Here is a 57,671-nt window from a genome sequence, read left to right as displayed (position 1 = left end):
TCGCAGCTCCTTGGTCGATAGGCACTAGCTTTCCCTCCGTATTTTGCAGCAAGTTTCTAACCAAATCGCTGCCGGGAGGAATTACCCTAAAAATAGCATCAACCTCCCCATTACTAAATAATTTACTAGCCTCTGTCCAAGAAGTCGAAGTAAATATAAAATCCTGTTTTTTAAAACCATAATGTTCGCTCATAAACCAAAAAGAACTGTAAGAACCGCTGCCTTTAGTCATCAGTGCAATATGTTTGCCTTTTAAATCCGAAATACTTTTAATACCCGACTGTTCGGAAACAATTAAATGAAAAACTTCCTTAAACAACGAAGCTATTACCCGAGCAGAAGGTACCGCAGCCGTATCGTTTTGTACGATCGCTAACTGAGCCTCATTCGACTCAAGCTTCCGCATATTTTCCTCAGCACCTTGAGTTTCAATAACTTGAATGCGGATGCGCGGATTGTGTTTCGCGACGACATCAGCAAGTGCCTGTCCGAAAGGGTAATAATTCCCAGTTTTTGTTCCCGTGGCCAGTGTAAATTGATAGACTCGCTCCTTGTCTTGGTGAAGCTTCCAGCCAAAAGCTCCAATCAGGACAAAGCTTAAGAGAGCAACGGGCAGCAGTAATTTACTTTGCATTGATGTTGAGACTCGATCGATAATGGCAAAATTACAAGTATTGTAGTTGAAAATTAGAATTCCCAATTACCCATTCCCATTCCCAATTCCCCATGTTACTATCCCTCAGAATAGAAAACTTTGCCCTAATTGACCGCCTGGATCTAGACTTTGGCCCGAGTTTGAACGTATTTACAGGGGAAACCGGGGCTGGCAAATCGATTATCTTAGATGCGATCGATGCAGTTTTGGGCGGGAAAGTCGATCGCCGATCAATTCGCACCGGAGCAACGCGGGCAATATTGGAAGCTACCTTTGAATTAGACTCATCCGCCGCCAAGTGGCTGGGCGAGCAAGAAATCGAACCCATAGATGGCAATTTAGCCGTTTGCAGCCGGGAAATTAACGTATCTAGCGGTGCTTTGCGGAGTCGATCGCGTTTGAACGGAATTCTCGTCAACCGCCAGTTAATGGAGCAACTGCGCGATCGGCTTGTGGAAATTACGGCCCAAGGCCAAACCGTCCATCTCGGCCAAGAAACTCTCCAGCGAGAATGGCTGGATTTGTACGGTGGCAAAAAACTCACTCAAGCCCGATCGACAATCACCGCCGCTTGGCTGGGGGCTTCCAGCGCCAAAACCGCCCTCAACCGCAGGCGTCAGTCGGAACAGCAGCGGCTGCAAAGACTGGATTTGTTAGAATACCAAGTCCGAGAACTTAGCGAAGCCCACATCGAAGACGGCCGGGAACTCGAACAGCTAGAACAAGAATCAATCCGTCTGGGCCACGTCGTCGAATTGCAGCAGCAGAGTTACCGAGTTCACCAGGCCCTTTACCAAAACGACGGCGACAGCGCCTCAGCCGCCGACTTGTTGAGCAAAGCCGAGGAAATTTTAAACGACATGGTAGTCTACGATGTCCAGTTGCAACCAATTTTAGAAATGGTCAGCGACGCCCTAGCCCAAGCCACAGAAGCCAGCAGCCAAATTAGCAGCTACGGCGAACAATTAGAAGCAGATCCCGAAAGACTCGAAGAAGTAGAAGATCGGATTCGCGAACTCAAACAAATTTGCCGCAAATACGGGCAGCTCTCAGAAGCGATCGCCTACTACCACAGCATCCAAAACGAACTAAACGAACTTTTAAAAGGAGGCGAGTCAATGGAAGCCTTAGAACTCGCATATCAGACCGCTCTAGAGCAATTAAAAGATGCTTGCAGCCACCTCACCATCCTGCGGCGCGAAGCAGCCCTGAAACTCGAAACCCACCTCGTGGGAGAACTTAAGCCCTTAGCCATGGAAAAAGTCCAATTTCAAGTCGAGATCTCGCCCTGTAGCCCAACCGCCACCGGTGCCGACCAAATTGCCTTTTGTTTCAGCCCCAACCCGGGGGAACCGCTGCAACCTTTAGGGGCGATCGCCTCCGGGGGAGAAATGAGCCGCTTTCTACTCGCCATCAAAGCCTGTTTTTCCCAAATAGAAAGCGCCGGAACCCTAATTTTTGACGAAATCGATGCCGGAGTCTCCGGGAGAGTCGCCGGTGCGATCGCCAAAAAGCTCTATCAACTCTCCGACAAACACCAAGTTTTGTGCGTCACCCACCAGCCGCTAATCGCCGCGATGGCTGATTGTCATTTTCGCGTCAACAAACAGACGATCGCAGCAGAATCAAGTATCGGCGAAGCAGCCAACTCCGAATCGGGCGAACGAACTGTAGTCAGAGTTGCCGTTCTCAACAGCCAGCAGCGCCGGGAAGAGCTCGCCCAACTCGCCAGCGGTCGATCGGCCACAGAGGCGATCGCCTTTGCCGAATCGCTACTCGTCGAAGCCGCCGGATTGCGCCAAAGTCAGTCCGCCAAACCCTCAAAGTAGCAGCATTGCTCCCGCATCGCCAATCGAAAATACTGTTGTCAGTAAATCCACCTAACTTGACGTAAAATATGAATCGCGATCGAGCTTGCTGTCTAAGTCTTCTGACTTCATGGCGATCGATAACGAAAGTCTTCTTGCTCTTCCTTTTACTCACCGTTCCGAGTCTCCCAAACGGTTTGAAGGAAATATGGAGAGTTAAAAAACCAGTTTCAATGCCCAAAACTGCAAAAAAACTGCAACGGACAACCGACGATCGAACGGAGTCAAACTCAGTTCTTCAAAACTTAATCTGACCCTCCGGGCGATCGGGGGGTCAAAAGGCGGACTTTTTTTCCGAGTCGGAGGTTACACTGAAAATAACAACCGCAAATCTTACAAAAAAAGCTCACAGCCCCTGACTTTAGTCTAGGCGTTCAAGGGTATAGCAGTAAAATTGACAGAAATTCTAGTTAAAAACCACAATTGTGTACAGAAGGGCACATATCACCAACAACTGGTGGTGTCACAATTGCGGCTAGTCCTACAATGCCATCCCTTTTTCAGCAGTCCCGCAACACGCATTCCTGTTCCTGCGGGCGATCTCTGCAACGCCGGCAAACCTAATTCAAGCGGGCGCACAATGCCAAAATCAGTTATTGACACTCTCCGGCGTGAACGCACGGAGATTCTTGGCTCACCGAGATCGCTTAACCTAGATTCCTTGCGTTGTCTCGCGCCAGAGGTGAAACTCTCCCCAAGCGTTACTTCGGGTATGCCCTACCCTAGTTGCATTGCTGCAAGTCCTGTTTACCTTGAAACAAATATGCTTCAAAACCCGATCGCCAGTGTTCCTGTGAATCTTTTACCTGCTGCCAGGAGGAAGCTAGAACAATGCAGCAGAACCGCATAGATTCAATTGTCTCTTGTTGGGCACTTCGTCTTTCGACAGCAAGGTTTTTTAAGTGGTTGATTACCTTTACCACTGGTACAATTCTACCAAAAGCCGTCGTAGAACGACGGGGTTTTAGACCCAAATTTTCGATAAACCATTAAAACACCATTCACAATCTCTAAAAAGATTCCAGCAATCACACCGTGGCTTTACCGTATTACTAGCAGTTGAGCAGCAATGCCAACTGAACCTCCCTTGCTCTAGGCTCGGACTTCTGTAAACTGGGAAATAGTTTCACACCTACTTGAGTCTTGTGCGACCTGTCTGACTCAAAAGATGAACTTGCCCGCTGTCCTAGCTTAGACTAACCCTTACACTTAAGCTTCTGTAAAGGTCTATGAATCCTCCTGCATCTTCCACAAATTACTCTTCTCTCGACAACGTGATAGATGTCACTCCTATCAGCAGTGAAAATAATCAACCCTACTCTACCCCTACGCCTCCTCCCGAACCCGAACCTGTGGCTGCCCCTGCCCCTGCCCCTACCAGCAGCAGTGCAATTATCCCGCGCCAAGGAGTCACAAACATTCTTGCTCACCTAAATAAGGAAAGTTCCGTAGCAGCAGTTAAGGAAGTAGAAGAAAAACTTAAGGTTGTCAATCAAACCCTGGGAATGCTCGATAACATCCTGGAGAGCGAGGGATTTGACGCTATCCTCAACGATATGTTGCAGTCGATTACCCTCAAAACAGGGGAATTGCTCAATGCCGATCGCACTACGATATTTTTATTAGATGACGACAAAAATGAACTCTGGGCGAAAGTCGCTAAAGACGAAAATGGCAACAGCATAGAAATCAGAGTTCCCGCCCACGTGGGCATCGCCGGAGAAGTAGCCACCGAGAAAAAAGTGGTTAACATCCCTTACGATTTTTACAACGACTCGCGATCGGCTAACGCCAAAAAAGTTGAAGAAAAAACGGGCTACCGCACTTATACAATGCTGGCAATGCCCCTGCTAAAGGAAGAAACAGAGGAGTTAGTAGCAGTCGTTCAACTGATTAACAAACTAAAAGCAGATCACCAAAATCACGCTAGTTTAGACCAACAAATCGACAGGGCTGGATTCACCGAAGAAGACGAACGAGTTTTCAATGAATTTTCTCCCTCGATTCGCCTAATTCTAGAATCCTCCAAATCTTTCTACGCAGCAACCCAGAGACAGCGGGCAGCCGAAGCGCTGATGAATGCCGTAAACGCTCTTTCTAAGAGCAGTCTCGACTTAGAAGATACCCTTAAAAGGGTCATGGATCAGGCCAAAAAACTCATGAATGCCGATCGCAGCACCCTCTGGCTGATCGACGAAGATAAAGATGTACTGTGGACGAAACTCCCCAACAAAGAAGGCATACTGACAAAAATTTCCATACCTAGAACAGCGGGTTTTGCAGGCAGCGTCGCCCAATCCGGCGAACCGCTGCTGATTCCCTTTGACGTGTACGACGACCCCCGCGCCAAAACTGCCATAGAAACAGACCAAAAAACAGGCTACCGCACTTGCAGTATGCTGTGTATGCCAGTGTTTAACTCCGACAACAAATTGATTGGAGTTACGCAGTTAGTCAACAAAAAACGACAAGGAGAATTCCCGCCCTACAACCCGGCAGATTGGCCTCACGCCCCCGAACAGTGGAAAGCGAGTTTCAATAAAAACGACCTGGACTTTATGCAGTCGTTTAACATCCAAGCAGGAGTGGCCCTGCAAAATGCCAAACTGTTTGCAGAAGTCAAACAGCAAGAACAAAGACAAAAAGATATGCTGCACGCCCTGACTAACGGCGTGATTTCTACAGATAAAAAAGGCAATATAGTTGCGACAAATCCCAGCGCCCAAAAATTACTCGGTGTCAGCGAGGCAGAATTAGCAGAAGGCCAATCTTTGCGCGAGTTAATTAAGTTAGAAAAAGGCGATTTTGCCAAGTGGTTTGATGCGTCTTTGTCTCCAGAAGACGATAACGATCGCCAGCAGTATTACCCCGATCAAATTTTGCTCTCCTGTGAAGGAAAATCGCAGAGTATCAATCTCTCGATCAACTCAATGACCGATGCTACCGATCCCAACAAAGTCAACGGCGCGTTAGTCGTCATGGAAGATATTAGCAGCGCCAAGCAAGTCAAAAACTTGATGTACCGTTACATGACCCCAGAAGTAGCCGAAGCGCTGTTAGCTTCAGGGGATACAGGATTGGGCGGCAAGCGCAAGGAAGTTTCGGTGCTGTTCTCAGATATTCGCAGCTACACCACACTTACGGAAAAATTGCAAGCTGAAGAAGTGGTGGTGATGCTCAACAAGTATTTTGAAGTGATGGTAGATGTCGTATTCGAGTACGGAGGCACTCTCGACAAATACATCGGCGACGCTCTGATGGCAGTTTTCGGCTCTCCGGCGCCCCTAGAAGATCATGCTTGGTGCGCGATGCAAACGGCAGTGAAAATGCGAGCAGAACTCGATAAATTCAATCTCGATCGTATAGCTAATGGTGAGTTGCCCATCAGTATTGGTATGGGCATACATTCCGATCAAGTTGTCAGTGGCAACATTGGCTCAAGTAAACGCATGGAATTGACTTCTATAGGAGATGGCGTCAACCTCGCCTCTCGCTTAGAAGGCGCCAGCAAGCAGTACGGAACTGACTTAATTATTAGTGACAATACCTACAAACATTATCACGAGAGAGTCTACGTGCGGGAACTCGACTTCATTACCGTCAAAGGCAAAAGCGAACCAGTTATCATTTACGAACTCGTCGGCATCAAAGAAGGATACTCGCCCATTGGCAAGTCACTAACCGAAAAACAGCAACAAGTTGTAGAACATTATAATAAGGGTCGCGAACATTACAAAACGCCAGTCACTCACAGACTATCTGACAGTGAGGTGAAAAATATCTTAGATGATGTCGCCCAAATGCCGGAGACAGAAATCAAAAAACTTTCCTACAGTGTCGAGGAACAGTTGGAATACGAACTAAAGAAGTTGTTATATCAACTCAAAAAGCTGTCAGAGTACGATCCCAAAAATCTGTCTGAAGCAGATAAACTAATCGTGCTGTTGCAGCCAGAAATCCAACTGTTGAAATTGGAAGGTCTCAAAAACCTCTCGGAAGATGAAGCCAAAATGTTGCTGCAAGCCAAAATCAAGCAGCTATCAGCAGACGATATTCAATCCTTGCAAGAGGGCGAGGTTAAAAAACTGTTGGAAGCAGACATCTTAGAACCATCAAATCCTAAAATTAAAAGGCTGAAACCCGCACAGATCAGGCAGCTATTGCAGGCTAAAATTAAAATTAAAGCCTCCGAGACAGTTGTAGAAATGTTAGAGGAGGAATTTGAAAATCTGGGACTCGATCGCGTCAAAAAACTCCTCAGCGAGTTTAAGAAAGTCTTAGAACCAAAAGCCAAGCAAGCTTTTAGAGACGCAGAACGCGAATTTAACCTTGTTCTGGACATTGAACCCAAAAACAAGGCAGCTAAACTGCACGTCGATCGCTGCGGGTTATATAAGCTCAGCCCTCCCGACGTACTAAACTGGGACGGCGTATGGAATCTCAAAGAAAAATAGCAGCGGTACCCGGTGCGGACGGGGCCGCGATCGGGAGTGCACCTCCCCTCCAATCAATTAACCTTAATATCCTGTTGGGGCAATTTTAAATCAGCTCCAGCAGGTATGATTGTTAGATAACCGGACTTGGGATCGCTTGCCTCGCCACCGCCAGATACCCGCATTGTGCGGTGTTTGGCGACAACAAACACAGCACTTCTACCTTCAGAAGAGCTTCCAAAAAAAATTAGGACTTGCGCCAGCATTACCCAGTTTTTAAGAAAAATCTGGGGCAAAGGCGACCTAACATCCACTCAAAAACCGGGTTTTTTACCCCGCGCCCGTAAGTCTTAATAACTTTGGCGCCTCCTAAAAGCAGCTTGCTTTCAGCAGAAAGCTAACGTTCTAGTCTTAGATATAGAAAACTACTAGCATCAGTTATGGATAATTGGAATTCGCAATCGGGAGATATTGAGTCGGTAGATCAGGTTTACCAACTATTGCTAGAGATTGCCCGCAGCTCGCTGTCAGATATCCCCAGAATCCCCGAAAACATCACTCAAAAGTCTCTCCCCCTGCTCCAAAAATTACAAAGCATTCAGCAAAGACCACAGGGCCAAGGGTTTAAATCTGATTCGTTTTCGGTAAACGATCTCGAATGGGTGGCTCAAGTCCGCCAACTGCTCGAAGAACTGACCCGCCAGTCTTTGTCGGAACGGCCAAAAATGCCAGAAAACATGGCGGGCAGAGCTTTGAGTCTGGCAGATAAGGCACAAAGCATCAAAGAAACCATAGAAAATGCAGCCTCCAGCCCAAAAGATGAAGATGATAACTCGTTTCAGTCTCCAGAGACGCTGCTGAATTTATTGCACCAGAGTTTAAAAACTCAGCGGGCGAAAAGCTACCAACCAGACGCTCCCGAATGGCACCAACTCATGACCATGCTAGATGTAGTGCAGTCAATTTACAAGCAAATTCAACGTTAAATTTAAGCTTGAATCAGGGGCATTTTTATGGTGTTTAAAGGCGCTGGTTCTTTGGCAAAAAAAAGTTTTTTGCCGTAGCAATGTCGGACAAGGCATCGTGCGGCGTTCGTACTCCAAAACAATCACTCTGAGCTCGCTAGGAGGAAACGGCAATGCCGTTTCCCTAGCCCGATCGATCCTAGGGAAACTGGACGTGTCGTTTCCTGAGTGTGGGTAATATTAATTGCGATACCACCAGGTTCGATCTAAATCGCTTAAACAAGTGCAGACAATTGCAGCTTGGCCAGCTAAGGTGGGTTCAATCGCTTCAGTGGCAGGTGAACATGAGCGGACAAAACATCGGGGATTTGTTAGGAGAAATATTAGGAAATCGGTATAAGTGCGATCGGCGACTCGGCAACCAAGCCGGACGACAAACACTGCTCGCCCGAGACTTAGAAACCCAACAGCAAGTAGTAGTCAAACTCCTCTCATTCAGCAGCGACTTTAACTGGGAAGACTTAAAACTGTTCGAGAGAGAAGTCGAAACCTTAAAATCCCTCTCCCATCCGGCAATTCCCCAATACCTCGACTCCTTTGAAATCGACACACCCAGCCGCAAAGGATTCGCCCTAGTTCAGACTTACATCGAAGCCAAATCCCTCCAAGAATATCTTTCAGACGGCCGCACTTTCAGCGAAAACGAAGTCAAACAATTAGCCGCAGCATTACTAGACATCCTCGCCTACCTACACCAGCGACAGCCCCCGGTGATTCACCGCGATATTAAACCGAGCAATATTTTACTCAAAAATCGATCGGGAAACAGCGTCGGTGAAGTCTACCTCGTCGATTTTGGAGCAGTTCAAACCCTAGCAACGCAACAGGGAAAAACAGTTACAGTTGTCGGAACCTACGGCTATATGCCGCCAGAACAATTTGGCGGGAGAGCAGTTCCCGCTTCCGATTTGTACGGCTTGGGAGCCACATTAATCGCCTTAATTACCAAGCAGCATCCAGCCGATTTACCGCAAAAAGATTTGCAGATTGAATTCGAGCAATTTACCCAATTAAGTCCCGGTTTTACCAACTGGCTGAAGTGGCTGACGCATCCGAGTTTAGAAAAGCGTCCCGCCTCAGTCGAGATGGCAAAAGAAGTTCTCGAAAAACCACAGCAAATCAATAAATATTCCACGACATTGAAACAGGGAATAAGGGTGAGTACCTTCAGTTTGTTCTGGAATGCGATTTGGCGCAGCACTTTCACGGGAATTCTAGCTTTTCTAGCTACTCACGTCCCTATGCTTATTCCGACTCTGTTATATTCTGATCTATTTCACCCACCAACCGAGAGCTTTTTTCTCAACTTGTGGATGTGGTTGGGGAACGGCATCATTGTAGGAATCGTGACGCGCTTGTGGTTTTTCCCCCTAACTAATCCCAAACTTCACCAACAAGTTTTAAATACAATTGGTATCGTACTCAGTATTCCGATAAACATCGTCTTGACGGAGATGATACTACGTTCGGGTGGAACTTATAAAATTTTCTGGGCGTTTTTACTGTCGATAATTGTAATACTGTTAATGCAGGTAAATAACAAGTATTTTGCCCGGTGGTATCAGCAAGAAAGTGAGCTCTAATTTAAAATTTATATAAAGTAAATCTGATTGAGGTCACGAAACTAAATCTACATAACTTTGGCTTTAACTCAAGTTAATATTAAGGTAAAAAATATGACGGCGAAACTATTAGCAGAACGCTACGAAGTGCAGCGACAACTGGGAAAACAAACCGGCCGCCAAACCCTGCTGGCTCGCGATTTGCAAACTAAAAAATTAGTTATCATCAAACAGCTATTCCTCGGTAGCGATTTTGAATGGCAAGACCTCAAGCTATTTGAACGGGAAGCGGAAACGTTAAAAGCACTTTCTCACCCAGGAATTCCACGCTACCTCGACTACCTAGAAATTGATGAACCTAACAGCAAAGGATTTGCCTTGGTACAGACTTATGTAAAAGGAAAAACTTTGGAGGAGCATTTAAAAGCTGGACGTACTTTTAGCGAAACCGAGGTTAAAGAATTAGCTAAATCGCTGTTAGAAATTTTGAATTATTTGCACAAGAAAAATCCGCCTGTTATTCACCGCGATATTAAACCCAGTAATATTTTACTGCACAGCAGATCCGGCAATTCGGTCGGACAAGTTTATTTAGTTGATTTTGGTTCGGTGCAGAACCAAGCTGCAAAGTTTGGCGGTACAATTACAGTAGTGGGAACTTATGGATATATGGCACCGGAACAATTTGGCGGGCGATCGGTATCGGCTTCTGACTTGTATGGCTTAGGTGCAACTTTAATTTATTTAGTAACGGGTTTGCATCCCACTGAACTGTCGCAGCAGGATTTGAAAATTCAATTTGCCGATCGCGCAGTGCATCTCAACCCAGATTTAATAGATTGGCTGGAGTGGATGACAGAACCGAGTTTGTCTAAACGTTTATCTTCGGCTAAGGAAGCATGGCGATCGCTCAAAAATCCCCGCGCGACCGACAAAACTCCTAAGGTATTGGAGCCGTCAGGCAGCGATATTAAACTCACAAAAACCTCGGAGTTTATAGAAATTGTAATTCCGCCCCAGGGAGTCGGTTTTGGTTCAATAGCCCTGCTTTCGATTTGGGTTATTGGGAGTTTACCATTATTGGGAGTTTTTAGTAACTGGGCTCGGATATTTCATATAATATCAATAATTTGGTTGGCTACAGTAGCAGTAATGTTTCTGTTTGCACTATTTCGGAAATTGCGTTTCAGGATCGATCGCCAGCAAATCTCCTATACCAGCCATCTGCTGGGGTTGAGATGGAATCATTCTAAGCCGGCCTCCAGACAGGACTTTCGCCAGTTAGAAATTGAGGAAATTCGATACAAAGTTTCTCAGATTACTATTGAAGCCGGCAACCAAAAATATGGACTAGGAGGGAATCAAGGACTAACTGAATCAGAAATCGAGTGGTTATCAACAGAACTAATCCAGTGGTTGGGGTTGAAAATTAAAAGAACTTTGGCAGACCCTAAACAGAATATATCGATTTGAAAATATCTCGATCGCCCAAACAAAGCATTCCCCCCTCAACCTGTGGGATGGGCGTCCCGCCCGTCCAGTATATCTTCTGTGGGATGGGCGTCTCGCCCGTCCAAGCTTTGTCTCAATCTCGTGCAGCATCGATCCCGATCGCCCGTAAAATGCTATCAAAGGGGTTTGGCAACTAGCGCTCATCCCCGATCGTCTGTTAACGTGGAGATATTATTGTGGACTTATCGCTAATTCCGGCACAGCCGAAACCAGGACTGCTTAACGTCCTGATCGAAATTACCGCCGGTAGCAAAAACAAATACGAGTTTGATAAAGAGATGCAAGCTTTTGCACTCGATCGCGTGCTCTATGCCTCAGTTCAATACCCTTGCGACTATGGCTTCATACCCAACACCTTAGCCGATGACGGTGACCCCCTCGACGGCATGGTGATGATGGACGAGCCCACATTTCCAGGGTGCATCATCGCGGCCCGCCCGATCGGAATGCTGGAAATGATCGACGGAGGCGACAGAGATGAAAAACTGCTGTGCGTTCCCGACAAAGACCCCCGTTACGCTCACTATAAGTCCCTCAAAGACGTAGCCCCACACCGCTTGGACGAAATAGCCGAATTTTTTAGAACCTACAAAAATTTGGAGAAAAAAGTGACCGAAATTCTGGGTTGGCAAGATGTCGATCTAGTAATGCCGTTAGTCGAAAAGTGCATCGCAGCCGATCGCAAATAGGTTCCAAGCGCCTGCATCCTCGACTGCAACCCCAGTAACAATTCAGGAAGCCGAACTTAATGCAACCGATCCACGTCTAGGACGTGCAGTCGAGGAGGGGGGTGGCTAGAATCTAAAATCATTGGTGAATCCCCAGTCACCGGAACGGGATTCCTCAAAGAGCCACCCCCGGCACAATCTTGAAAAAAATCCTAGTCATAGAGTAAGATTAAGCGCAAATTCTCAGCAAGCGGGCGAGTGCGTTCTACTTTTGAGGAAAATTTACCCGAATACTGACATCAACGCTATCTTAATCTCAGGACAGTTCCGCACGCCGGGCAGCCCACAGGGTGCAAAAATGGTCTCTAAAGCGTGATATCTGTTACAGCAACCGATCGCGCACAGGTTGAGGCTTCTAACAACCCAAGTGTTCGGTAAGTCTGATTTCCGAGTTTGGTACTCGGATAGTTTCCTATAAAGCGTTTTATAGTACGGATTGCTAAAAACAAAACACTAAAAACTAAACACTAAGATCTCAACTCCCAAGTTCCTGCGCCCAAACCTAAAAAAGATGCCAGATTCCGCACCCTCTCAAACCACTCCAGAGCCTTCCGATCAGAAAGCCAGTATGGAAAATAGTCCTTTGACCGAGTTTGTCGTTCAGTTTTGGGGCGTGCGGGGCAGCATCGCCACCCCCGGCAGCAAAACAATTCGCTACGGAGGTAATACCTCTTGCGTAGAAATGCGCCTGGGGAAAAAACGCCTGATTTTTGATGGTGGCACCGGTCTGCGAGTTCTGGGCCTCAACCTGCTGCGACAAATGCCGGTCGAAGCCCATATGTTTTTCAGCCACACTCACTGGGATCACATTCAAGGATTTCCATTCTTTACTCCTGCTTTTATCCCGGGGAACTGCTTTCACATTTACGGAGCGATCGCCCCCAACGGCACTACAATCAAACAGCGTCTTGCCGATCAAATGCACCACCCCAATTTTCCAGTCCCCATCCAGGTGATGCAGTCAGACCTCAAATTTAACGATTTGACGCCAGGGGATATTCTCGAACTCGACGATGTGAAAGTGGAAACGGCCCTGCTCAATCACCCCAATACTGCGATCGGATATCGAGTCACCTGGGAGGGACACACGGCCGTCTACTGCACCGATACAGAGCATTTTCCCGATCGGCTGGACGAAAATGTAGTACACCTAGCTCGCGACGCAGACGTGCTGATTTACGACGCCAACTACACCAACGAAGAGTATTACGACTTCAAAAACCCAAAAGTCGGCTGGGGACACTCAACTTGGCAAGCCGGAGTAGAAATAGCGAAAGCTGCGGGAGTCAAAAAGATCGTGATGTTTCACCACGATCCGGGTCACGACGACAATTTTCTCGATCGCGTCGAAGCAGACGTGCAGGCAGCATTCGCCAATAGCTGCTTGGCCCGCGAAGGCATGAGCATACCAGCGATCTAGAAAACCCATCCATGCGGGCTGGGAAAAAACTCCTCCAGACCGCAGAAATTAGCAGGCAGAATGCAGAAACAGAATGAATCACGAAACTCCCCCCAAGTATCGCTCTCGTGGCTTGCGGGGGCTTTACTCAACATTGCTGGTGTTGATAATTGTCTGCTGTACAGGAGGCGGATGGGTGGCAGCCCAGACTGCGAGCTCCAACACTCCAGCGCGACTTGCTCAAGTGTCTGCTATTGAAGATAATGGCACTGTCGATCGCATCCCCGAACGCTATCAACTCGGACAGCAACTCTACCTAGAAAACTGCGCCACCTGTCACATCGGCTTACCCCCGCAAGTATTGCCAACAGAAACCTGGCGTCGCTTGTTGCAAGATTCCCAACACTACGGACAAACATTGAAACTCCTAGTAGACCCGCCCCGGTTGCTAGTGTGGAATTACCTGCAAACTTTTTCCCGGCCCGAAGGCAAAGACGAAGAACTAGCTTACCGAGTCGCGAGCTCTCGCTATTTCAAAGCTTTGCACCCCAGAGTCAAGCTGCCACAACCAGCAAATATCAGCAGTTGCGTTACTTGTCACCCCGGCGCGTCTAAATACAATTTCCGCCAGCTTACCCCTGAGTGGGAAAATTCCCCGTAAGGAATCTTAAGTTCTTGATTGAGGAAAATCAGAATTCAAGTCTGGGCGATCGAACCACTGAAATGAGGGCTAAAGTCTGAACGATCAAACCGTGTAAAATATGTTCTTGACACTCACCGCGCCCAAGCGACGGTGATTCTTAGATCCTAGACCGGACTTAAATCAAGAACATTGCTGCACCAGATCCAGAGATCCAATCTCCCTAAGCGTTTACTGTATCGAGTACAGAAGTTCCGACGTGCCCCGTCGTACCTATCCCGCGATTAAGGATATTAATTGCGGCATTACGATCTCTATCCATTTCACATCCACACTTACAAGCATGGGTTCGAGTGGATAGAGATTTTTTAACGACTTCCCCACAATTACTGCATTCTTGACTGGTGTATGCAGGATTTACCGCGATGGTAATCCGACCAAACACTTTCCCAAAGTATTCTAAGAACACTCTGAACTGATACCAAGAAACATCGCTAATTGATTTTGCCAGACAATGATTTTTAATCATGTTAGACACTCTCAAATCTTCATAAACTACTACATCGTTTGATGTGATTACGCACCTGGCAAGCTTAATTGCATGGTCTTTACGCTGTCTACTTATTTTGAGATGTCGCTTACCTAAAATCACTCTAGCTTTGCGGCGATTTGACCCACCCTTGACTTTCCGACTTACAAGACGCCCGGCACGTTTCAACCGCGTTTCACCTCTACGCAGAAATCTCGGATTATCAACCATTTCACCATTTGAATCAGTATAAAACTCTTTCAAGCCCACATCTAATCCAATTGTTTTTCCTGTCATTGGAACAGTTTCTAATCGGTCTACTTGAATGCAGAATTGGACATAATATCCATCTGCTCGTTTAACTAACCGTACCCTTTTAATCTGGTCTGGTTGATAGAAATTAAGATCGCGAGTACCTTTTAACTTCAGTCTGCCAATTCCACACTTATCGGTAAAGGTGATTGATTTTCTATCGAATGAGAGCTTCCAAGAATTAGTTTTGTACTCAACAGAACGACAGTCTTTCTGGAATTTAGGAAACCCAACTCTTTTGCCTTTAATGCCTTTTTTGACGTTTTCATAGAATCGAGAAATACTAGCCCATGCTCTTTCCGCACTAGCCTGTCGGGCCATCGCACCTAACTTATTGGCAAAGTCAAATTCTTTTGCCCAAATCGCACAATATTTAGAAAGATCGAACCAAGATTTAGCATCACCATCCATCCACAGTCGGATCGATTTGTTGCGAATGAATTGACAAATTCTAATCGCTTCATCGACTCCCTGGAATTGATCTGGTTTTGCGTAAGCCTTGAATTCGAGAACGAGCATCTTTGTTTCCTCCTGTTCCTATGATAACACATTTATCATAGAAACTCTCTATTCTCTCCAGAAATATGGAGAAATTCCCCCGCTTAAGGGGGAGGCTCTAATCCCAATTTTCTGGTAGTGAAGACTTTAGTCCTCAGAAAAAGCAGGACTGAAGTCCTCACTACAAACCTGTTTTTTAGCCTGTATTCCGCATCCCTGCGGCAATACCATTAATCGTCAGCAGAGCTCCTCGCAACAACTCACCCTTGCTGTAACGCGAGTGAATTACCCCAGGTACTCCGCCAGTACCATGTTGCCGCAAGCGCTTCAGCAGCGAAACCTGCAACAAACCCAAAGGCACAATTGTGGCATTTCGTAATTGCACAGAACGCTGAAGCGATGGATCTCCATCCAACAAACTCTGGTGTCCGGTAATAGTTAAAACCAAATTACGAATCAAGTAGAATTCGGCAGCAATTTGCTCGAATAAAGCCTTAAATCGCTCTCTGTCTGCCGGTAAGGCCAACTCCTGCACGTAGTGTTCTGCAATCTGCAAATCCACCTTAGATAATGTCATTTCTACCTTGGAAATTACCATTCTAAAAAATGGCCATTTCAAGTAGAAATACTGCAAAAGTTTCATGTGTTCTTCCGGTTCTTCCAGCAAATACTCTTGTAAAGCTGTGCCGACACCGTACCAAGAAGGCAGCAAAAAGCGGCTTTGAGTCCAGCTAAACACCCACGGAATTGCTCGCAAACCGCTGATGTCTTTCTTCCCGCCGCGACGGGCTGGGCGAGAACTAATTTGCAACTGACTGATTTCTTGAATCGGGGTAACGTGGTGGAAGAAATCTACTAAATCTGGCTGTTCGTAGATTAAATTACGGTAGTGCGATCGCGATTTCGCCGATAACTCTTCCATAATCTCATTCCAAGAGTCGATGCCATCGAAACCTGTGTGCAGCAAACTAGCTTGAATTACCGCCGCCGCCACGGTTTCTAAATTGTAAAGCGCCAACTCCGGCAAAGAATATTTAGAAGCCAAAACTTCGCCTTGTTCGGTAATCTTAATTCGCCCGCTGATACTCTTTCCGGGCTGAGCCAAAATCGCTTTGTAAGCAGGCCCGCCGCCGCGCCCTACCGAACCGCCACGGCCGTGAAAAATTCGCAATTCTACTTCGTGCTTTTCCGCAACCATTTGCAAAGCTTTTTGAGCTTTGTGGATTTCCCAATTGCTGCTGAGGAAACCCGAATCTTTATTACTGTCCGAATAGCCCAGCATCACCTCTTGCAATTTGAGTTTTCGGATTGGACAGTCTAGATTTTGTTCGCTTTCTTTTGCTGTTTGTTGGGCGTATCCTCCGGCTAATAAAGCTCGATAAAGTGGCAGTTCAAATGCCTCCTGCATTACTTTCGGCGCTTTTTTCAAGTCTTCCACTGTTTCAAACAATGGGACTACTTGAATGCTGCTAATTCCTGTAGCTGGATCGTAAAGTCCTGATTCTTTTGCTAGCAACAAAACCGCCAGCATATCGCTGACATCGTGGGTCATGCTGATGACGTAGGTTTCGCAAATTTCCGGGCCGAACTCCTGGTGCATTTGCCGCAATATGCGGAAGGTATTAATGGTCTCGCAAGTTTTGGGAGAAAATGGCAATTCTGCGGGAATTAATGGGCGGCGAGTTTGCAGTTCTGTTGCAAGCCATATCACTCGATCGCTTTCTGACATTTGATTGTAAGGCTTGGGCAAAATTTGCAAGTATTCTGCAATTTCGCTCAAAGCGTCGGAGTGTACTGTTGACTCTTGGCGGATATCTAGGTAAGCCAAGTTAAATCCGTAGATTTCTATTTGACATAGCAGATTTTCTAAGTCCCGACAGCTTAAACCGGTTTCGGTTAAATTGCGCTCGATGAGCTGCAACTCGGTCAAAAACTCGGTTCCCGATCGATAAAGGCCGCTCATTCCGGGATGTTCCGACAAGGCTTCGCGCTCCCGCTGCAACTCGTCTCCTTTGTAGAGGCGCCAGTTGCGATCGCGCGTATTTTCCAGTCGCTGGAGTACGTAGGCGAGTTTCAACCGATAGGGTTCTTGACGGTAGCGGATCGCCCACTGCTCGTAAACCTCGGGAAATTCTGATTTGTCGCGATCGAGCGATTCGAGCAATTCCGGCAATACGTCGCTCCAGTGCAGCGACAAACTCAAAAGTTCGTTCAACCGCTTCACTGCATTGATGTACTTGCACAGCACTAAATGGCGTTGATAGCAAGCAGTTTGCCAAGTAACTTTTGGGGTGACAGAAGGATTGCCGTCTCTGTCGGAGCCCACCCAAGAACCGAATTTGCAAAAATTGTAACTAGGTGGTTTCAGGTAAGGGAAAGAAGCGTGCAGCGCTTGCTTTAAACGTTGGTATAGCTCGGGAATAGCATCAAACAGCACTTCGTCGAAGTAGTGCAGGGTGTACTCCACCTCGTCAAGTACAGTCGGTTTGAACTGGTGCAGTTCGTCAGTGCGCCACCAGAGGCGAATTTCTTCCATCAGTTGCTCTTGGAGAGCCGCAGCTTCCCAGGAAGACACCGGGTAGGGGCTTTCTGAGTCGGCCCCGAGTACCTGAAATTTCTCGTCAACTTGGTCTAGCTTTTGGAGAATCTTCGCCATCCGCCGCTGCTTAGTGCGGATCGTGTTGCGGACAATTTCCGTCGGGTGGGCGGTGAATACTAAGCGGATATCTAACTGATCGATCAAGCGCTGGATTTGCTGGCTGGGTACGTTCAAGCGCAGTAGCATCGGGAACAGTTGGTGAAATGTTCCGGCGTCTTTGGCGATCGCCTCGCTGCTGTCTACCTTGCTCAGAGCTGTTTGGGCGGGGCCTTCCCTGTGCCGCGGGCGATCGGGCGCATCCGTTGCTTGTCCCGGCAGCTTAGCAAACATCCGCCCGCCAGCATCGTTGCTGCCAGTGTAAGCTAGCTGTTGGTCTCGCTGTTCGTAGTGCTGTTCGACAATGTTGATTAACTGAAAATACAGTGCAAAAGCGCGAGCGGCGCGGATGGCGGCGTTGAGATCGAGCTTTTCGATTAGCTGTAGGACATTCGACTCGCGAAAGTGAGTGGCTTGTCCCTCGGCCGAATTGACCGATCGCATTTGTTGGAGCAAATCCACCAATTCCTGCCCGCACTCCTGTCGCAGCACCGATTCCCACAAGTCCTCTACTACTTTGAGGCGATTGCGCAGAAACAGGTCTGATTTTGAGTAAGGGGCAGAATGGGAAATAGATGGTGTATCAATAGCCTGTTCTGAAGACTGGAGGACTGAACTCATCGGGCTGTTCCTCAATAGCTGCGGGTATCTAGAAAATTGTATTGTTTAGGTTGATTCGCCGCAAGTCCGATACTATACCTGTACTCAGGTTAGTGTCGGGATGGATAGGCGGGTTAACGTAGGAGGGCGAGTTGACCAAATCTGAGGATGATCTTGTTCCTAATTGTAGTAGACCTCTTGCAAAATAATTTTCAGATCTAATCAAAAGTTTTGCTTTAGTTGATTAAGCATCTCCCAAACAGCCTGTGAATAACAGGCAGGATGCCTGTTCCACAATTATGGGAGATATTTAATTCAAAACTTGTGATTATAACATATATTTTTTTGGCAAGATGTCTAGTATTATACAATAGTAAAAGCAGCAAAATAATGAGATTTTCTTACCAGTACAAACTACGCCCAACAAAACAGCAAGTTATTGAGCTTGACAGATGGTTAGCCATGCTGTGCGCTCAATACAACTACCTGTTGGCCGATCGATTTAACTGGTACGAACAGAATCGTTGTCCTATCAATGCTTGCCCTCTTGTTTGCCATCTCCCCGAACTAAGAGATAATCCCGATTATTACTCGCAGAAAAGGACGCTCCCTCAGCTTAAAAAGACTCACCCCTGGTATGCTGAGATTTACTCTCAGGTTTTACAAGACATTGTTAAGCGGGTAAAACTGACATTCGATCGCTTTTTAAAGGGTGATAGTAATGGCAAGCGTAGCGGTAGACCAAGATTCAAGGCACGTAACCGTTACCGCACTTTTACTTATCCCCAAATAAAGGATGGGTGCTTACAAGGCAACCTGATTAACTTACCGATGTTTGGGAAAGTTAAAGTTATATTGCATCGCCCAATACCTGATGGATTTAAGCTCAAAACGATATCCATTACTAAAAAAGCCGATGGTTATTATGTAACTCTGAGTCTAGAAGATGCAACATTTCCTGAAATCCAACCAGGCTTTAACCCAAATAAAATTACTGGTATCGATCTTGGTTTAAAGGAATTCTTGACAACTTCTGAGAACGAAACGGTTGCAATACCTCAACATTATCGTCAAGCACAAAAGCGTTTAAGAGTTATTCAAAAACGTGTTTCCCGTCGCAAAAAAGGAAGTAACCGCAGACAGAAAGCGGTTAAGCAATTGGGCAAGCAACACAAAAAAGTTGCAGACAAACGTAAAGATTTTCACTTTAAGACTGCGAGAAACTTGTTGAAACAATACGATGTTATTGCAGTTGAAGACTTGAATGTAAAGGGTCTAGCTCGTACAAGATTGGCTAAATTTGTGTTGGATGCTGGGTGGTCAAGCTTTCTAGAAATACTGACAAATAAAGCCGTAAATGCTGGTTTATTGGTGGTGATAGTAAGCGCTCACAATACCTCACAAGATTGCTCCAATTGTGGTGGGAAAGTACCTAAGAAGCTGCATATTCGTTGGCATGACTGCCCTCACTGTGGGTGTAGTCTCGATAGAGATCATAATGCAGCAATAAATATAAAAAATAGAGCGGTAGGGCATTCCGTTCTTAAAGCCAAGAGCCTCCTAAGCAATAGCCGGATTGTCTTGGAAGCCTACACTGTATGCGAATCATCAGTGTAGGAGTATGTCACTTTCACCTAAAACATTTTTATTTGCAGTCAAATTTGAGACATCTTGTACAATTTGCGATTTGCGCTTGCGGATGACTCATGACGATCGTGGTTTGGACTACCGGGCCTGCCTTTCCTGGTGTTTTGCAACTAATCTTGCGATGCGAAACCACTGATGGAGAAGCTGGAAGCAATGACAAATTGTAACAGCACGGATTCTACCGGCTGTCAAGCTTTTTGGTCAAAAAATTTAGCGTTGAACTGGCCTTGAGATTGCTACTCCTGCGAGTGAGGAAAGTTGAGTACCGGGAGGCGCGAACCCCGAAAGACTTCTTCGCTTTCAATGCCGATCGAGTTCACAAACTCAGCAGCAGCTTTGGCAGCCAGCAAGCCGCCCAGCATGGGTAAGGCGGCCAAGCTCAATAAAATATCTGAGGGAATTGGCAATTTTGGACTCTGAGGTGTTTGAGTTTTGGGCAAGTCTTGGTTTTCCGACGGCATAGCTCCCTCCTGCGTTATTCAGTATCCTTAGTTTACAGGGGAAATAAGTCAAATAGGCTGCCCTCTGCCGAATGCTTTCTGAGATTAAATCCGGTGATATCCGATTGACATCCTGCCAGGGACTATCCTGGCGGAACCCAGCGGGGATGCTCGCACTAACGACATTCCGAAAATTATTATAATTCCGATGCCAGCCGAATGACTAATGACTAATGATTAATGACTAATAACTTGGGTTAAGTTGGTCTAATTGTGCCAGAATACATTCGAGGTATTGTCTAAAACAGTATTGCCCAAAGAATCCCAGCCGAGGGGATACAGAACTCGCCAGGAAGCCGAGGAGCAGTTAAATCGGATCCATAAAGTTCGGCTCGGTAAATAAAATAATTGTGTCTAAAACCTGTAAACTGTGCTATCTGTAGAAGACAAAACCAGCTTTGACGAAATTTAAAGTCCCATGTTGAATGCGAACGGGAGTATATTGGCAGACAATCGATCGCCCGCATCGCAGTGGGCGCAAAAAGCTTTGGGACTGCCCGAGGTACAGGTACAAGCGCGTTTGCGCGGAAATCACCTGCATATTTTGTGCGAAGCGCAATTGTGTCCGTCTCAGGAATTGGTGACGGCGAGATTTAAAAGCGCGATCGAACAAACTGATTTAACGCGACTCCTGCCCGATCGAACTAAAATCTACCAGTTGTTTCTGTGCGGCCGCAAACTCGGTTCCCGACAAAATGACTGGACTGTCCGGCTCGATTGCAGCGGCAAACAGCGACAGCCACAGCCACAGCCACAGCGACGGGAACCGGAACCGGAACCAAAAGTTTCCGAAATGCCACCACCAGCGAGTCCCCCCGACAGCGAACCGCCAACAAGTCGTAAAAAAGGCGGACTCTTCGACAGATTCAAAAATGAAAACCGCAACCTCAAACTAAAAACAGCACAGGTAGAAACCCCGGCACCAATGCCTCAGGTGCGGGAAGAAATGGATTTTGATACCGAAAGTTTCCCCACGGCCTCCCGGATTGAATATCCAGAAGTTTTTGAAACTTCTCCGGTGACGATCGACACTTCGGCAACGCGGGAAGCTTTCAGTCCCCCCGTTTCTGCGCCAGCACCGCAAACATCCACGCAACAGCAGGCAAGTCGCGGCGCGGTGGCCTTGATTCAATCCCCCGAAACAGGCTCGGGTGACAGTGATGGCGGCGGCACTTTGACCGTTTCAGCGGAAACTTTGGCGCGGCGGGGCTATCCAGATGCGATCGCCAGCTATCTCAGCGAAATCCTCGGGCCGATGGGTGTTTCGGTGAAAGTCAGCATTCGCGAAAAAGAAGTCAAAAGCAGCCGGGAAACCCAGCACCCCAATACACCACAACTTCTCAAGTCCAAGGAAAGACGGCTGTTAGTGCTGTGCGAGTCAGCCTACAGCCCCGAACCCTCCTTGCTGGCAGAACCGATCGCCGCTAGGCTGCGGAAACTCCAACTAGAGGACTTCCGGGAAGCTGCTATAGGCAGCCAAGTTGCAGGCGAATCGAAGCCGGACTGGGTGCTGCGAGTCGATTTGACGCCACCGGACACAATTCTCAAGGAATGGGCACGCTGGGGAGACGTACAGTCGATCGCCAAACTGCTCAACCAACACTTGGCGACATCAACAGTCGAAGTGCGAGCCACTCTCAAAGAAGCAACTCTGCACCTGTTTTGCAGCAAAACAGTCAAAAAAGGACAAAAATCCAAACGACAAGAATACCCTGACAAACAGCAAACCACCGATGCGATCGCCCCTTTGTTAGCATCCTTCGCGCCCCAAGGCATCCGTGCAGCTACCCTCTACGGCGTAGAACCGGCCAGCGACAGCACAACCGAGCCGGAGTCGCCGGTATGGATCGACTGGATCGACTTACCAGCAGCCCACCACCCCGACTTAGCTCCCAACCCGAGGATGTTGGCAGCCGAGGGCGATCAATTGGCCTTGACTTTTTTGCTCAATAGGTTTCTCAATCCCAATCTCAACCGCAAGCTGGAAACCGGAGGGATTCGGGCTGTGGCGCTGCACAAAGCCAACGTGCTCCACGTCATGACTGAAGCTCTGACTTGCCCTCCTCAGTCGAAGGTAGGCCCGTCGGTGGCTAAATTCTTGCGGCAGTTACAAATTCCGGGAGTGGCAGGGGTGCGGGTATACGGGCGCCGCGCCGGTCAGAAAATGCCTTTGTGGCGCTACGGTATCGATCTCAAAATGGCGGTTGACGGGGAATTAGCACCAACAACTTCATCGGCTCCCTCGCAACAGGCTGTTTTGGAAAAGGAAACGGTGCCGGACTTTGCGCCGTCGGCGGCGGATGGAAGTTTTTCTGCTCTGGGCGATAATTTGGTGTTCGATGCTCCTGCACCCGACTCCTCGCGGCCGCGCTTCAAAATTAGACTCCCCGGTTACCAGTTGGGCGAGCAATTGGTTCAAGCTGTGGTGCAGCCGCTTGTTGCTTCGGGTTTGTTTGTTCCCAACGACGCTTTGTCAATGAATGCTGCTGCGCCCGGTGGCGTGAGAGCCGATCGCGCGGCGGGCATGGCTTTGATTTGGGCGATCGCCGGCTGTCTGCTGACCTTCAATACCGATTGGTTGCTGGGTCTATTTCTTAAATCTGCGACGGTTAGTCAGGCTCCTAGAGCCTCCGAAGTTTGCAGGGGCCCAAATTGTCAAAATTTATCCCCCAAGCCTCAGCTCGACGTTGAAGCCTCTCTCACGAATCCTGACTCTCCCTCTCCTTCTTCCCCTTCCTCTGGGCTCCCGGTTGCCGAGTCTCAAGAGGTGAATTTGCCTCAAATTCCGTTGCAACCATCGCCGTCCGCGAGCGGGGAAGAGGCTTTCAACGGTTCTGGGTTTACAAAACCGGGAAATACTAGCGTGCCTGTAGCTGATGTTTCGGCTGCTCCGGTGTTTCCGAGTTTGAGGAGCGAGCAGCTTGACGAGCAGATTGCGCGCTACCAAGAGTACATCCGCCAGCACAAAAAACCGCCGGATATTCTCATAGTGGGGAGTTCTAGGGCGCTGCGGGGCATCGACCCGGCGGTGTTGGAAACGGCTTTGGCTGCTGGAGGCTATCCAGGGCTGAGGGCTTACAATTTTGGGGTGAACGGAGCTACTCTGCAAGTGGTAGATTCGATCGTCCGCCGGATTTTGCCACCGCAACAATTGCCGAAATTGCTGATTTTGGCGGACGGGGCGAGGGCTCTCAACAGCGGGCGGCCGGATTTGACTTTTAGCGCGATCGCCTCTTCTGAAGGTTACAGGCAATTGGCTCGGGGTAGTTTTCTGATCCGCACCAATCCATTAGAATCCCCAACATCTAAGGAAACTGCCAAAAATCCGATCGCGACTGCTGGTGAATTGGTGCACAATTTGGAACAAAGTCAAGCGAATGTTCAACAATTTCTGAGTCAAAAGTTGGTGGATACTTCTGCAACTTACAAAAAGCGCGATCGGCTGAAAGGATTTTTGCGATCGATCGCGAATCCAGCAGCCCCTGTTGTCACCGAAAGCCCCCAAATCGCAGCCGACGACGATAAACCAACCGCTGAAAACGCCCAGCAAACTGCTGCGGGTAAAGCACCCAGCGAGTTTCAACCAAACGGCTTTTTGCCGATCGACATCCGCTTCAATCCCGATACTTACTTTCAGAAACACGCCAAAGTATCTGGATATTACGACACCGACTATCAAGATTTTAAATTGACAGGGGAACAAACTGTAGCGCTCAAAAACACGATCGAATTTACCAAAGTTCGCAACATCAATCTCGTGTTTGTCAATATGCCTCTGACTGCCGATTATTTAGATCCGGTGCGGACAGGTTACGAACAAGAATTCCGGCAATATATGCAACAATTAGCAGCTCAAACCGGACTAATTTTCCGAGATAATAGTTTATTGTTGCCCCAAGCACGGGAATCTTTTTCTGACCCCAGCCACCTCAACCGTTACGGTGCTGTTGCAGTTTCCAAGCGGTTGGCTCAAGATCCGATGATTCCCTGGCCTGTGAAGAAGTAGAGTTACTCGCTTCCTGGTAGCAGAATCTCGCTAGATGGATAGGGAAAAATTTATCAGCTACTGCTAAGCGAGAAATTGTCTGTTATGTTCGAGGGAGAGAGGGGAGAAATACGAGTTGTGGATGCCCATATCAGAAACCGGGTTTCTTCGTAAACTTCTCGTTTCTCATCGCAAAATTTTCGTAGAAACCCGGTTTCTAGCCCCCAAACGCATCAGAGAAAGAAACTGTATGAAAAGATTGGTATTTCCTGAAAATAGCAAAAATAAACAGATAAAAAGTCCCAGAAAAAATCTGGCTTTGATATTTTTCATACTATCTCTAGCTTTTTTCCTGTTTAGCTTGTATAAAGGTTTATTTTTACCTTTTGCTTTATCAACTCCGCCACCCAGCAGCGAACAACAAACTTTGCAACCCTTCGAGGAAGTCGTCAAAAACGCGCAAAAGTTTGAAGGACTGTTTACCCTTTACCGCAATCTGGCAACTAATAAAGTTTATCTAGAAATTAAACCGCAACAACTGAATAAAAAGTTTCTGTGTTTCGTCACATTGGCATCAGGTTTGGGGGAAGGGGGAATTTTGAGCGGATTGCCGATGGGCGATTTCTTGTTTCAACTGCGGCGAGTCCAAAATAAAGTCGAGTTTGTCATACCGAATATCAATTTTCGCACGCGTCCGGGCGACCCGCAAGCGGGTTCGGTGGCAAGGGCATTTAGCGAGTCGATTCTCTATTCTTTGCCACTCAAAAGCCTTCATCCGCAAAGACAAACTCTACTGATCGACTTAGGCGATTTGCTGATGAGCGAAAAGCGCGACTTACCGGGGGTTAAAGCGATTTTGCCGGCGATTTTGGGCGCTGATTACTCGATCGATGAAGACAAATCTTATTTTAAAGATGTGAAAGCGTTTCCGCTGAATGTAGAAATTGCTTCTATTTACGGTTTTTCCAGCGATAATGACAGTGCAGTTAACTATTTACCTTCGATTCCTGACAGTCGGGCATTTAACCTCCGCATTCACTACAGTTTCTCGGAAGTGCCTCTCAATAACGGCTACCGCCCCAGACTTGCAGACGAGCGAGTCGGCTATTTTCTGACAGCATATAAAGACTTTTCGGACAAAAGCAGCCGGGAGCCTTTTGTTCGCTATATCAATCGCTGGCATTTGCAAAAGCAAATCCCGACGGCGCCGATGTCGCCTCCGGTGCAGCCGATCGTCTTTTGGATTGAAAATAATGTCCCTCTAGAATACCGCAATGCAATTCGCGAGGGCATTTTGGAGTGGAACAAAGCTTTTGAAAAAGCAGGTTTTACTGAGGCAATTCAGGTCAAACAAATGCCGGACAATGCTAAATGGGATCCGGCTGATGTCCGCTACAATACTATTAGGTGGTCTAGTTCTTTTGAGTCGGATTTTGCCGGACTCGGGCCGTCTCGTACTAACCCGCTAACCGGGGAAATCTTGGATGCTGATATTTTGTTGGATGCTAATATTGTCCGACTAATCAAACAGGGATATCGGTCTTTGGTAGAACAAAATCGATCGCTAGCGAGGAGTTTTCAAGGCCGAAACGGCTCTAATACCAATCCCTGTCAATTCGGAATGTACTCTCGCTATTTGCCGATGCTCGAAAATGCAGATTTAGGCAAAAGCAGCGGGGAGAATTCTCAGGGTAGAATTGTTGATGATTTGCCGACTTTGGTGGAAAGATATCAAGAGCAAAAGCGATCGCCCTTATCGCGCTTGATGCTGAGTTCGGATATGTGTTTTGGGTTAGAATCGAGCCGGCAATTTGCGATCGGGGCAATGTCGATGTCGCTGCTGGACAATGCAGCGCCTAGCAGTCCGGTGCTCGAGAATTATGTTAATGATTATATCCGAAATTTGACTGCCCACGAAGTCGGTCACACTCTCGGTTTGAGGCACAATTTTCACGGAAGTACGATGCTGCAACCGGAGGATTTGAACAATACCCAGATAACTCGCGCCCCCGGTATGGTGGCGTCGGTGATGGATTACCTGCCGGTGAATTTGGCACCGCAGGGAACTGTACAGGGCGATTATTATCCCACCATTGTAGGGGCTTATGACGATTGGGCGATCGAGTACGGTTACAAAGTTCTTGGTGGCGCCAACCCCAACAGCGACTTACCAGCGCTGCAACAAATTGCCAGTCGCGCGGGGGAACCGCAATTAGCTTATGCGCCGGATGAGGATACTGTTGACAATCTCGATCCCGCTGCAAATGCCTTCGATCTCAGTAACAATATGCTGAGGTACTCGCAATGGCAATTGGATAATGCTAAGGCAATGTGGAAGCGTTTAGAAAAGCGAATTCCGGCTGGGGAAGACGGTTATAACGAACTGCGAGTGATGTTTGATTCGGTGTTCGGGTATTATTTTCAGCAGGTGATGAATGCTACTTTGTACGTCGGCGGACAGTCGTTTAGTCGGATTCGCCCGGGCGATGCGAAGGGAAAATTGCCGTTTGTGCCGATCGAACTTTCGCAGCAAAGAGAAGCATTAGCAACATTGGATAAGTACGTTTTTGCACCGGATGCGTTCAGTTTTGCGCCGGAGTTGCTGAATAAATTAGCGCCTGCGCGCTGGGAGCACTGGGGAAGTCCGGCTTTGGTGTTTCCTCTAGATTACCCGATCGGCGATCGAATTACTTTTATGCAGCGATTTGTGCTGCGAGTCTTGCTATCTCCAGTGCGGCTGGCGAGACTGCGGGATGCGGAGTTAAAATCAGCCTCCGAAAGCGCTTTGAAATTGCCAGAATTGTTCGATACTTTGCAAAAGGATATTTGGAAAGAGGTTTTGCAGCCGGAAAAGAAGATGCAAATTTCGACTTTTCGGCGATCGTTGCAGCGAGAGCATTTGGCAATTTTAATCGGAATGGTGCTGCGAAAAACCAGTGCACCTGAGGATGCGCGCACTCTGGCGTGGTACGAGTTGCGGCAGTTGCGGGAGGGTTTGAGCAAAAGTATTCGCAATCTGGACAAGAATGCGGATGCTTATACGCAGGCTCATTTGGAGGAAACGCGCGATCGAATTTCTAAGGTTTTGAACGCACAGATTCAGTCGAATTAAGTCAATAAAGTTTTCAGGGCGGGCTTTCCGGCCCACCCCAACGGGCACCTTACCCGTTATTTTGATAAAAAACCCGGTTTCTTGATTTGGAATGCCTAATATCAAATCCGGTAGCATCGTCTTGTATTCATCTCTCCATTCTCTCCCTCTGTGTCCTCTGCGCTCTCTGTGGTTAAATCATTCCGATGCAATCAAAAACGATATAATTTCTGAATATGCGATCGCATAGCTTCTGCTATTTGCCAAGATTAAGGTTCAGGCGATCGCAAATTCAGTGAAGGGGCGCTTACTGGGATGCTGAAAACCTAGAACAATGTCTTCGGGAGGAACTCCAGCATCTAATAACTCGTTGGCGATGCCCTGTTTCGTCCAATCTTCTTCGATCCAAATTTTGTCTTGCTCAATCTTGAGGTAAACTGTCACTCCAAAATCTCGCCGCTTGCCATCCCAACCAACATGAAACCAGAAATAATGGTCGTTTTCTCGATCGAAGGAAACACATTCCTGTACGCCAATTTGATTCGCACCTGCGGCCCAATCTCGATATTCGGACAGTATTTTTTCGATAATTTCGCGATACTGATTTAGCTTATCCATTGCACGATTTCCTGTTCATCTATATTGACAACAAAAATTTTGATTTGACTCGATTGCACCAGAAAATCGATGCCCTCACGCCTGAAAAAATTGTTGTATGTAATGTCATCGATGGCTAGGTAGAGCTCATATTCTGGTGCCGTCTTTTCCACGAGCATTTGATAGAGCTTATATCTGCCAACTGCCAGGTGAAAATCGGTCATTAAGGAGCGCCCTACAAAACATTCGATATTAACAACAATTTTATGACCTTCTCGTTCAGCAGCGATCGGTCTTGAATCAGCAATATCGGCAGATAAATCAATATCTTCGCACTGAATTAGATAAGGATCGGCTGCGATCGCCCAATTATCTTTAATCAGAGCTGATTTTACTGCGTCATGGTAAAAATCTCTGGCAGGCATAGGGTTAGATAATCGCTTACGATTGAGTTTGTCAGGAGTGGAATTGCGCTCGACGAAGAACTAAGAGCTCGATCGGCGATCGATTGACAAAACGTCAGTTATCTCTGATTTTAACCAAGGGGATGGTGGATTGCTGTTGTAATCGATGAAATAATCGTATCCCAATTGCTCGTACAGTTCGTCAACCAAGGATTGCAAGTCTAATATCGGTTCAGAATCGGACGATCGCAAAGGCAACAAAAATGCCGGAATGCGATCGCCCAAGTTAAAGGGATACAAATCGGAAATCGGACGAATTTGCGATCGGCTAATCAGGATGCGATAGTGACTCTGAATATCGCCAGTTTCTACAGGTAAGGGAATACCATCGCGAAGCAAATCAATTTCAACCAAATGGGTGAGACTCTCTAAAACTTTCTGCCGTTTTGCGATATATTTTTTACGACCATCTCCGTATTTATTCGCAGGTGAAAGCACTTCGATCGCCGTTACTACTTCTTGAGTCGCAGCATCTTTTACCTCGATATAGGATTGCTGAATCTCTTCTAGCATTGGCACCGTTACTTTAACAGGTTCTGGCAGCGGGCAAACAGCAATAGATCCTTCAAAAATACCTGTATTCGCTGGTGTATTTCTTCGATTTTGCTGCACGCTGACATCTGGTCTACCAATGGCAATTGCTGTCGAACCTGCGATTTTATACACCCATTTATCCGTCACCACGCGATATTTCGGAACGAGTCTGGGAACGAGCGATCGAGCAATTGCTGCCACCAATTGATTGTGGAAATCCGACCAATACTCTGGTTGTTCGAGGTAGGGATTCATTCCAGAAAATGGATTGGGCATGGGAAACTCTCCCGATTTCTGTGGTACTTTTACACCATTGTATCAATAAGTTAACACTAAACTTCTGTCATCGCAATGATTTGAGCGATCGTTAATACCAACTGAGGAAACATTGGAGAAACAAGAGTGGCTTCTCCTTGATATCGCAGTGCCTGATATTCACCATCGATTAAGCGGTTGATCGTCACCGTAGACTGTTTTGGAGAACCAATATACTGAACGCCTCCCAACCCTGCATAATCAACAATCCAATACTCCAGGATTCCTAAAGTTTCATACTCATTCAATTTGATCCGGTAATCATCCCGCCAATTGGTACTAACAACTTCGATCACCAAGGAAGGTGGAATATAGGCAGCAGCAGAGGCAGAACTTTGACGCATTCTGACCCATTCTTCCTTGGCAAATACCACAATGTCGGCTTGACGACTCGATTCACTTTCGCCCGGGATAGCGTTCAATCTAACTTGTTTACTTTGTCGAGGAATGTAGGGAAGGTTCAAGGATTGGCAATGATCCACCAAGAGACGACATAAACCATCGACGACATCTTCATGTTTGGCTGTGGGTTCACTCAGGGGCATGGCAACTCCATTGACTAGCTCGAATGACCTACCAGACTCGTCATCCCAGTTGAGAAATTCCTCGAAGGAAAGGTTTTTTTGGGCGATCGCAATCATTGATATTAACCTTTTGCGTAGGTTGGCTCTCTGTTGTCTGTTTCTAGCTTAACGTGAGGTAGAGAGATAGATCGCTTCTCTTGTAGGGCGCGTTAACGAAGTATACCGTAAACTTTGACACCTCTTCTCGGTGTTACTGTCCGCGTCCTGGTTTGCAATCTACAAAACCTAATGCTTCTGTGTCGAGAAAACTGGCGATCGCCATTTCGATCGTCGCTGCGATCGGATATTCAATTTCCGCAGCACGCGCAATCAAAGCCACTTTAATTCGTTCTGGCAAACGTCCCAAAATAACTTCGGCATCAGTAGGAGAAAGTTGTTCTTGAAGTTTGGCTTGCATGGCATTCACCTTTGGGTTGGAATTTGAACGTTGTACGGGGGGTTCAATGTAATGAATTGTAATATTTAACTGCATTAACAAGTTCCAGAGGGGCTAAAGAATATATTGACTGCCACAAGCTAGGATTAACAACCCACCACCAAACTAAGACCTCAGACTCGTTCGGAGGATTACTCTGTGGATGCCACTTTATATGGTAATCACTTGCTTTTTCAATGATGGTTTCATATAAAGAATTCGCAATTTCTATGCGTTCATCAATATACTCAAATTGGCTGATAGCCCAAATACGTGTTTCCCATGAATAAGCACTAATTTCTAATTCGGGATCGAACCGTTTCGCTGTTATGTATAAGTTGATGGCTTCTCTTAATTTACCCTGTTCCGCAAACTCTCGCGCTTTTTCTAATAAAGAAGAAGCCGATAATTTTTGACTCTCCCGAATTGGATTAAGAGTCAATTCAGGATTCTGTTTTAATGCTTCATTAAATCTATTAATTGCAATATCTGTATCACCTTTAACAGCAAATTGTCTCCCTTGCTCCATACGAAGAGTATCCAGTCCTCTAGCAGATTTTACTTCAGACTTTGGCACAAACATATTGAGGCTAACAGGAAGGGATAGAAGGCTTTGATTATCGTTATAAACCAATCGAATTCGGAATTTATGTAGAGAAGATTTTAGTGCACCAACTCGGATATTAAAACGATCTATATCGCCTGACTTCAAATACTGAGATACAGAAGAACCGCCTCCCTGAACACGGACTTTATAATTATCTCTGTCAACATCAAGTTTTACTGTGTATTGGTATGTTGGTCCACCAGGAGCACCGTAACCACCAGGCACTAACAGTGATATTTCTGAGGAGAATTTTATAGTATCGCGTTTAAAATCACCACTAGCAGTCTTTCCAGTAAAGCAAATTTCTCCAACAGCTATTGCTGCAAATGTTGGTCTTTGAGTAATCTCACTATTTTTAAATATTCCCAAAGCACTCATTAAATTTTTGTATTCTTCATCCTCTTTATTCTCCATAAACTCTTTGATTTTGCCGAAAAATCGTCCCAATTTTGCATGAATAGAGTGATATTTTTCGGTGCGATTATTGAAACCATTAATGAAATCAACATCTACACCTAATTCTTTAAGAACACTTGAAATATCAACATTGACTGAATCGCAAAAGTCACCTATTCTCACTTCATGCTGGTAAGCTCCTTCAAAAGAGATTGGATAACCTTTAGGTACTAAGTTGAATTTAGCTACGGCATCTTGCACTTCTCCCCAACCATCATTTATCAGCCAAAAATGAAGTGCGTTAGGTTCTTCCCCAGGAAGCACTAAAACCGGATAAGGGTCTAAATAACTTTTTTCAACCTCGATAAAAATATCTGTAATATAAATAGTTTTCTCACTGTTATTAACTATTCTCAAATCAAGATTCGGGAATTGCCATTTAAAAAACGGAGGTATAATAAGCACCATGCCTAAGTCAGTTATAGGCATACCATTTTTAAGCTTAGTTAGGTACTCCATTTGAGGGGTTATATCAACTTCTTGATTGTTATAATCAATTTGATAAGTTAGAGTTCTTTCCCTATCTTTACATAGAAAGCCGTCTGTATTACTGATAGCATCTTCACTAAAATCACTGGTAATAGAGATGCTCAAAGCTATATCAGCTTGCCCGGATATTTTTTGATTATATGAATTACTCAAAAAAAAACTTGAGAGGGATCAACTCCATCTTGGATCACAAGTTGTGGAGTATCTTCTTCAGAAATTCCTTGAAGTAATAGAGCCGTTATTCCTTGATCAAAAGCTTCTTTCGCAGAACGACCGAAGCCAACGGCACGATAGAAAGAAGCTGCAAAAGTAATAGCTGCTGAGTCTCCGATCGCAGAATTCATTCCGATCGCGCAATTGATTACTTCAGTAATAGCTTTAGCTTGGACTTCTGAATAGCAAGCGTTAAGGATGACGGCTTGAATATTATCTTTAAGGGTTGTCATCAACGCCTTAAGTGCTTTTGTGCTGACTGCCTTGGGCATCCCGCTGTCATCAGTCAACATGATTTCTCCTGCTTCACTTCCATGTCCACTGAAATGAATAATATGTGGTTTGTGTTCATTGAGTAGTTGAAGTAAGTCATCAGGACGCACAGCCCATGCAGAAATTAATTGTAATGAGTCTCGATACTCTGAAGCACGTATCTTTTGAGTTATGGAACGGATTTCTTCATCTAGTTTCAGTTGAGCAGTCTTAATTGGATTAGCTGCCAGGAACAATACTTTAATCTTATCCATATAATTTGGTTTTTCCTTATTATTAAGTGCTTCGGGATGGATGCGATCGCACACTGACTGAATCTACACCCCCATTATAGGAGAAAAATACAGCAGCGCAGCTTTGAGATCGTCAATTTCCAAGTCTGGCAATTCTTCGAGAATTTGTTCAAAACTCAAACCCGCAGCTAGCAACTCTAGGATATCGATGACTCGAATCCGCATTCCTCGGATGCAGGGACGATCGCCACATTGTCTTGGATTCACTGTGATTCTGTCAAACAGATAAGCAACGGATGCTGGCATTGGTTATAATTGTTTGAAACCTTTGTCTCTAGTTTACTTCATTTATCGATCGAAATTCACACCGCGATATAATTCTGCGATCGCCATTTACGGTAGCGGGGGTTGACGAATTCGATCGCCTTAAACTACATCCGTTTCAGTAATTCATCGTACTCGTCGTGTGCACCAATCCAGTACCAGTAAATACGATCGGCTTCCAATAAACCTAAAACACGATAATTGATACTGATACGAGCAGAATAAATCGGTTGCTTCTGACTGACTCGCTTGAACTGAAGACTTGGATGATCGGGATCATCCTGCCAAAGGGCATAAGCTTTATCGGCTTGTTCCTCAACTGATACAGGAAGACTCTCTAGCCGCGTGCGAAATGACTTTGTAACACTTGATTTAATTTTTGTGTTGGGAAAATCTCATCAAGTGGAACCGTTTCTCCTCCCGCAATTTCTTGACGTACCATTGCAGCCATCCGATCCCATTGATCGTCTGTCGTGTCAGCAAAACGAGTTTCCCATTTTTGCTCGTCCTGCAACTCTGCCAAAAACCGAGCCGCGATCGCATCTTGCCGATCGGGTGGGAGTTTTTCGATTTGGGCGATCGCCTGTTGAAGGAGTTCAGTCATGATTTTGTTTGAAACCTGTATCTCTAGCTTACTTCATTTATCGCCCCAAACTCACACCGCGATATAATTCTGCGATCGCTATGCTGTAATAGAGATCAGTCCCTTCAAACTTCCATAGTTTATGACCACAGCAGTATCTATTGACATTGGTACGCTCATTACACGCACTGCCGGACTGCATGGTGGATGTCCCCACATCCTCGGTAAAGGCGTTACCGTTCGCCGGATTGTCACCTGGTACAAGCGAGGATTGAATGCTGAAGAGATTTGCGATCGCATTTCTCATCTCACCCTCGCCGAAGTCTACGCCGCATTAACTTACTATCATGCGAACACCGCAGAAATTGAAACTGATTTGATCCATCAAGCAGCAGAAGCCAAGCGTCTAGAAGCTTTGTACACCAACTTTGGTAAAGAAGCATGAGTGAGATTAAGCTTTACCTAGATGAAGACTCCCAAGATCAGTCTCTTCTACGGGCATTACGATCGCGTCAAGTCGATGTAACCACTGTCAACGAAACTCAAACAGAAGGGTTAATCGACGAAGAACAACTTCGGCTAGCTACCACTCAAAACAGAGTGCTGTACAGTCACAATATTGGAGACTTCTGTCAGTTACATACTGAATTCCTCGTCAGAGAGGAATCTCATGCTGGCATTGCGCTGCTTTCACAAGACTATTCTGTCGGCGAGCAAGTTAAAGCAATTATGGAACTAACTGCGAATAAGACAGCAGAGGAAATGGTGAACCAGTTAGAGTTTTTGGGTAAATATTTGAAAAATAGCTAAATAGCCAGAACCCAGACTTCTATAAGAAGTCTGGGCTCTAACAGAATACTACATCACAACTGCACTAATGAAAGTGTGCACGTTGTGGACAACAGCAGTAGTGAAGTTGTGAGTCGCAGGCAAACTATCAACCACAATTCCAGCGCACAATAGCATCAGGTACAGAATAGAGTATTTAAAGAGCGATCGCGCCACCTTCTTATCTTCTGGAGTCTGCAACAGCAACCAAGCCTTTTGGGCAAAAATAGCACCGAGGAAAATAGCTGTTCCCGCATACACCGGGCCCGCCAAATTCAGCGGATAAACAAACAGCAAAGTTGCTGGAAGCATCAATAACGTGTAAATCCAAATTTGGCGGGCTGTCTCTTCGTCGCCTTCAATTACCGGCAACATCGGCACTCCTACTTCCTTGTATTCGTCGCGAATCATCATTGCTAAGGCCCAAAAATGCGGCGGTGTCCACAGGAAGATAATCCCAAATAGCAGCCACGCACCCCAACTCAAATCTCCTGTCACCGCAGCCCAGCCAACTAGCGGCGGAATCGCCCCTGCTGCACCGCCGATGACGATGTTTTGCACGCTGTGGCGCTTCAGCCAGTGGGTGTAAATTAAGACGTAGAAAACGATGCCAGACATCGCTAGCAATGCTGCTAATAAGTTGGCAACTACTGTTAGTAATGTAAAGGAGATTGTCGCTAGGGCGATCGCAAATATCAAAGCATCCCGTTTCTTAACCCGCCCGGAAGGAATCGGCCGCCACCGGGTGCGCTCCATAATATAATCGATGTCGCTGTCGTAGACGCAATTAATCGTATTAGCAGACGCGGAAGCTAAAGCGCCTCCTGCGATCGTTGACACCAACAATAGTGGATCGACTTCTCCTTTGGCGGCCATCCACATTCCGGCTGATGTCGTGATTAGCAGCAGTAAAATAATCCTCGGCTTTGTGAGTTGGTAGTAACTTTTCACGACTTGCGAAAGGTTTTCGTGGAGGCGAGGGGTATTGTTTGTAAGAACTTCTTGCATTTGTGATTAATTATTAGTTGTTAGTTGTCATTGGTCATTCAGTCCGCGGAGGCGGAATTCGTTTGTGTAGTAGCGGTTTCAACCGCCGAATCAATGAACTTTGTTTGTGTAGTAGCGGTTTCAACCGCCGATTAATTAACGCGCCCCTCTCAAGCTGATAAAACCCGATCGCGCCACGACAAAACACTAAAAGCTAGCAGAGTTCCCAGCAAGGCTGCGCCGACTGCTTGGTGGGCGACTGTCAGCGGTTCTACCTGAAGGTGCAGCCGGAAAGTGGCCAATCCCAAAACTAATTGAGCAATCAGACAAAGACTCGCTAAATTCCCTAATTTTCGCAAATTTGCATTGAGTGCTGGTTGCCGCCAAGCCATCACTGATACTGCTAAAGTTGCTGCGGTAGCGGGTACGATGCCGGCGATGTGGCTGTTCATTACCGAACACAATTCTGACGAACCAAAACATTGATGCAGCGCCCATCTAGAGCCGACTAATGCTCCTAGCAGACTTTGGAGATAAACTAGCAGTGCTGCGATCGAACTTACCCATGCTAATTTGCCTGTATTGCCCGTAGCTTCGTAGGGAGTCAGCATAAAACCGATCGCTAGCAGGGCGCAAAAAAACAGTAAAGCCGTTCCCAAGTGAGCGGTAACGATGTCAAATCGCAGCAGTTGAGTCACGGTGAGGCCGCCCAATATGCCTTGAAAAACTATTAAAAATACTGCGCCGGCGCTGGCGAGGGGCAGCCAGGAAGGCAGGCGGCTGCGGTAGAAGACAGAAAGTGCTAAAAGGGCGATCGCGCTTAAGCCAATTGCTGCTGCATCCAAACGGTGAAACCACTCCAGAAATACCTGCAAATTCATTTGCGCTGCGGGTATTAATTGACCGTAGCACAGCGGCCAGTCGGGGCAAGCGAGCCCCGCATTCATGACGCGCGTGGCGCTGCCTACTGCCATCAACAGCCAGGTTGCGATCGCAATTTTCCACACTAGGCCGCGGATAATATCTTTTGGCTGCCACTGCACTCCTGCTGCGTTTGGCTGATTTAAAACTGAGTTTGCCATGAACTTTACCTTAGCCTTTGTTATCGATCGAGCTTAATTAAATATTGCCGTTTTGCTTGGGCTGAGCTTAGCCGAGCTTAACACTCTTTTTCTCTAACAAACCGTCATCTTTACTACCTTAGCGACACTTTTATGCAATTAGTTTGTCTTTAGATTTTTTTCAACTTTCCTGTTTATATTACAAAAGATTTCAGGATTTTTGCTAAACTTCAAAAAACTTTAATCTTTCAGCACCATCCGTGATGGTTGATAACTCCCGCACTGTCGGGTTTTTGTTAAAAAATAAAGATATAATTAAGAAATAGCTTATTAATAAAAAAATGTGATATCTAGCGTTCAAAAGTGTTTAGATCCTCACACTTTTTGAAAGTCACACTGGATACAGCAGAAAACCCTCAGCCTGGTTTTTGGTATTTTTCGATCGATTCTGGTTAAATAATCATAGCCGTTGGCGATCGCACGGACAAGGCCTCATCACCTTAGTTTTTTTACTATTTCGGCTGGCTGCAACCAGTGTATTTTCGTCCATCAAACCCCGTTGCTCGGTACCCGTGCCTCTATGACTATCTAAGATTATTAAAAAAAATGTCAAAATATAATTAGATTGGTTTTTCTCCCTCCTGCCTCTTCCCTCTTCCTTATTGTTACTCGATCCCATAACTGTTATAGCCTTCTTCCCTCTTTCTTCCTTCTTCCGACTTCCATCGGACTTCTATCCGTTACATCCGTTACTTGCATCCGTTGCCGAACTTCCTTCTTCCTTACTTCCTAAACCTAAAATCTAAAATTGTGCAGCCATGTCCCAAAAAAACGAAACCGCTGTTTTGGTATTATCGCTATTAATTACGATCGCCCTAGCCGGTGCAGGCATTTGGTGGCTGACAAGCCGCGGCGGCATTCCTGGAGGTTCATCACCCGAAAATCAGACATTTTCCAACTCCCCCACGGGGAATTCATTGCAGTCAGAGCAGCAAATTCAGCAGCGTCTGAGTGCGGGAAAAAAATTGTTAATTTCTGAAAAAGCAAGCACAAAGAAACAAGCAGCAGTAGAGGCGATCGCCTCTGGCAACTACAACGCCGCTATTTCTGACTTAGAAGCTTCGCTGCAAGCTAATCGCAACGATCCCGAAGCACTAATTTACCTCAACAACGCCCGTATCGGCAACCAAAAATCCTACACAATTGCCGCAGCGGTTCCCATTGGCACCGATATCAATGCTGCTCAAGAAATTCTGCGGGGAGTCGCTCAAGCTCAAAATGAAATCAACCAAAACGGCAGCATTAACGGGACTCCATTAAAAGTGGTAATTGCTAACGACGACAACAACCCAGAGATTGCCTCGCAAATTGCCAGTGCGATCGCAAATAACTCAGAAATATTAGGAGTAATCGGGCATTTTGGTTCGGACACAACCCTAGCAGCGAGCAAGATTTACCAGCAAAATCAATTAGTAGCAATATCTCCGACAAGTACCTCTGTGCAGCTTTCAGGAGTTGGTAGCAATATATTTCGGACAGTGCCGAGCGATCGATTTGCGGCGAATGCTCTTTCCCGTTATATGCTGACAAAATTGCAAAAGCAAAAAGTTGCTATATTTTTTAATTCTGCCAGCAGTTACAGCAAATCTTTAAAAGATGAATTTACTACTGCTGTTTACGGAGATGGCGGACAAATAGTATCGGAATTTGACTTTGCTAAGGGGAATTTTAATGCTGCCGAAAGCGTTAAAAGTGCGATCGCCCAGGGAGCAGAAGTCATGATGTTAGCGTCCAATTCGTCCACTATCGACCAAGCTTTGCAAGTAGTGCAAGTCAACGCCAAACGGCTGCCGTTACTAGCAGGAGACGGCGCTTATAGTGCTAAAATGCTGCAAATTGGTGGCGCAGGAGCCACAGATATGGTGTTGGCAGTTCCTTGGCACATTCTCGCAGATCCGCAGTCAAACTTTCCCCAAACCTCGAAACAACTTTGGAATGCTGAAGTCAGTTGGCGCACAGCTTTAGCTTACGATGCAGCGATCGCGCTAATTGTCGGTTTAGGGCGCAATCCGACTCGCACAGGCATTCAACAAGCTTTATCTGCGTCGGATTTTTCGGCAACAGGAGCATCGGGGCCGATTCGATTTCTACCTTCGGGCGATCGCAATCGAGCAGTTCAATTAGTAATTGTCAAACCGGGAAATCGCACCAGTTACGGTTATGAATTTGTGCCGATATCCGGTTTGTAAACTATTTGCATTTTATTGGGAATGTTGTAATACCAAATCTATTAGCATCGGAACATTAACGTCCAGTTAACTGTCAACTGTCAACTGTCAACTGTCAACTGTTACAATAGGAGGCTATTGTTCAATGGCTATAGAGCAATATCGGCAATACATTCGTCATCTACTTTCAGAACGGCGAGAGCGGGCTTCGAGACTATACAACGCCCAAGAATATGAAGTGCAAACTCTTTTCGATAGCGAGCAAGATCGTTATCAATTGCTGTATGTTGGTTGGCGTGGAAATAAACGCGATTTTGGCTGTATTCTACATCTTGACATCAAGGGTGGAAAAATTTGGATTCAGCATGACGGTACTGAAGTCGGAATTGCCAACCAACTTGTCGAATTGGGAGTGCCTAAAGAAGATATTGTTTTAGCATTCCATGAACCGGAAATACGTCAGTTTACTGATTTTGGCACAGGGGAAGTGATTCGCGAACAATTGCCCTCAGTTTCGGGTAAGTGAAATGGTGTAACCGATCGGGTGAATGAATTATTTCTACTAGATAAGATTGACAGAAATCTAAAATTTTAAAGTCATGTCCCAAAAAAATAAAGTTCCAGCGGTCATTTTGTCGCTGTTAATTACGATCGCCCTAGTAGGTGGAGGTATTTGGTGGCTGACTGGCCGCAGCCGCCCAAATCTCCCAGTTTCATCACCGCAAACCCCCAATTTACCCTACGCCCCGACGCCAAAACCGCCACCATCATTTTAGGAGAGAGTTTGATACTAACAGTCCTTGACACACCAAGGTGAAAACCCGGCTTTTGAATCAATATCTATCCGGATATATCCGCGATATTTGAGAAAAACCGGGTTTTTCAACCTAATTTTAAAGAGGATTTACAACAAGAATACCTTTACCGGGGCCTTCCTTAATTTCAACCCTAGATACTTGTCCGCTACCTGCATAAAATGTTATGTCTGCTTTCGATCGAGATGGCATTGATTCCCAAACACCATCTTTTGAGAACTCCAGATTAGTTGTGAACCCATCATCCCAGACAATTGTAATTTTGTTTGGATTCTGCTTCACTGAACAGCCTATTGTTTGTGCTTGTCGTTGATTCTGTCCGTAAAAACTGCATTTAGAGCGAAAATTCTCAGGAGGGTTTTTGGTTTCGGCTTGAACACCAACACTTAAAGCGGTGACAGATGCTAGGAGCAAATTCGCCACCAAAACCGCTTTATAAAACAAGAATGAGTTGAGCTTCATGGATTGAGTAATTTCGAGAAAAATAACTAACTTTCATGTTACCCCAATATTCATACTGTGAGATTTTAATCAGGATCTAACAGCGAGATATGGCTAAACTTGCGAAACTGCGATCGCCCTAACTGGCCTGTTTCTCTCAAAAATAGCCCTCGGCTTGAAAGCAATTCTCAACAACAGCCACAGCGAGTGCCATTCTCCGGGCGTTTCCTGGCGCTTCCACTGCCCTGGGCGACAGTACAGCATTTCGATCAAACAGCGGTGTTGGCTCATGTTTAGGCGATCGAACGCAATTCGCACAGTCGGAAATTCCGCAACACTGCACCCTGCTGCATCCCGAAAACTCGACTCCAAGTGAGATTTATCGCTAACCAACTCAATCTTAGCCACAGGAATCAAACATTTCTCTTCCATAATTTCCAGAGTCGCCGAGTCGCAATCAATCAAATGGTTATCAAAACGAGCTTCGGTGTCCAACTCCATCACAGGCGGCGCTACGGATATCTTCGCTTTGACTGCTACGCTGCGAGCGATCGCTCTGATTTTACCCTGCGATAAACTTGTCTCAGCGGCATATTTGGGTAACATCTCTGCTGCGGTAAAACTCTGTTTGCTCCCTTTACCTTTGATCGCAAAACTCGGCCGTTCAGTCAGAGCAACTTCAGCGCCACTTTCTGAAATTACAGTAGTTATTCCCCAAAAACTTTTACCTCCCACATTCAACTGCACCACCCTCCGCAAATTGAACCATTCGTATATATCCGGCTTAGGAATATCCACCAAGATTAGCAGCGCAATTCCCAGCATCAGCAGGTTGTAAACGCTCCAAATCCAGCCCGCACTCACACCTTTTAACAAATCAGCACTTGCTGGTATTCCCTGCCAACTGCCCGTATGTTTAACTAAATGAATGCTTAAATTATGGAACAAACCGAATGCTGTAGCTGCGAACAAGACAATCAAAGGCCATCCCAAATTCCAGTTAAAACTAAAGCGATCGCTCGCAATTCCTTTTGGCGTCACCTTAAACCCTTTCTGAAAGGGATTGAGCATGGCACTCACCACCGTCACCGCCAAAGGAATACACTGGACGAACGAGTAAACATCTGATAGCAAAGCCGATCGCGATTTGCGGTTCAGCCAAGAAAACACAGTAACTTGCACCAAATAGTAAGGCAGGAAAAAGTAGATTAATTCCCGCGCATTTGTCCGCAAAGGAAGTACCCCAAGAAACGCATAAGCTAAAGGCATCAACAGAAACACAATCCTGCTTAAACTGGTAAACCAGTGCAGCAATCCTTCCAGGTGACACAGCCTTTGTACGAATCTCAGGCCGCGAATCGTTAAAGGATTGGAATCAATAAAAAATGCCTGAAGGGTGCCTCGCGCCCAGCGCAATCTTTGAGTTAGATGGGCTTCTATATTTTCAGCAGCCAAACCAGCACTCAATTTTTCATCTAAGTAAACTAAACGATACCCGGTGGCTGACAACCGAATTCCGGTAAAATAATCTTCGCAGATTGAATTTGTGACAAAGCCTCCCACTGTTTCTAGCGCGCTGCGCCTCATTACAAAAGACGTGCCAGCACAAACTACGCTATCTGCACTATCTTTGATGATTTCAATTTGCCTGTAAAATACTTCTTCTTCCGGCACCAGCACATTTTCTAAACCTAAATTCCGGGCAATGGGATCGTGGTTGTAAAAGCTTTGCGGTGTTTGCACGAGGGCGATTTCTGGATTTTGAAAAAAGCCAACTGTTCTTGTTAAAAAGTTTTTAGTGGGAATGAAGTCGGCATCAAAAACTACAATGAGTTCTCCATTTGTTAGGCTTGTGGCGTGGTTGATGTTACCAGCTTTGGCGTGACTGTTATCTGGTCTAGTTATATATTTGCATCCCAGTTCTTTGGCTAACAATTGGATTTCAGGGCGCTTTGTATCGTCAAGCAAATATACTTGTTTGTTAGGATAATCTAAAGCTTGACAGCCGATGACTGTGCGCCTCAAAATAAAAATTGGTTCGTTGTAAGTTGGGATGAAAATGTCTGCGGACGGGGCAAAGGTTCCCTCTGCAACTGCAACAGCCATGCGATCGGCTTCTCGATGCCTGTCTTTCATTCTCAGCATTAAATACATTTGAATGCTGCTGCTGACAACCATCAGCATTTCTAGGAAAAATAGTCCCAAACTAAAGATACCGTTGAGGGGATCGCTTAAATTTAGGGTAACTAGCGATCGCCACAAAACGTAGCGAATGGTTAAAGCCAAAACTATGCCAACTACCACAGCCCGCGACCATTTCTGTGGTTGAGGCGAAATTTTCATCGCAGCTAAAGCAACCGAGACGAGGGCGAAAGTCGGTACAAACAAATACATCTTGCTTGCCGCGGGTACTTGGAGCCATACAGGCGGGTTTTGCTGCCAAGTATTGATTGTGGCAAAAATACCGCTGACTGTACCTTCACCGCTCAACCAGGCTGCGGCGATCGCACCTGCGAAAGCAACTACCCCCAACACGACTAGCGTTGCCACCTGTACGTGCGAAATCCACCTAAAAAAGTGGCGTTTCAAGTCTTGAAGGTCACATCTTGAATTTCTCATAAAATTTGCAATTCCCGATCGTATCTGCAACTGTCAAGGTTTCCTGCTGTTCACTTTTTAATCCCGTTGAAAATTCCGACACACCCCACTGACGATATTTACATTTTTTAACATTCTGACAATTTTATGATAGTTCACTGGCTTGCTGATGGCAAACTACTCAGCAATATCCAGTCCAGGCCAAGTATAGCAACAGCTTGTTGAGATTGTGTGCGATCGCACAATACAATTGGTTCGATTGGAATGCTAGTGCTCATAAAATTCTGCGGACTAAAGTCCTCACTACAAACCTGGTTCGATCTTCGGAATGCACGTGCTCATAAAATTCTGCGGACTAAAGTTCACACTACAAACGTGCCTCCCTATAAACCAATACGGTTTACTTAACACTTTTTGGGGAAGTTCATCTGACGATTTTATAGGCAGTACAGGATTTTTTGGCAAGTCAGATCCTTCTTAAGTCAACCGTATTGCCCTATAAACCAAATTTTTTGCCCCATTTCTGATGGTTTTTCCTGTTTACTGCCAGCATTCTTCGACTTTTTGCAGTTATTTCAACCAAAAAATATCATGTCTACAAATCAAATAGGATTGCTATCGTTTGAGATAGCAATCCCTAGGGGCTAATAATTAGACGAATGTGACATCTAACTAAAGGTAGATTGATTTTATATTAATTTTTAAAATTACCGCGATCGCAGAATAAAAAACTAGCCGTCAAAAACTAATCAGAAATTTCTAATTGCGAGATTGCATAGCGGGCGACAGCCAAACCAACTCTCGCCTGTTCTATTTCCGACAATTGGGCCCAAGGTCTTCTAGTCTCCATCACCACTTCCACTGCGGACGAATCAGCCTCTCGCATCGCATAAGCCAAAGGACGCGCCAACACCTGCAAATCTTCCTCAGCCCACTGAGGCAAAATATCTAACACGCACTCAACCATTTGGTCAGCTAAAGATTGATACTTAACAGTTGCGTTTTGGACGCTTTGAGCGATGCAGGCTAGAAAATCTTGAGGAACCCGAGCAAATTTTTCGCGCAAAGATTTTTGCAAAGCAGTAGTCAGCCAAACTTGTTCTAATTGAGTGAATAAAACTTGCGACTTTTCGGCAATATCGCTATCGCTGAAGGAATCAAACAGGGCAAATTCTTGCTCTAGATCGGTTAAATAAGATTCTGATTCAAGCTGTGCAGGATTCCAAGGATAAGCAACATCAGTCTGAACTATTGTGGTGAGAAGTTCCATCTGCGCCTGAGTTTGTGAGTCGCGAAAATATTGAGAATCAGGAGATTGGGTAGCCATGATGTAATACCTAAGTAGTTCAAGTAAAATACAGAAGGTGGACTCTGCCAAGTGCTAGTTGCCAGTGGTGAGTAACTGTTTTAACTTCAGACTTGAGACACGGGCGTCGAGAACTTTGGTGTCCCGATCGCCGATTGCCTTCATTAGCTACACCCGCACCTTAATTAGTTCCGCAATCAGTCTCACTGTAGCCCGAAGTTTTTGGAACCTCAATAGTGAATTCAAAAATCTGACCTTGAGAACTGCCAAATTTTAGCTGAGTACCCGATTGCAGCAGCAGTTCTTGGTGGTGAACTCTCACCCATCCGTCTGTACCCAAAACTAGAGTCCCGTAGCGGGAAAAATCGCGCAGGAAGTAGCTAGGTTCGCCCCCGCGATCGCCGATGCTGTTGCGGCAGAAAATCTCCGCGTGTTTTTGAGAAACCCACTGTTCTCGAATCACTACGTCGTTTTCTTCCCAGCGTCCAACTCGAACCATACCAGCGGTAATGGGCCAAACCTGATTGCCAGATTCGCTAGATTTGACATTTGGTCGATCGCGCCCCCGCAAGTAAGCACAAGACGGCAAACGTCCCAGCCAAGTAGAAGAATTCAAAGGGAGTTCAGTTTTCAGGTCATCTACCGGTTCAGTCAGTTGACCGTCAAACTCTGGGTGCATATACAGTACGGGCAACGTCCAAGCCGGTTGATTGAACTTGTACAGTGTCAGTAGCTGCTGTCTGGCGATGGCGACGGCGCGATCGATCGACATTCGTCCGGCCAAAGCTTGGGCAAAAGTTTGGATAAAACTCAGGGCTTCGCGATCGGCGATCGAGTCCCGCATCCCCAACACCGCCGGCACCCCGTGATGGATCAGCACCTCAGCCAAACTGCTGCGGGCGATCGCCTGTTGCTGGCCGTTATTTGAATGCAGCCTCTCCACCGCCGGCTGAGCTCCCCAGCAGGCATTAAACACCGCCAGCGTCACCCGGCATCGAACCAAAACCTGAGCCAATTCAGTACCGTTAATCGCCGTGTCCGGCCCCAAAAACAGCAAGCCACCGTCAGGCCCAGGTATCCCGTGGCCGGCGTAAAACAGAATGTTATAAGCTTGCGTTTCCAGCCGAGAAATTAGTTCCGCCGGAGTAGGTTCGATCAGAGTATCGACGCGAGTCGGAACGCTGATGTCGAAATATTTACCGCTGTCGTCGGTTTGAAAAGCACTTTCGAGAACCCCAGCAAGGGCGACTGCTTCTGCTTCCAACTGCAAATGACGATGATTGCCCCTAGAAAATTCTGAATTTGCACCGCGGCCGGGTTCTGCTTGTCCCAAAACGAGCAAAATGTTGAGGGAATCGGCAGGACGCAGGGGCGGTAAAGGCTCAACATTGCTGGTAGTGCGGCTGAAAAGCAGTTGCTGCGACAGAGAAATGGCCGGTTGACCGGCTTGAGGCTGCATAATTTCCCAAGGTAGGGCAATCAAATACGGTTCGCGCAAGTCTATGCGGACTCGCAGGGGTAGATTTTGCCCGATCGCGATACCTTTACTTTCCTGGAGACTGCCCTGAATCGGCCCTTCAAACAGCCACTGCCAAAGATCGATCCCCAAATGCTGCATCAGGCGACTGCTGTAGCTAGGAGGTGGCGGTGGCGGATTCTGCTCGCCCCTCTCCACCAACCCCCCTTGACTGAGGTGGAGCGGCACAGAGGGCATAATTGGAGGGATTTGTAGAGATTGAGCAGTTCGTTTTTCAGTTTCTGCCAGTAGATTTTGGTTGTTTTCCGGGGAGACTAAACTGCCATCAGGATTTAGGGGCAATTCGTGAATTGTCCCTGACGGGGAAAACATTTCCTGCCAAGCTTTCCAAGATTGGGACAGGGCCAGCGGCCACATACAGTCGTGGTGAACGTACCCACTGGGATAGGGAGCTTGTAGAACCCAAGTGGCAAAATGGTTTGCCCCAGCGGTTCTCAGGCGAGCGATCGCTATACTGAGGCAAGGACTTTCAGGGCGCGCCATTCACAACTACCGAATCTGGATAAAGGGATCGATTGAGTTTCTCTATTAGTAGTTTATCCGGTTTGGGGTGCGATCGAGTGGGCGACATTGCTTTGTAAGTTTTTAATGAAGCATCTCAATTTTCATAAAAAGCCTTTTTTTATAGTGCGAGCCTCCTCACCCGCCAGCGATGCAAGACTCGCGAGCGAGGACAGCACTCTTAGAAGCAAAACTGAGATGCTTCGGTTTTTAATCTTACCTAAAAGAATTGGTTGAAAGCCGGAACCCGGAGCAGGAGAAATTAAAATCAGACTATTCATTACTCCAATACTCTTCCTTCTAGGTAGAGGTCGCTCTCCCATGGTCAACTGTCAACTGTCAACTGTCAACTGTTGAACTGACACCCAAAAATTTATCTAAATTCGGTACATCCACCCAAGTTCCCGTAGCATTTGACTCCTGGGTCAAATCCATCAACAACTGCGAGTAAACCCCTTCTTTGAGGGACGGTATCAAAGATTTCCCCGCATCAATTGCTTCAACCCACCTGTCTACTACTCGAACAAACGGTGCAATTCTCCCGTCTGGATAAACTTGAGGAAACTCCAATCTCTGAGGAATCTTAATTTCAGCTAAAGGTTCTCCAGCTTGGGAACCCCACAAGCGAAATCCGTGCACGTAGTCCTGCTGATTGTCGCTTCCCAAAACCAAAGTACCCTTACTGCCGTAAATTTCGACCCAATGTCCCCGCCCTTGATAAGTAACCGAACTCAAACAAACTTGACAAGGAGTTCCCCCAGCCAATTCCAGCATCAACGTGCAAGAATCATCGGCATCAACTGGTTTTAAATTTCCCGAATCGTTCGGATCCGGCCGCGCCGAAATTCCTGTAATCAATTGCCCTGAAAGCCTCTGCACGGGGCCGAACAGCCAGCTAATATAATCAAAAACGTGGGAACCTGTCGCGCCCAAAACTCCGCCACCTCGCTCTTTTTGTGCGTACCAATTCCAAGGGCGAGTCGCATCAGCGCGGCCGGACACCAACCAATCAATTTTAATTAAACGCTTTTCTCCTACATATCCTGCTGCTAATAATTCTGCTAGCATTTGCCATGCGGGAATGAACCTAAACTCAAAGTCCATGGTGGCAATTGCTTGGGTTTGAGATTCGCTGTTTGCTAATCGGTAAAGTTCCCTAGCTTCATTAGCTGTCAGGGCTGTCGGTTTTTCTAATAATAAATGTTTCCCTGCTTCTAGGACTGTTTTTGCCATTTCAAAATGCAAAAATGGCGGCGTGGAAATGCTGACGCCCGCTACTTGTGGGATCGCTACTATATCTGCGATCGAGTTGCAAGCGTAGGGGATGTTGTGGGCGGTGGCGATCGCCTGAGCTTTATCTAAATTTCGGTGATACACAGCCACAACCTCTGTCCGGTGGTGGGTTTGAAATCCGGGCAGGTGCACTTTTTGACCGAAACCTGTACCGACTACTGCAACGCCAATTTTTGACATGATTTAATAATTGAGGGTTGGGATTGGGGATTCAGTCTTTGATTGAGAACTCAACCGCAGATTGAAGGCAGATTAACGGAGATAATTTTAAGATAAGAAAGCTTCGGAGTGCAATGTTTTCTCCTCGCATACAAGCTTGCCAAGATATGAACTTCTGACAATATTGTGAAATGCACCGAGTTTTTTTGTGATTTTGTTAAAAAATTTGTCCTAAAAAAGTAACTATTACCTATTGATTTTTCGGGATTATCGGGATATTATTATTTAATAATGGGAGTGGTGACTTAAATTTTAATTTGGTCGCCACTCCCATTATTAAATAATACCTTTTCAAATGATCAAAGTCAAGCTTTTTACCCTAAAAAAAAGGCGATTTTTTTTGTTATTTTACAAAAAAAATAATTGACATATGAGTAATTCTCCGTTATTAGACTTCTTGCAAAAATAGTTAGAGATTGCAGGGTGCGTCAGCTCATAGCATGATTTTTAGGCGGGTATCGAGAGGGAGCATCTCAGTTTTGCATTTATTATAGTGCGAGCGTCCCCGCTCGCAAGTTGTAGAATACGCGAGCGGGGACGCTCGCACTCAAAGAAAAAATGCTTTTTACAAAAATGAGATGCTCCCGTATCGAGAAAGAGCTGACGCACCCTACTACTTATAAATAACAATTGACAATTGACAACTATCAACTGTCAACTGTCAACTGTCAACTGACTAACCACCCATTCAATTACTTGTTTGCCCAAACTCACCTCATCAAACAAATCGATTTCTCTGATGCCTGTAGGGCTGGTGACATTAACCTCGGTGAGATAACCGCCAATGATATCAATGCCGACAAAGTACAGTCCGTCTCGTTGCAGCACTGGTGCTAACTGAGCGCAAATTTGATGTTCGCGATCGGTAATTTCTGTTTTTGCAACTCTGCCGCCGACGGCCATGTTGCCTCGAAATTCATTGCCGGTGGGAATGCGATTGACTGCGCCGATGGGCTTGCCGTTCAAGAGGATGATTCGTTTATCTCCGTCTTTTGCTTCGGGCAGATAAGTCTGCACCATCACTGGAATTTTGCCTTGTTGAGTGCTAATTTCAACCATGGAGTTGAGATTGCGATCGCCCGGTTCCAAGAACAAAATCCCCTCGCCAGCTTTGCCTCCCAATGGTTTAAGAACTGCCGCTCCCTTTTTCTCCACAAATTGCCGAATTACCTGCTTGTTTTGAGAAACAATTGTTTCTGGGATCGCTCCTTCAAATTGCAAAGCATACATCTTTTCATTGGCCGATCGCAATCCTTTGGGACTGTTAACTACCAAAGTTTTAGCGGGATCGATGCCGTCTAGAAGATAAGTCGTGTAGAGGTAGGGAACGTTGACTGGGGGATCGGTACGCATAAATACTGCGTCCATTGCTTCGAGTGGGCCCAATGCAGGCTGTTCCACCTGATACCAAGCCTCAGCCGCCTCCCAGCGCCCTTCTACTTGTTTGACTGGGGTGAGGGCTACTTTAGTCAACATTGCCCAGGTTTTGCCGCCAATGATGCTTAATTCGTTGGCTTGAGTCGCCCACACTTCGTGACCCAATTCTTGAGCTGCCTCCATCAGCGCTACGCTGGTATCATGTCCTGGAATTAGTCGATCGAGCGGATCGATGATGAATGCAAATTTCATGGTGAGTGACAATTTAAAAATGGTCGTAGAAAAATCTGGCAAAATAGAAGATTCAAGGACAAATACTTTATTCTGCTAAGAGCGGATCTAGGATTCCTCGAGCCTCGAGTGCGTGGATATCGTCGCAGCCGCCTACGTGTTGGTCGTTAATGAAGATCTGGGGCAGGGTGCGGCCTCCGTTGGCTCTATCGGTCATGCGATCGCGTGCTGCTGCGTCTCCGTCGATTGCGTACTCTGTAAATTCAACCCCTTTTTGCTTCAGCAGTGCTTTAGCACGAATGCAAAACGGGCAGGTTCTCCAAGTGTAAATTTCTACTTTAGGTGTCATCGGACGCTCATACAATAACGATATTTTTTTATTGTAATCTTAACTAATCTTATTTTAATTTTTATATATAGCAGCCGCGCCCGACGGTTACGAAGTTCTCGCATTGTACTTTCCCGATGCGATCTCTTGCTTTTGACTTCACGACCTTCGATCGCTAAACTCTTCTTCCTTCTGCTCCAAGTGTACCCTGCAAGCTGTAAAGTAATTATCTATACATTTTTTATGATTTCACCTAAAAACAAAAAAACACTCGCGCTTCAAGAAACGGAGAGATGTTGAAAACAAGCAGCAGCTTGGGCCTGCTTACCGTTGCTGACCGACCTGCTTGTTTCGTTTTCTGGCGGAACACATGATTCCTGCGCCTGTCAGCAGGAGTGCTACCACAGTACCCGGTTCTGGGATAGTTGTTCTCCTAATGACGGGGGGGTTTATGTAGTTTGGCAATCTCGGCGATGGCACCGGTATCGGCGGAACTGGCGATGGTGATGGTGATACCGGTGGTATGACCGGTGGTATGACCGGCGTGGGTAATATCGGTATCGGGGTTGATGGTGGTGGTGAGGCTACCGGTGGTTCCGGTACTACGGGCTCTACTATTATGGGGCTTGGTGATTGGACTACCGGCACTTCCGGCACTACAGGTTGTAAGATCGGTATCGGTGCTGGTGCTGGATCTACCAGCGCTTCCGGTACCGCGTCTCGCACGGGTGCTGGTGATGTCGGTACTTCGACTGGTACGGGTGTTGGTGATTGAGGGCTGAGGGAATTATCAGGGACGCAGGCACTTGAATAGTTTCCGGGCCCGCACACATCGACTGCTGCTGAAGCCGGAGGGGCGGCAGCTAGATAGTAGAACCCTGTTGCCATTGTGGCAGAGATTCCAATTGCTAGTTTTGCCAGTGGCGTACACATAACTATTTAGTTAAACAGTGGTAAAATCGGAGAATAGAAGTAGTGCTAGAGATTAGCGCTGCACGGCGGGCATAGATTTTAGAGTTCTTACCATAAATTGATGTTTTCTCTCCCGGACGCCTGTAATAGATAGTATAGCGCTTGAGGCGATCGCCCAAACACTTTGGTCGTCTTATTTTATTTGACCCTAGTCGCCTAGGGTGGTTTGCACCGTCTGGCAACCTCTGAGCCAAGAGCCCTTACAGCTATTAAAAGAGAGTTTTTACGATACTTTTTTGCTCACATTTGCTAACAAATACATAAGTTGAGATCGGATCTCGAACCTTGCGCGTATCAACCTATGCCCGTAAAAATTTTTACAAGCACTTATATTCTTGCGTTCAGCTTGGTTATCGCTTAGCGCTATTAGCCAATCTGATTATTTACTTTGATACTGTAGAGGCAACTTATTGATATAGCGGTTGCGTACTACCAAGGTTTTTCACCTACATCTGAGTGGGTAAATTCATTCTATATGATACGAAGACCTATGACAAATGTAAGCGATCGTCCGTGCAAATGTCCGAAAAAGTCTTACTGTTAATCAACCTTGAGCGCCGCCTCCTGAAGTTAAGTATGCAACCGATCGCAAAGTGGCTCTGATGTATTCTAATTAGCAATCCACAATCTGACTATTCTTTTATAGTCTCATGCTTCCACGAGATCTGTCCTCAGTATATGTACGTGTATTCCCGAATGTCAACTACTGAAAAGGAATATTTAAGTATTTACCGAGGGTAGAGGGCGTATTGAATGAGCTGGGCTAGTCGATCGCGCAGGCTTTCCATGCCTAGACCTTTGGCCGCCGAAATAAATACGGCTTGAGGAAACTCTTCTCGGGCGAGAGCAAGAGTATTTCCGTCTACGGCATCGATTTTGTTAAATACTACAAGGGCAGGCCCGGGAGTTACGGGCATATCTGTCAAAATATTCATGACGGAGCGAATTTGGCTCTGCCACGCGGGATGCGAAAGATCGACAAGGTGCAGCAAAGCATCGGCATCTGTAACTTCTTCGAGGGTAGCCCGAAAAGCGTCGATCAATGAGAGGGGCAATTCGCGAATAAATCCCACTGTATCTGTGAGGACGAGCGACAGCGGTTCGCCGGTGAGCGCACCAGGAATCGTCAGTTTTCGGGTGGTGGGGTCGAGGGTAGCAAATAATTGGTCGGCTGCGTATACCTCGGAATTTGTGAGCAGGTTGAGCAGAGTCGATTTGCCTGCATTGGTATAGCCGACGATCGCCACTGAGGGTACGTCATGGTGGTGGCGGTTCTGCCGCAGCCGGAAGCGGTGGGCTAGGAGTTGATTGACTTCTTGCTGCAATCTTGAAATGCGTTTGGCGATCGTCCGCCGTTCGGTTTCGAGTTTTGTTTCCCCTGGGCCTCTGGTACCGATGCCCCCGCCCTGTCTCGATAGTGCTTGACCGCGACCTGTGAGGCGGGGCAGGTTGTACTGTAGTTGAGCGAGTTCTACTTGCAATTTGCCTTCGCTCGATCGCGCTCTTTGGGCGAAGATATCGAGAATTACCTCGGTGCGATCGACGACACGAATACCAATCTGAATTTCCAAGTTGCGTATTTGTGCGGGGGACAAGTCGCGATCGAATACCACGAGGTTAGCGCTAATCGTTTGAGCGGTGAGGGAAATTTCTTGAATTTTGCCTTCGCCGACGACTGTCTGCGGGTGGGGGTTCGATCGCTTTTGACGCACTGTTTGCAATACCTGACCTCCGGCGCTTTCCACCAGCCGCGTGATTTCTGCGAGTCCGTCCTCAAAATCCAGCAGAGTCACGTGCTGAGTCATCACACCAACCAGCAGCACTTTGTCTTGGTCTGCATCTACTTGTTTGGCGACAAATTCTGCTTGAAAATCTGCTTCGAGTCCTTCCACCAACTCCAGAAAGTCTTGGTCTGCGAGGTCGTCCAAACTCAGTGGTTCTGATATTTTCCAGGGAAAGTTTTGAGTTTTGATGGGTGAGTTTTGAATTAAAGGCTCTTCTATTTCCTCACTTTTACTTGAAGCTGGTTCTAACTTAGCGCTCAACACAGAGAACTCAAAATTTGGTCGGTCTCCCTGGGGTATGAGGTGAACCAGATAAGTGTCTTGGATGTAACCGGTCGCACCGCCGCCGCGGCGCTGAAATCCTCCGCCGCTCAGAGTCAGCCAAACCAGGGCGTCGAGGCGCTGAATTGCCATGGCGGTGATGGCTGCTTCGCTAGGGATTTCGGGCTTCAAGTGGGTGGCGATGCAGCGAATGCCACTGAGGCGGCCTCCCCCGTAGCGGGGCAATTCTAGGGGCGCAATCTGCGTTTGGCGGGGCGTACCGACGCCGACGCGAATTACTTGTCCGCGACGGTTGATGTAGGTGCAGATTGGCTTGTCGATTTCGGTGCTGATGGCGGCGACGCGCTGTGCGAATTCTGCCGTGGTGATGCGATCGCCCGGTAGTCGCTGGTGGTAAAGCTTTTCGAGTTGTTTGAGTTGGCTGGATTTGAGACCCTGAAGATTGCCGTAGATGGTTTCGATAACTGTTTCTCCCTCGCGCTCTGTCTATTTCCTATTTTAGTTAACTCAAGGGCGATCGTGTTCTGTTTGGCGGTTGAAATTGACTGATTTTTTTTTCCTGTAGCTTCTCGCGGCTTCAGTATTGTCGAGTCACAACGGCCGTTGTTTGTCGCAGCAGGGCTTCGCAAGCTTTTCACAGCAGCCATCTCAACTTGCAGTTGTCTTTAGCTATCTCGCGGGAAGCCCCGCGCTCTATCTGAAAGATGAGCGTCGGGATGAGAGCAGGGCTGTTGACGACGCTCCCTGAATGAATTGGGCGTTGCCCAACAGACTCGCAGGAGATAGAGGAAACAGTCAGTTAACCTCCTGGATTGTCGAAAACCTTGAAATGCCCTCAGAGAATTTTTTTCACGCTATATTGTCAATGGTCGTTGACCCGCCCGACTGCTCGAACAGACAGGCTACAGTAGCGGTCAAACGCTTGCCACAGCAAGACCAGAGTTCGGGGAAGGAATACGCCTAGCCCGTTGGCAATTGCCGTAAATCCATGGTGTGTTGTGCGAGTAGAACTTAAACTCCTTGGGACGCAGGGAGTCTGCCCGGTCACTATCACGGGATAGTGAAAGAGTCAGTAGCAATGTGTTGATTGATTCAAGCATTGACTAAAACCTCTGGATGCGGTGTAAGACCAACACTATCTTCGGATAGTAGAGGCAACGGCGGATGAAACGGGAAGCCCGCACTGTATGCATAGCATCAATGTCGGGTACGTCACTATCTACCGATACAGGCGATCGCGGAAAAAATAGTTTTCAACAAAACTTAACACGTTATTTTGGTCTCAAAATCCTCCTTTAGACTTGTATGTATTTTGCACCTATGGACAGATAGCAAACTAGAAATTAGGTCGCTACGATGATAGGCGAAACATTGTTAAGGAATGTAAAAACATGGAAACTCGTCCTACTAACTTACCTCCTACCGCTAATGCCTACAACGGCAAAGATCGGAACGCCTTTTTGTTTGGCTTAAACCCACAAGCAGAACTTTGGAACGGTCGCTTAGCGATGATCGGTTTCTTAGCTTATTTGCTTTGGGACATGGCTGGATATAGCGTTCTGCGCGACATACTTCACTTTCTGCCTACCTACATCGCTCACTAATAACGAGCATTCTATCCTGTCTGGTAGTATGAGGAAATGCCACAACTGCCAGACAGCCTAAAAGTTACAAATGGCAGCGAGTAGGATTTTGTCCCTTTGTATTTTTCGTTACTTTTGAATGGCATTAACAGACTTCTTGCTCTGATGCGATGATTCTGCGTAGGGGCGAGAGGAGTGGCGGGGTGAATATTGATAGACAAACAGATATTGTTCATGTTTCATGTTTCATGTAGATACAGAAGAGTATTTATTACACCTAACTCGTTATATTCACTTAAATCCAGTTTGTGCTAATATAGTTAAAAAAGCCGAGGATTGGGAGTTTTCTAGCTATCAAGAATATAGCGGTTTTCACAAAGATTCGCGGACGTTGTTGGGAAGAGAGCCCTCTTGATTTCAGCGGTTATGTAGGCTGTCAGCCATACCTCATCTTTTTGAGAAAGGCTATATATTGATTTGCGCCAGGGTAGTTTGCCTAAAATAGATCGAGTGCGATCGCAATTTCAGTCAGCAGATGCTTATCGTTACTTTTTAGAAGATTTAACTAGCGATAAATTAATCCAGCATTTAACCTTTGAAGAATAGAAAGAACCTACGCGCATCCAAGAAACCCGGTTTCTGAGTTCCACGCGCAAGCGTCCAAGAAACCGGGTTTCTCTGAGAATTTACGCCTCTTCACGAGATTTTCCGAAGAAACCCGGTTTCTGAGTATCGCGCGATCGGGGATTGTTGATTCTGACCCATCAGAAACACTATCAACTATCAACTATCAACTGACTAATTACTTCAGTTCATTAAGCGCAGCCTCGGCTTTTTGTGCGCCATCATTGTTGCCTTGCTGGCGGTAAGTGTCTAGGGCTTGTTGAAAAGCTTGAATTGCGTCGGATTTGCGATCGCGCGCTTTGAATGCTTGACCCATGTTGTAATAAGCTTCTCCTCGGGCTGGATCGAGCTGGATCACTCGCCGAAAAGTGATAATTGCTCCTGAAAAATCTTGTTTTTCTAGTTGAATTTCCCCGATTGCCACGTATGCGCTCACTAGATTCGGTCGCACGTCAATCGCTCGCTTGTAAGCTATAATCGCTCCTTCTAAGTCGTTTTGAGATCTGAGAAGTTCGCCAATTTCTAACTGTACTTCGGGATTCCGCGGCTCTAGTTTTGACGCTTCTTCAAAAGCTGCTAGCCCTTCGGAAGTGTTGCCACTACGCAGCAAAGCAGTACCTAATTTTAACTGAATGCTGGCTTGTTTGGGAGCGAGTTTGGCTGCTTGTTTGAGTACGGTGACAGCACTGGCAAAGTTTCCCTGCTGGATCAATACTAAACCCAATGAAGAATAAGCTTGCCAACTTTTCGGATCGAGGGCGATCGCCTCTTGGTATGCTTTAAATGCACCGCTGTAATCTTTTTGCTGAAACAGCACCACTCCGAGTCCAATTCGGGCGTTGACATTTTTGCGATCGAGCACAGCGGCGCGACGGTAAGCTGCTGCTGCTGCGGGATAGTTTTGCAGGTTCGCCATAGCATATCCTAAGGCGTATTGAAAGTCAGCATTTTTCGGTTCCAGACCGATCGCCTGTTGGTAAAATTCCACTGAGGCTTGATAGTTTCCCTGACGCGCTTGTAGGTAGGCAATACCGGAAAAAATGCGCGGGTTTTCCGCATCTAAACGGGCTGCTTGTTGATAAATGGCGATCGCCTTGCTGTAGTCTCCTAAATCTACCAACTCGCGTCCTTGTCGCAGCAGACTATCTAAATTTGCATTATTTTTAGGTTGAACTTCCTCTGGTGTGTCTGCTGAGAGCGCTATCTGCGGCGTTGCGATCGCGAATCCCGCTACCAAAAGTGTACTGAATACCAAGAGACTTTGTTTGTGGACGGCCATTTTTTTCAAAGAGTGTGTGGATTAAAAGAGCGAATTGCTGTCAGCTTAACAAGCTTACAGCTTAGGGTTTGCCTGGAATCTTTGAGCGGGGAGATGTAGTAAACCTACAGAAATCGACCAACTCAAAATTTTCGCACTTGAGGCCAACTGATGATTGTAACAACAACTGATATCATCCAAGGAGCAGAAATTCAATCTTACTTGGGAATTGTAACTGCCGAGGTTGTCTACGGCACCAACGCCCTGCGAGATTTTTTCGCGGGGATTCGCGACATCATCGGCGGGCGCACCGGCAGTTACGAGGAAGTGTTTCTCAAAGGACAGCGAGATGCCCTCGCGGAACTCGAAAAACGAGCCCAGCGCCTGGGTGCTAATGCCGTGATCGGCGTGGAAGTTGACACGGGCACGATTAATGTAGACTCTTCGGGGGCTTTGCTGTTGATTACTGCTGTTGGGACGGCTGTCAGATTGCGTTAAGCCGCCTTTCCTATATACATCAGCGAAGTTCTTTAACTGGATAAAATAGTTATTGGTTGTCAGCCATCAGTCATCAGTTATTAGCTAATAGCTGCTGGCCCAAAGCTGATGACTTTTTACTTTATTTCTTCAGACATAGATACTGGTTATTTCCCCAGGCAGATATGGTTTCTATCAATCTCAGCCACAATCAATGCTTAGGTGAAAGATTGTTAAAGATAGAACCAATTCTCAAAGGACAAAGGAAAGGAAAAGCTATGGCATACGTAAATAGACCAGTAGACAACGTTATTACCGAGCCGACTCTAGTTAAGCCGGTCCTGGAATATCACGATTTAGTACGGTGGGGCCCAATTTTTTCAGGTTTGGTAATTGCGATCGGCACACAACTGGTGTTAAGTGCATTGGGTGCTGCGATCGGTTTGAGCAACATTGCTAATTCAGGAGCTCCCCGCAGTATAGCCGGTAGCGTGGGTACCGGAGTAGGAATTTGGTCGATTATCAGTTTATTAATCAGCTTGGGCGTTGGCGGTTGGGTAACTGCACGCGCTTGCGGCCCGATGAACCGCAGCACCGCGCTTTTGAACGGAGCAATTTTGTGGGCAACTACCTTAACAATTGGCTCTTGGCTGTTAGCAAATGGTGTAGCCGGGACTTTTGGTGTTGTAGCAGCGAATGCCGGAGAAGCGATTAATCAAGCGCAGCAAGGTAATGTGAATCTCCCCAACCAAGCACCTAGCGTTTCTGCTCAGGATGCTCGCAATATTGCTGAAAATGCCGCGAAAGCTGGTTGGTCATTTTTGTTCGGCTCGTTATTGGGTTTGGTTGCTTCAATGGCTGGAGCATCTGCCGGCGCCCGTACTCCCCGGAATCATTTGTAAAAGTTTGGTCAGACAATCAAACTTCATGTTGATAAAAGCACTTTTTTTAAGGTGCTTTTTTATTTTCTAGGTTCGTAGTCAGGACTTTAGTCCTCTCCAAATGCGGACTAAAGTCCTCACTACAAACCCATAATAGAGGTTCGTATTCAGGACTTTAGTCCTCTCCAAATGCGGACTAAAGTCCTCACTACAAACCCATAATAGAGGTTCGTATTCAGGACTTTAGTCCTCTCCAAATGCGGACTAAAGTCCTCACTACAAACCCATAATAGA

At 46.5% G+C, this 57,671-nt stretch carries 52 protein-coding genes (1 of these 52 cut by a window edge); 21 read left to right on the top strand and 31 right to left on the bottom strand.

The features are described 5' to 3' along the window. On the bottom strand, positions 1 to 634 hold the 5' portion of the coding sequence (locus QZ918_RS02455) for a TAXI family TRAP transporter solute-binding subunit (RefSeq protein ID WP_293330655.1). It extends 662 nt beyond the left edge of the window; only the first 634 of its 1,296 coding nucleotides appear in the window; it begins with the start codon at positions 632 to 634; its stop codon lies beyond the left edge, outside the window. A 92-nt stretch (positions 635 to 726) separates the two neighbouring features. Here QZ918_RS02455 and recN point away from each other — a divergent pair, with 92 nt between their 5' ends. Beyond that, positions 727 to 2,484, top strand: a complete 1,758-nt coding sequence (gene recN / locus QZ918_RS02450) for a DNA repair protein RecN (protein ID WP_293330653.1) — start codon at positions 727 to 729, stop codon at positions 2,482 to 2,484. A 761-nt stretch (positions 2,485 to 3,245) separates the two neighbouring features. Here recN and QZ918_RS02445 read toward each other — a convergent pair. Continuing rightward, complete coding sequence (locus tag QZ918_RS02445; RefSeq protein ID WP_293330650.1) at positions 3,246 to 3,497, bottom strand: hypothetical protein; 252 nt, start codon at positions 3,495 to 3,497, stop codon at positions 3,246 to 3,248. Between the two features lie 255 nt (positions 3,498 to 3,752). Here QZ918_RS02445 and QZ918_RS02440 point away from each other — a divergent pair, with 255 nt between their 5' ends. Next, positions 3,753 to 6,977, top strand: coding sequence for a GAF domain-containing protein (locus QZ918_RS02440; protein WP_293330647.1), 3,225 nt, complete (start codon positions 3,753 to 3,755; stop codon positions 6,975 to 6,977). A gap of 53 nt (positions 6,978 to 7,030) precedes the next feature. Here QZ918_RS02440 and QZ918_RS02435 read toward each other — a convergent pair whose 3' ends face one another. Beyond that, positions 7,031 to 7,222 carry a hypothetical protein gene (locus tag QZ918_RS02435; RefSeq protein WP_293186847.1) on the bottom strand — a complete coding sequence of 64 codons (192 nt, stop codon included), beginning with the start codon at positions 7,220 to 7,222 and terminating at the stop codon, positions 7,031 to 7,033. A 174-nt stretch (positions 7,223 to 7,396) separates the two neighbouring features. Here QZ918_RS02435 and QZ918_RS02430 point away from each other — a divergent pair, with 174 nt between their 5' ends. The 7 genes from QZ918_RS02430 (at position 7,397) to QZ918_RS02400 (ending at position 13,843) form a co-directional block, all read left to right on the top strand. After that, positions 7,397 to 7,942: an inorganic pyrophosphatase gene (locus tag QZ918_RS02430; RefSeq protein ID WP_293330644.1), complete on the top strand. Its 546-nt coding sequence runs from the start codon at positions 7,397 to 7,399 to the stop codon at positions 7,940 to 7,942. Positions 7,943 to 8,265: 323 nt separating this feature from the next. Next, on the top strand, positions 8,266 to 9,564 hold the full coding sequence (locus QZ918_RS02425; RefSeq protein WP_293330642.1) for a serine/threonine protein kinase: 1,299 nt from the start codon (positions 8,266 to 8,268) through the stop codon (positions 9,562 to 9,564). Between the two features lie 93 nt (positions 9,565 to 9,657). Further along, a complete protein-coding gene (locus tag QZ918_RS02420) occupies positions 9,658 to 11,016 on the top strand; it encodes a serine/threonine protein kinase (protein ID WP_293330640.1) in 1,359 nt (452 codons plus the stop codon). Next, complete coding sequence (locus QZ918_RS02415; RefSeq protein WP_293330638.1) at positions 11,013 to 11,192, top strand: hypothetical protein; 180 nt, start codon at positions 11,013 to 11,015, stop codon at positions 11,190 to 11,192. Before QZ918_RS02420 ends, QZ918_RS02415 begins: the two co-directional genes overlap by 4 nt. Before the next feature lie 39 nt (positions 11,193 to 11,231). After that, complete coding sequence (locus QZ918_RS02410; RefSeq protein ID WP_293152463.1) at positions 11,232 to 11,744, top strand: inorganic diphosphatase; 513 nt, start codon at positions 11,232 to 11,234, stop codon at positions 11,742 to 11,744. Between the two features lie 550 nt (positions 11,745 to 12,294). Beyond that, positions 12,295 to 13,203 carry an MBL fold metallo-hydrolase gene (locus QZ918_RS02405; RefSeq protein ID WP_293330635.1) on the top strand — a complete coding sequence of 303 codons (909 nt, stop codon included), beginning with the start codon at positions 12,295 to 12,297 and terminating at the stop codon, positions 13,201 to 13,203. Positions 13,204 to 13,276: 73 nt separating this feature from the next. Beyond that, positions 13,277 to 13,843, top strand: a complete 567-nt coding sequence (locus tag QZ918_RS02400) for a diheme cytochrome C (protein WP_293330632.1) — start codon at positions 13,277 to 13,279, stop codon at positions 13,841 to 13,843. A gap of 202 nt (positions 13,844 to 14,045) precedes the next feature. Here the strand turns inward: QZ918_RS02400 and QZ918_RS02395 are convergent, their stop codons facing one another. Further along, the gene (locus tag QZ918_RS02395; RefSeq protein ID WP_293152453.1) at positions 14,046 to 15,182 is read right to left on the bottom strand and encodes an RNA-guided endonuclease InsQ/TnpB family protein; all 1,137 of its coding nucleotides are present in this window, start codon (positions 15,180 to 15,182) and stop codon (positions 14,046 to 14,048) included. Between the two features lie 175 nt (positions 15,183 to 15,357). Next, positions 15,358 to 18,477: a phosphoenolpyruvate carboxylase gene (gene ppc, locus QZ918_RS02390; protein WP_293330629.1), complete on the bottom strand. Its 3,120-nt coding sequence runs from the start codon at positions 18,475 to 18,477 to the stop codon at positions 15,358 to 15,360. A gap of 261 nt (positions 18,478 to 18,738) precedes the next feature. Here ppc and QZ918_RS02385 point away from each other — a divergent pair, with 261 nt between their 5' ends. Further along, the gene (locus tag QZ918_RS02385) at positions 18,739 to 20,073 is read left to right on the top strand and encodes an RNA-guided endonuclease InsQ/TnpB family protein (RefSeq protein ID WP_367275179.1); all 1,335 of its coding nucleotides are present in this window, start codon (positions 18,739 to 18,741) and stop codon (positions 20,071 to 20,073) included. A 266-nt stretch (positions 20,074 to 20,339) separates the two neighbouring features. On the opposite strand, the gene QZ918_RS02380 is transcribed toward QZ918_RS02385, so the two are convergent. Then, positions 20,340 to 20,564 (bottom strand): hypothetical protein, encoded by a 225-nt coding sequence (locus tag QZ918_RS02380; RefSeq protein ID WP_293330626.1) that lies wholly within the window; start codon positions 20,562 to 20,564, stop codon positions 20,340 to 20,342. A 457-nt stretch (positions 20,565 to 21,021) separates the two neighbouring features. Here QZ918_RS02380 and QZ918_RS02375 point away from each other — a divergent pair, with 457 nt between their 5' ends. Beyond that, positions 21,022 to 24,609, top strand: a complete 3,588-nt coding sequence (locus QZ918_RS02375; protein WP_293330623.1) for a hypothetical protein — start codon at positions 21,022 to 21,024, stop codon at positions 24,607 to 24,609. A 229-nt stretch (positions 24,610 to 24,838) separates the two neighbouring features. Next, positions 24,839 to 27,700 carry a zinc-dependent metalloprotease gene (locus QZ918_RS02370; RefSeq protein WP_293330620.1) on the top strand — a complete coding sequence of 954 codons (2,862 nt, stop codon included), beginning with the start codon at positions 24,839 to 24,841 and terminating at the stop codon, positions 27,698 to 27,700. 255 nt (positions 27,701 to 27,955) lie between these two features. Here QZ918_RS02370 and QZ918_RS02365 read toward each other — a convergent pair whose 3' ends face one another. From QZ918_RS02365 to QZ918_RS02325, 10 genes are all read right to left on the bottom strand, one after another. Continuing rightward, complete coding sequence (locus QZ918_RS02365; protein ID WP_293330617.1) at positions 27,956 to 28,297, bottom strand: XisI protein; 342 nt, start codon at positions 28,295 to 28,297, stop codon at positions 27,956 to 27,958. Then, positions 28,285 to 28,701, bottom strand: a complete 417-nt coding sequence (locus QZ918_RS02360) for a XisH family protein (RefSeq protein WP_293330615.1) — start codon at positions 28,699 to 28,701, stop codon at positions 28,285 to 28,287. Before QZ918_RS02360 ends, QZ918_RS02365 begins: the two co-directional genes overlap by 13 nt. 60 nt (positions 28,702 to 28,761) lie before the next feature. Further along, entirely contained in the window at positions 28,762 to 29,550 is a 789-nt protein-coding gene (locus tag QZ918_RS02355) for a DUF4058 family protein (protein WP_293330612.1), read from the bottom strand. 56 nt (positions 29,551 to 29,606) lie between these two features. Beyond that, positions 29,607 to 30,230, bottom strand: a complete 624-nt coding sequence (locus QZ918_RS02350; protein WP_293330609.1) for a Uma2 family endonuclease — start codon at positions 30,228 to 30,230, stop codon at positions 29,607 to 29,609. 133 nt (positions 30,231 to 30,363) lie between these two features. Next, positions 30,364 to 30,570 carry a hypothetical protein gene (locus QZ918_RS02345; protein ID WP_293330606.1) on the bottom strand — a complete coding sequence of 69 codons (207 nt, stop codon included), beginning with the start codon at positions 30,568 to 30,570 and terminating at the stop codon, positions 30,364 to 30,366. A gap of 43 nt (positions 30,571 to 30,613) precedes the next feature. Next, positions 30,614 to 32,293, bottom strand: a complete 1,680-nt coding sequence (locus QZ918_RS02340; protein ID WP_293330603.1) for a tetratricopeptide repeat protein — start codon at positions 32,291 to 32,293, stop codon at positions 30,614 to 30,616. After that, positions 32,290 to 32,934, bottom strand: a complete 645-nt coding sequence (locus QZ918_RS02335) for a CHAT domain-containing protein (protein ID WP_293330600.1) — start codon at positions 32,932 to 32,934, stop codon at positions 32,290 to 32,292. The genes QZ918_RS02340 and QZ918_RS02335 overlap by 4 nt, the downstream gene beginning before the upstream one ends. A 9-nt stretch (positions 32,935 to 32,943) precedes the next feature. Beyond that, positions 32,944 to 33,165, bottom strand: coding sequence for a DUF433 domain-containing protein (locus QZ918_RS02330; protein ID WP_293330597.1), 222 nt, complete (start codon positions 33,163 to 33,165; stop codon positions 32,944 to 32,946). Between the two features lie 125 nt (positions 33,166 to 33,290). Beyond that, on the bottom strand, positions 33,291 to 33,560 hold the full coding sequence (locus QZ918_RS33225) for a ParE family toxin-like protein (protein ID WP_527250379.1): 270 nt from the start codon (positions 33,558 to 33,560) through the stop codon (positions 33,291 to 33,293). Then, positions 33,521 to 33,787 (bottom strand): hypothetical protein, encoded by a 267-nt coding sequence (locus QZ918_RS02325; protein WP_293330594.1) that lies wholly within the window; start codon positions 33,785 to 33,787, stop codon positions 33,521 to 33,523. Before QZ918_RS02325 ends, QZ918_RS33225 begins: the two co-directional genes overlap by 40 nt. Before the next feature lie 121 nt (positions 33,788 to 33,908). On the opposite strand from QZ918_RS02325, the gene QZ918_RS02320 reads away from it, so the two are divergent. Together QZ918_RS02320 and QZ918_RS02315 are read left to right on the top strand one after the other, a co-directional pair. Beyond that, the gene (locus tag QZ918_RS02320) at positions 33,909 to 34,211 is read left to right on the top strand and encodes a DUF433 domain-containing protein (protein WP_293330591.1); all 303 of its coding nucleotides are present in this window, start codon (positions 33,909 to 33,911) and stop codon (positions 34,209 to 34,211) included. Beyond that, positions 34,208 to 34,576, top strand: a complete 369-nt coding sequence (locus QZ918_RS02315) for a DUF5615 family PIN-like protein (protein WP_293330588.1) — start codon at positions 34,208 to 34,210, stop codon at positions 34,574 to 34,576. The genes QZ918_RS02320 and QZ918_RS02315 overlap by 4 nt, the downstream gene beginning before the upstream one ends. 48 nt (positions 34,577 to 34,624) lie before the next feature. On the opposite strand, the gene QZ918_RS02310 is transcribed toward QZ918_RS02315, so the two are convergent. The 3 genes from QZ918_RS02310 to QZ918_RS02300 form a co-directional block, all read right to left on the bottom strand. After that, complete coding sequence (locus tag QZ918_RS02310) at positions 34,625 to 35,602, bottom strand: heme o synthase (protein WP_293330585.1); 978 nt, start codon at positions 35,600 to 35,602, stop codon at positions 34,625 to 34,627. Positions 35,603 to 35,751: 149 nt separating this feature from the next. Beyond that, positions 35,752 to 36,663, bottom strand: coding sequence for a COX15/CtaA family protein (locus QZ918_RS02305; RefSeq protein WP_293330582.1), 912 nt, complete (start codon positions 36,661 to 36,663; stop codon positions 35,752 to 35,754). Between the two features lie 439 nt (positions 36,664 to 37,102). After that, on the bottom strand, positions 37,103 to 37,255 hold the full coding sequence (locus QZ918_RS02300; protein ID WP_293330579.1) for a hypothetical protein: 153 nt from the start codon (positions 37,253 to 37,255) through the stop codon (positions 37,103 to 37,105). A gap of 205 nt (positions 37,256 to 37,460) precedes the next feature. Here QZ918_RS02300 and QZ918_RS02295 point away from each other — a divergent pair, with 205 nt between their 5' ends. The 3 genes from QZ918_RS02295 to QZ918_RS02285 all read left to right on the top strand — a co-directional run bounded on the left by QZ918_RS02295 (position 37,461) and on the right by QZ918_RS02285 (position 39,646). Further along, a complete protein-coding gene (locus QZ918_RS02295) occupies positions 37,461 to 38,891 on the top strand; it encodes an ABC transporter substrate-binding protein (RefSeq protein WP_293330575.1) in 1,431 nt (476 codons plus the stop codon). Positions 38,892 to 39,015: 124 nt separating this feature from the next. Further along, positions 39,016 to 39,396 (top strand): XisI protein, encoded by a 381-nt coding sequence (locus QZ918_RS02290; protein ID WP_293330572.1) that lies wholly within the window; start codon positions 39,016 to 39,018, stop codon positions 39,394 to 39,396. 73 nt (positions 39,397 to 39,469) lie between these two features. Next, on the top strand, positions 39,470 to 39,646 hold the full coding sequence (locus QZ918_RS02285; protein WP_293147943.1) for a hypothetical protein: 177 nt from the start codon (positions 39,470 to 39,472) through the stop codon (positions 39,644 to 39,646). A 117-nt stretch (positions 39,647 to 39,763) separates the two neighbouring features. On the opposite strand, the gene QZ918_RS02280 is transcribed toward QZ918_RS02285, so the two are convergent. From QZ918_RS02280 to hflX, 11 genes are all read right to left on the bottom strand, one after another. Then, positions 39,764 to 40,147: a hypothetical protein gene (locus QZ918_RS02280; RefSeq protein WP_293147941.1), complete on the bottom strand. Its 384-nt coding sequence runs from the start codon at positions 40,145 to 40,147 to the stop codon at positions 39,764 to 39,766. A gap of 93 nt (positions 40,148 to 40,240) precedes the next feature. Continuing rightward, entirely contained in the window at positions 40,241 to 42,745 is a 2,505-nt protein-coding gene (locus tag QZ918_RS02275) for a glycosyltransferase family 2 protein (RefSeq protein WP_293330569.1), read from the bottom strand. 134 nt (positions 42,746 to 42,879) lie between these two features. Next, entirely contained in the window at positions 42,880 to 43,002 is a 123-nt protein-coding gene (locus tag QZ918_RS02270) for a hypothetical protein (protein ID WP_293330566.1), read from the bottom strand. A 467-nt stretch (positions 43,003 to 43,469) separates the two neighbouring features. Further along, positions 43,470 to 44,051 carry a hypothetical protein gene (locus QZ918_RS02265; protein WP_293330563.1) on the bottom strand — a complete coding sequence of 194 codons (582 nt, stop codon included), beginning with the start codon at positions 44,049 to 44,051 and terminating at the stop codon, positions 43,470 to 43,472. A 160-nt stretch (positions 44,052 to 44,211) separates the two neighbouring features. Continuing rightward, a complete protein-coding gene (locus tag QZ918_RS02260) occupies positions 44,212 to 46,050 on the bottom strand; it encodes a CHAT domain-containing protein (protein ID WP_293330560.1) in 1,839 nt (612 codons plus the stop codon). Between the two features lie 122 nt (positions 46,051 to 46,172). Continuing rightward, the gene (locus tag QZ918_RS02255) at positions 46,173 to 46,349 is read right to left on the bottom strand and encodes a hypothetical protein (RefSeq protein WP_293330557.1); all 177 of its coding nucleotides are present in this window, start codon (positions 46,347 to 46,349) and stop codon (positions 46,173 to 46,175) included. 58 nt (positions 46,350 to 46,407) lie between these two features. Next, positions 46,408 to 47,541: a Gfo/Idh/MocA family protein gene (locus QZ918_RS02250; protein ID WP_293330554.1), complete on the bottom strand. Its 1,134-nt coding sequence runs from the start codon at positions 47,539 to 47,541 to the stop codon at positions 46,408 to 46,410. 693 nt (positions 47,542 to 48,234) lie between these two features. After that, a complete protein-coding gene (gene gshB / locus QZ918_RS02245; protein WP_293330551.1) occupies positions 48,235 to 49,209 on the bottom strand; it encodes a glutathione synthase in 975 nt (324 codons plus the stop codon). Between the two features lie 67 nt (positions 49,210 to 49,276). Beyond that, positions 49,277 to 49,537 carry a glutaredoxin 3 gene (grxC, locus tag QZ918_RS02240; protein WP_293330548.1) on the bottom strand — a complete coding sequence of 87 codons (261 nt, stop codon included), beginning with the start codon at positions 49,535 to 49,537 and terminating at the stop codon, positions 49,277 to 49,279. A gap of 303 nt (positions 49,538 to 49,840) precedes the next feature. Beyond that, positions 49,841 to 50,449 (bottom strand): PEP-CTERM sorting domain-containing protein, encoded by a 609-nt coding sequence (locus tag QZ918_RS02235; protein WP_293330545.1) that lies wholly within the window; start codon positions 50,447 to 50,449, stop codon positions 49,841 to 49,843. Between the two features lie 767 nt (positions 50,450 to 51,216). Then, positions 51,217 to 52,779: a GTPase HflX gene (gene hflX / locus QZ918_RS02230; RefSeq protein ID WP_293330542.1), complete on the bottom strand. Its 1,563-nt coding sequence runs from the start codon at positions 52,777 to 52,779 to the stop codon at positions 51,217 to 51,219. Positions 52,780 to 53,302: 523 nt separating this feature from the next. Between hflX and QZ918_RS02225 the strand changes: the two genes are divergently transcribed. Together QZ918_RS02225 and QZ918_RS02220 are read left to right on the top strand one after the other, a co-directional pair. Continuing rightward, complete coding sequence (locus tag QZ918_RS02225; protein WP_293330539.1) at positions 53,303 to 53,518, top strand: hypothetical protein; 216 nt, start codon at positions 53,303 to 53,305, stop codon at positions 53,516 to 53,518. A gap of 427 nt (positions 53,519 to 53,945) precedes the next feature. Continuing rightward, entirely contained in the window at positions 53,946 to 54,158 is a 213-nt protein-coding gene (locus tag QZ918_RS02220; protein ID WP_293147923.1) for a chlorophyll a/b-binding protein, read from the top strand. Between the two features lie 781 nt (positions 54,159 to 54,939). On the opposite strand, the gene QZ918_RS02215 is transcribed toward QZ918_RS02220, so the two are convergent. Continuing rightward, positions 54,940 to 56,040 (bottom strand): tetratricopeptide repeat protein, encoded by a 1,101-nt coding sequence (locus tag QZ918_RS02215; RefSeq protein ID WP_293330536.1) that lies wholly within the window; start codon positions 56,038 to 56,040, stop codon positions 54,940 to 54,942. A 150-nt stretch (positions 56,041 to 56,190) separates the two neighbouring features. Between QZ918_RS02215 and QZ918_RS02210 the strand changes: the two genes are divergently transcribed. After that, the gene (locus tag QZ918_RS02210; RefSeq protein WP_172184303.1) at positions 56,191 to 56,517 is read left to right on the top strand and encodes a YbjQ family protein; all 327 of its coding nucleotides are present in this window, start codon (positions 56,191 to 56,193) and stop codon (positions 56,515 to 56,517) included. 257 nt (positions 56,518 to 56,774) lie between these two features. Next, positions 56,775 to 57,398 carry a hypothetical protein gene (locus tag QZ918_RS02205; RefSeq protein WP_293330533.1) on the top strand — a complete coding sequence of 208 codons (624 nt, stop codon included), beginning with the start codon at positions 56,775 to 56,777 and terminating at the stop codon, positions 57,396 to 57,398. Positions 57,399 to 57,671: the final 273 nt, after the last annotated feature.

The sequence above is a fragment of the Microcoleus sp. CAWBG58 genome (genome assembly GCF_020883045.1).
In the GTDB taxonomy this organism is placed as follows: Bacteria; Cyanobacteriota; Cyanobacteriia; order Cyanobacteriales; family Microcoleaceae; genus Microcoleus.
This window is presented reverse-complemented; position numbering and strand designations above follow the sequence as displayed.

What these genes read in the sequence shown, in the direction of transcription:
- QZ918_RS02375 (WP_293330623.1), top strand. Translation starts at nt 21,022, where the DNA reads ATGTTGAATGCGAACGGGAGTATATTGGCAGACAATCGATCGCCCGCA.
- ppc (WP_293330629.1), bottom strand. Translation starts at nt 18,477, where the DNA reads ATGAGTTCAGTCCTCCAGTCTTCAGAACAGGCTATTGATACACCATCT.
- QZ918_RS02305 (WP_293330582.1), bottom strand. Translation starts at nt 36,663, where the DNA reads ATGGCAAACTCAGTTTTAAATCAGCCAAACGCAGCAGGAGTGCAGTGG.
- QZ918_RS02310 (WP_293330585.1), bottom strand. Translation starts at nt 35,602, where the DNA reads ATGCAAGAAGTTCTTACAAACAATACCCCTCGCCTCCACGAAAACCTT.
- QZ918_RS02220 (WP_293147923.1), top strand. Translation starts at nt 53,946, where the DNA reads ATGGAAACTCGTCCTACTAACTTACCTCCTACCGCTAATGCCTACAAC.
- QZ918_RS02385 (WP_367275179.1), top strand. Translation starts at nt 18,739, where the DNA reads ATGCCTGTTCCACAATTATGGGAGATATTTAATTCAAAACTTGTGATT.
- QZ918_RS02270 (WP_293330566.1), bottom strand. Translation starts at nt 43,002, where the DNA reads ATGAGCACTAGCATTCCAATCGAACCAATTGTATTGTGCGATCGCACA.
- gshB (WP_293330551.1), bottom strand. Translation starts at nt 49,209, where the DNA reads ATGAAATTTGCATTCATCATCGATCCGCTCGATCGACTAATTCCAGGA.
- QZ918_RS02345 (WP_293330606.1), bottom strand. Translation starts at nt 30,570, where the DNA reads ATGCAAGCCAAACTTCAAGAACAACTTTCTCCTACTGATGCCGAAGTT.
- QZ918_RS02280 (WP_293147941.1), bottom strand. Translation starts at nt 40,147, where the DNA reads ATGAAGCTCAACTCATTCTTGTTTTATAAAGCGGTTTTGGTGGCGAAT.
- QZ918_RS02255 (WP_293330557.1), bottom strand. Translation starts at nt 46,349, where the DNA reads ATGAATAGTCTGATTTTAATTTCTCCTGCTCCGGGTTCCGGCTTTCAA.
- QZ918_RS02430 (WP_293330644.1), top strand. Translation starts at nt 7,397, where the DNA reads ATGGATAATTGGAATTCGCAATCGGGAGATATTGAGTCGGTAGATCAG.
- QZ918_RS02425 (WP_293330642.1), top strand. Translation starts at nt 8,266, where the DNA reads ATGAGCGGACAAAACATCGGGGATTTGTTAGGAGAAATATTAGGAAAT.
- QZ918_RS02380 (WP_293330626.1), bottom strand. Translation starts at nt 20,564, where the DNA reads ATGCCGTCGGAAAACCAAGACTTGCCCAAAACTCAAACACCTCAGAGT.
- QZ918_RS02210 (WP_172184303.1), top strand. Translation starts at nt 56,191, where the DNA reads ATGATTGTAACAACAACTGATATCATCCAAGGAGCAGAAATTCAATCT.
- QZ918_RS02290 (WP_293330572.1), top strand. Translation starts at nt 39,016, where the DNA reads ATGGCTATAGAGCAATATCGGCAATACATTCGTCATCTACTTTCAGAA.
- QZ918_RS02325 (WP_293330594.1), bottom strand. Translation starts at nt 33,787, where the DNA reads ATGACTGAACTCCTTCAACAGGCGATCGCCCAAATCGAAAAACTCCCA.
- QZ918_RS02260 (WP_293330560.1), bottom strand. Translation starts at nt 46,050, where the DNA reads ATGGCGCGCCCTGAAAGTCCTTGCCTCAGTATAGCGATCGCTCGCCTG.
- QZ918_RS02225 (WP_293330539.1), top strand. Translation starts at nt 53,303, where the DNA reads ATGAATTGGGCGTTGCCCAACAGACTCGCAGGAGATAGAGGAAACAGT.
- QZ918_RS02330 (WP_293330597.1), bottom strand. Translation starts at nt 33,165, where the DNA reads ATGCCAGCATCCGTTGCTTATCTGTTTGACAGAATCACAGTGAATCCA.
- QZ918_RS02405 (WP_293330635.1), top strand. Translation starts at nt 12,295, where the DNA reads ATGCCAGATTCCGCACCCTCTCAAACCACTCCAGAGCCTTCCGATCAG.
- QZ918_RS02350 (WP_293330609.1), bottom strand. Translation starts at nt 30,230, where the DNA reads ATGATTGCGATCGCCCAAAAAAACCTTTCCTTCGAGGAATTTCTCAAC.
- QZ918_RS02435 (WP_293186847.1), bottom strand. Translation starts at nt 7,222, where the DNA reads ATGCTGGCGCAAGTCCTAATTTTTTTTGGAAGCTCTTCTGAAGGTAGA.
- QZ918_RS02250 (WP_293330554.1), bottom strand. Translation starts at nt 47,541, where the DNA reads ATGTCAAAAATTGGCGTTGCAGTAGTCGGTACAGGTTTCGGTCAAAAA.
- QZ918_RS02315 (WP_293330588.1), top strand. Translation starts at nt 34,208, where the DNA reads ATGAGTGAGATTAAGCTTTACCTAGATGAAGACTCCCAAGATCAGTCT.
- QZ918_RS02295 (WP_293330575.1), top strand. Translation starts at nt 37,461, where the DNA reads ATGTCCCAAAAAAACGAAACCGCTGTTTTGGTATTATCGCTATTAATT.
- QZ918_RS02420 (WP_293330640.1), top strand. Translation starts at nt 9,658, where the DNA reads ATGACGGCGAAACTATTAGCAGAACGCTACGAAGTGCAGCGACAACTG.
- QZ918_RS02365 (WP_293330617.1), bottom strand. Translation starts at nt 28,297, where the DNA reads ATGGATAAGCTAAATCAGTATCGCGAAATTATCGAAAAAATACTGTCC.
- QZ918_RS02395 (WP_293152453.1), bottom strand. Translation starts at nt 15,182, where the DNA reads ATGCTCGTTCTCGAATTCAAGGCTTACGCAAAACCAGATCAATTCCAG.
- QZ918_RS02355 (WP_293330612.1), bottom strand. Translation starts at nt 29,550, where the DNA reads ATGCCCAATCCATTTTCTGGAATGAATCCCTACCTCGAACAACCAGAG.
- QZ918_RS02215 (WP_293330536.1), bottom strand. Translation starts at nt 56,040, where the DNA reads ATGGCCGTCCACAAACAAAGTCTCTTGGTATTCAGTACACTTTTGGTA.
- recN (WP_293330653.1), top strand. Translation starts at nt 727, where the DNA reads ATGTTACTATCCCTCAGAATAGAAAACTTTGCCCTAATTGACCGCCTG.
- QZ918_RS02275 (WP_293330569.1), bottom strand. Translation starts at nt 42,745, where the DNA reads ATGAGAAATTCAAGATGTGACCTTCAAGACTTGAAACGCCACTTTTTT.
- QZ918_RS02205 (WP_293330533.1), top strand. Translation starts at nt 56,775, where the DNA reads ATGGCATACGTAAATAGACCAGTAGACAACGTTATTACCGAGCCGACT.
- QZ918_RS02440 (WP_293330647.1), top strand. Translation starts at nt 3,753, where the DNA reads ATGAATCCTCCTGCATCTTCCACAAATTACTCTTCTCTCGACAACGTG.
- QZ918_RS02400 (WP_293330632.1), top strand. Translation starts at nt 13,277, where the DNA reads ATGAATCACGAAACTCCCCCCAAGTATCGCTCTCGTGGCTTGCGGGGG.
- QZ918_RS02370 (WP_293330620.1), top strand. Translation starts at nt 24,839, where the DNA reads ATGAAAAGATTGGTATTTCCTGAAAATAGCAAAAATAAACAGATAAAA.
- QZ918_RS02285 (WP_293147943.1), top strand. Translation starts at nt 39,470, where the DNA reads ATGTCCCAAAAAAATAAAGTTCCAGCGGTCATTTTGTCGCTGTTAATT.
- QZ918_RS02235 (WP_293330545.1), bottom strand. Translation starts at nt 50,449, where the DNA reads ATGTGTACGCCACTGGCAAAACTAGCAATTGGAATCTCTGCCACAATG.
- QZ918_RS02320 (WP_293330591.1), top strand. Translation starts at nt 33,909, where the DNA reads ATGACCACAGCAGTATCTATTGACATTGGTACGCTCATTACACGCACT.
- grxC (WP_293330548.1), bottom strand. Translation starts at nt 49,537, where the DNA reads ATGACACCTAAAGTAGAAATTTACACTTGGAGAACCTGCCCGTTTTGC.
- QZ918_RS02265 (WP_293330563.1), bottom strand. Translation starts at nt 44,051, where the DNA reads ATGGCTACCCAATCTCCTGATTCTCAATATTTTCGCGACTCACAAACT.
- QZ918_RS02360 (WP_293330615.1), bottom strand. Translation starts at nt 28,701, where the DNA reads ATGCCTGCCAGAGATTTTTACCATGACGCAGTAAAATCAGCTCTGATT.